This is a genomic window from Cellulosimicrobium sp. SH8, assembly GCF_025818875.1.
Classification (GTDB): domain Bacteria; phylum Actinomycetota; class Actinomycetes; order Actinomycetales; family Cellulomonadaceae; genus Cellulosimicrobium; species Cellulosimicrobium cellulans_D.
The window spans coordinates 342456-398974 of sequence record NZ_JAMXMH010000002.1 but is presented as its reverse complement, the minus strand read 5'-3'; the positions used below and the strand labels follow the sequence as shown (position 1 = coordinate 398974).

The 56519-nt window shown below is 74.5% G+C and carries 52 protein-coding genes (2 of these 52 cut by a window edge); 29 read left to right on the top strand and 23 right to left on the bottom strand.

Features of this window, described 5'->3' with window-relative positions; all coding sequences use genetic code 11:
- The 3 genes from NF338_RS04480 to NF338_RS04470 all read right to left on the bottom strand — a co-directional run.
- Positions 1-522, bottom strand: partial view of a pyruvate dehydrogenase gene (locus NF338_RS04480; protein ID WP_264029675.1) — the 5' portion only. It extends 1275 nt beyond the left edge of the window; 522 of the gene's 1797 nt are visible here — the first part of the coding sequence; the start codon lies at positions 520-522; its stop codon lies off the left edge, out of view.
- Positions 523-742: 220 nt separating this feature from the next.
- Entirely contained in the window at positions 743-1726 is a 984-nt protein-coding gene (locus NF338_RS04475) for an NAD(P)/FAD-dependent oxidoreductase (RefSeq protein ID WP_264029674.1), read from the bottom strand.
- A gap of 30 nt (positions 1727-1756) precedes the next feature.
- Positions 1757-2686 carry a class I SAM-dependent methyltransferase gene (locus NF338_RS04470; protein ID WP_264029673.1) on the bottom strand — a complete coding sequence of 310 codons (930 nt, stop codon included), beginning with the start codon at positions 2684-2686 and terminating at the stop codon, positions 1757-1759.
- Positions 2687-2733: 47 nt separating this feature from the next.
- Between NF338_RS04470 and NF338_RS04465 the strand changes: the two genes are divergently transcribed.
- A complete protein-coding gene (locus NF338_RS04465; RefSeq protein WP_264029672.1) occupies positions 2734-3309 on the top strand; it encodes a helix-turn-helix domain-containing protein in 576 nt (191 codons plus the stop codon).
- Positions 3310-3382: 73 nt separating this feature from the next.
- Here NF338_RS04465 and NF338_RS04460 read toward each other — a convergent pair whose 3' ends face one another.
- Positions 3383-4648, bottom strand: a complete 1266-nt coding sequence (locus NF338_RS04460) for an MFS transporter (protein WP_264029801.1) — start codon at positions 4646-4648, stop codon at positions 3383-3385.
- Positions 4649-4830: 182 nt separating this feature from the next.
- Between NF338_RS04460 and NF338_RS04455 the strand changes: the two genes are divergently transcribed.
- Positions 4831-5136 carry a GNAT family N-acetyltransferase gene (locus NF338_RS04455; protein ID WP_264029671.1) on the top strand — a complete coding sequence of 102 codons (306 nt, stop codon included), beginning with the start codon at positions 4831-4833 and terminating at the stop codon, positions 5134-5136.
- A gap of 74 nt (positions 5137-5210) precedes the next feature.
- Here the strand turns inward: NF338_RS04455 and NF338_RS04450 are convergent, their stop codons facing one another.
- Entirely contained in the window at positions 5211-5939 is a 729-nt protein-coding gene (locus NF338_RS04450; RefSeq protein ID WP_264029670.1) for a hypothetical protein, read from the bottom strand.
- Between the two features lie 237 nt (positions 5940-6176).
- Between NF338_RS04450 and NF338_RS04445 the strand changes: the two genes are divergently transcribed.
- Positions 6177-8066, top strand: coding sequence for an FAD-binding protein (locus NF338_RS04445; RefSeq protein ID WP_264029669.1), 1890 nt, complete (start codon positions 6177-6179; stop codon positions 8064-8066).
- Positions 8063-8923: a 2Fe-2S iron-sulfur cluster-binding protein gene (locus tag NF338_RS04440; protein WP_264029668.1), complete on the top strand. Its 861-nt coding sequence runs from the start codon at positions 8063-8065 to the stop codon at positions 8921-8923. The genes NF338_RS04445 and NF338_RS04440 overlap by 4 nt, the downstream gene beginning before the upstream one ends.
- A gap of 116 nt (positions 8924-9039) precedes the next feature.
- On the opposite strand, the gene pgm is transcribed toward NF338_RS04440, so the two are convergent.
- Together pgm and NF338_RS04430 are read right to left on the bottom strand one after the other, a co-directional pair.
- The gene (gene pgm / locus NF338_RS04435) at positions 9040-10734 is read right to left on the bottom strand and encodes a phosphoglucomutase (alpha-D-glucose-1,6-bisphosphate-dependent) (RefSeq protein ID WP_264029667.1); all 1695 of its coding nucleotides are present in this window, start codon (positions 10732-10734) and stop codon (positions 9040-9042) included.
- Between the two features lie 60 nt (positions 10735-10794).
- Positions 10795-11724: a TetR/AcrR family transcriptional regulator gene (locus NF338_RS04430; RefSeq protein ID WP_264029666.1), complete on the bottom strand. Its 930-nt coding sequence runs from the start codon at positions 11722-11724 to the stop codon at positions 10795-10797.
- Positions 11725-11856: 132 nt separating this feature from the next.
- On the opposite strand from NF338_RS04430, the gene NF338_RS04425 reads away from it, so the two are divergent.
- From NF338_RS04425 to NF338_RS04415, 3 genes are all read left to right on the top strand, one after another.
- A complete protein-coding gene (locus NF338_RS04425) occupies positions 11857-12879 on the top strand; it encodes an ABC transporter ATP-binding protein (RefSeq protein WP_264029665.1) in 1023 nt (340 codons plus the stop codon).
- Positions 12876-13736, top strand: a complete 861-nt coding sequence (locus NF338_RS04420; protein ID WP_264029664.1) for an ABC transporter permease — start codon at positions 12876-12878, stop codon at positions 13734-13736. The genes NF338_RS04425 and NF338_RS04420 overlap by 4 nt, the downstream gene beginning before the upstream one ends.
- Before the next feature lie 215 nt (positions 13737-13951).
- The gene (locus NF338_RS04415; RefSeq protein ID WP_264029663.1) at positions 13952-15076 is read left to right on the top strand and encodes a cytochrome P450; all 1125 of its coding nucleotides are present in this window, start codon (positions 13952-13954) and stop codon (positions 15074-15076) included.
- A gap of 97 nt (positions 15077-15173) precedes the next feature.
- On the opposite strand, the gene nrdG is transcribed toward NF338_RS04415, so the two are convergent.
- Positions 15174-15767: an anaerobic ribonucleoside-triphosphate reductase activating protein gene (gene nrdG / locus NF338_RS04410; protein ID WP_264029662.1), complete on the bottom strand. Its 594-nt coding sequence runs from the start codon at positions 15765-15767 to the stop codon at positions 15174-15176.
- An 8-nt stretch (positions 15768-15775) separates the two neighbouring features.
- Entirely contained in the window at positions 15776-18031 is a 2256-nt protein-coding gene (gene nrdD, locus NF338_RS04405; protein ID WP_264029661.1) for an anaerobic ribonucleoside-triphosphate reductase, read from the bottom strand.
- A gap of 258 nt (positions 18032-18289) precedes the next feature.
- On the opposite strand from nrdD, the gene NF338_RS04400 reads away from it, so the two are divergent.
- From NF338_RS04400 to NF338_RS04380, 5 genes are all read left to right on the top strand, one after another.
- Positions 18290-19063, top strand: a complete 774-nt coding sequence (locus NF338_RS04400; protein ID WP_264029660.1) for a YwiC-like family protein — start codon at positions 18290-18292, stop codon at positions 19061-19063.
- A 101-nt stretch (positions 19064-19164) separates the two neighbouring features.
- On the top strand, positions 19165-19530 hold the full coding sequence (locus tag NF338_RS04395; RefSeq protein WP_264029659.1) for a MazG nucleotide pyrophosphohydrolase domain-containing protein: 366 nt from the start codon (positions 19165-19167) through the stop codon (positions 19528-19530).
- A 61-nt stretch (positions 19531-19591) separates the two neighbouring features.
- Entirely contained in the window at positions 19592-20122 is a 531-nt protein-coding gene (locus NF338_RS04390; protein ID WP_264029658.1) for a DinB family protein, read from the top strand.
- A gap of 133 nt (positions 20123-20255) precedes the next feature.
- Positions 20256-20633, top strand: a complete 378-nt coding sequence (locus NF338_RS04385) for a hypothetical protein (protein WP_264029657.1) — start codon at positions 20256-20258, stop codon at positions 20631-20633.
- Positions 20630-21307: an HAD hydrolase-like protein gene (locus NF338_RS04380; RefSeq protein WP_264029655.1), complete on the top strand. Its 678-nt coding sequence runs from the start codon at positions 20630-20632 to the stop codon at positions 21305-21307. The genes NF338_RS04385 and NF338_RS04380 overlap by 4 nt, the downstream gene beginning before the upstream one ends.
- Positions 21308-21357: 50 nt before the next feature.
- Here the strand turns inward: NF338_RS04380 and NF338_RS04375 are convergent, their stop codons facing one another.
- Entirely contained in the window at positions 21358-22143 is a 786-nt protein-coding gene (locus tag NF338_RS04375) for an SAM-dependent methyltransferase (protein ID WP_264029654.1), read from the bottom strand.
- 185 nt (positions 22144-22328) lie between these two features.
- Here NF338_RS04375 and NF338_RS04370 point away from each other — a divergent pair, with 185 nt between their 5' ends.
- The 3 genes from NF338_RS04370 (at position 22329) to NF338_RS04360 (ending at position 25778) form a co-directional block, all read left to right on the top strand.
- The gene (locus tag NF338_RS04370; RefSeq protein WP_264029653.1) at positions 22329-23156 is read left to right on the top strand and encodes a MerR family transcriptional regulator; all 828 of its coding nucleotides are present in this window, start codon (positions 22329-22331) and stop codon (positions 23154-23156) included.
- A gap of 118 nt (positions 23157-23274) precedes the next feature.
- Positions 23275-25359 (top strand): elongation factor G, encoded by a 2085-nt coding sequence (locus NF338_RS04365; RefSeq protein WP_264029652.1) that lies wholly within the window; start codon positions 23275-23277, stop codon positions 25357-25359.
- A 164-nt stretch (positions 25360-25523) separates the two neighbouring features.
- A complete protein-coding gene (locus tag NF338_RS04360) occupies positions 25524-25778 on the top strand; it encodes a hypothetical protein (protein ID WP_264029651.1) in 255 nt (84 codons plus the stop codon).
- Positions 25779-25798: 20 nt separating this feature from the next.
- Here NF338_RS04360 and NF338_RS04355 read toward each other — a convergent pair whose 3' ends face one another.
- The 6 genes from NF338_RS04355 to NF338_RS04330 form a co-directional block, all read right to left on the bottom strand.
- Complete coding sequence (locus NF338_RS04355) at positions 25799-26671, bottom strand: heme ABC transporter ATP-binding protein (RefSeq protein ID WP_264029650.1); 873 nt, start codon at positions 26669-26671, stop codon at positions 25799-25801.
- Positions 26668-27678 (bottom strand): FecCD family ABC transporter permease, encoded by a 1011-nt coding sequence (locus NF338_RS04350; protein ID WP_264029800.1) that lies wholly within the window; start codon positions 27676-27678, stop codon positions 26668-26670. Before NF338_RS04350 ends, NF338_RS04355 begins: the two co-directional genes overlap by 4 nt.
- 131 nt (positions 27679-27809) lie before the next feature.
- On the bottom strand, positions 27810-29084 hold the full coding sequence (locus NF338_RS04345; RefSeq protein WP_264029649.1) for a heme/hemin ABC transporter substrate-binding protein: 1275 nt from the start codon (positions 29082-29084) through the stop codon (positions 27810-27812).
- A 239-nt stretch (positions 29085-29323) separates the two neighbouring features.
- Entirely contained in the window at positions 29324-29992 is a 669-nt protein-coding gene (locus NF338_RS04340) for a heme oxygenase (biliverdin-producing) (protein ID WP_264029648.1), read from the bottom strand.
- 97 nt (positions 29993-30089) lie between these two features.
- Positions 30090-31400, bottom strand: a complete 1311-nt coding sequence (locus tag NF338_RS04335; RefSeq protein ID WP_087470855.1) for an MFS transporter — start codon at positions 31398-31400, stop codon at positions 30090-30092.
- 93 nt (positions 31401-31493) lie between these two features.
- The gene (locus tag NF338_RS04330; protein WP_087470856.1) at positions 31494-32108 is read right to left on the bottom strand and encodes a TetR/AcrR family transcriptional regulator; all 615 of its coding nucleotides are present in this window, start codon (positions 32106-32108) and stop codon (positions 31494-31496) included.
- A 142-nt stretch (positions 32109-32250) separates the two neighbouring features.
- Between NF338_RS04330 and NF338_RS04325 the strand changes: the two genes are divergently transcribed.
- From NF338_RS04325 to bsh, 6 genes are all read left to right on the top strand, one after another.
- Entirely contained in the window at positions 32251-32826 is a 576-nt protein-coding gene (locus NF338_RS04325; protein ID WP_264029647.1) for a DinB family protein, read from the top strand.
- 58 nt (positions 32827-32884) lie between these two features.
- Positions 32885-33892 carry a hypothetical protein gene (locus NF338_RS04320; RefSeq protein ID WP_264029646.1) on the top strand — a complete coding sequence of 336 codons (1008 nt, stop codon included), beginning with the start codon at positions 32885-32887 and terminating at the stop codon, positions 33890-33892.
- A 644-nt stretch (positions 33893-34536) separates the two neighbouring features.
- Complete coding sequence (locus NF338_RS04315) at positions 34537-35628, top strand: pirin family protein (protein ID WP_264029645.1); 1092 nt, start codon at positions 34537-34539, stop codon at positions 35626-35628.
- Positions 35629-35638: 10 nt separating this feature from the next.
- Complete coding sequence (locus NF338_RS04310) at positions 35639-36463, top strand: DUF5926 family protein (RefSeq protein ID WP_087470861.1); 825 nt, start codon at positions 35639-35641, stop codon at positions 36461-36463.
- 196 nt (positions 36464-36659) lie between these two features.
- Complete coding sequence (locus NF338_RS04305) at positions 36660-37550, top strand: glycosyltransferase family 2 protein (RefSeq protein WP_412846062.1); 891 nt, start codon at positions 36660-36662, stop codon at positions 37548-37550.
- A gap of 148 nt (positions 37551-37698) precedes the next feature.
- Complete coding sequence (gene bsh / locus NF338_RS04300; protein ID WP_264029644.1) at positions 37699-38646, top strand: choloylglycine hydrolase; 948 nt, start codon at positions 37699-37701, stop codon at positions 38644-38646.
- A gap of 10 nt (positions 38647-38656) precedes the next feature.
- Here the strand turns inward: bsh and NF338_RS04295 are convergent, their stop codons facing one another.
- Both NF338_RS04295 and NF338_RS04290 read right to left on the bottom strand, forming a co-directional pair.
- Entirely contained in the window at positions 38657-43360 is a 4704-nt protein-coding gene (locus NF338_RS04295; RefSeq protein ID WP_264029643.1) for a hypothetical protein, read from the bottom strand.
- Between the two features lie 158 nt (positions 43361-43518).
- Positions 43519-44661: a diacylglycerol/lipid kinase family protein gene (locus tag NF338_RS04290; protein ID WP_264029641.1), complete on the bottom strand. Its 1143-nt coding sequence runs from the start codon at positions 44659-44661 to the stop codon at positions 43519-43521.
- 98 nt (positions 44662-44759) lie between these two features.
- On the opposite strand from NF338_RS04290, the gene serS reads away from it, so the two are divergent.
- The 3 genes from serS to NF338_RS04275 all read left to right on the top strand — a co-directional run bounded on the left by serS (position 44760) and on the right by NF338_RS04275 (position 47407).
- On the top strand, positions 44760-46043 hold the full coding sequence (gene serS, locus NF338_RS04285) for a serine--tRNA ligase (RefSeq protein ID WP_087470864.1): 1284 nt from the start codon (positions 44760-44762) through the stop codon (positions 46041-46043).
- Between the two features lie 35 nt (positions 46044-46078).
- Positions 46079-46864: an HAD family hydrolase gene (locus tag NF338_RS04280; protein ID WP_264029798.1), complete on the top strand. Its 786-nt coding sequence runs from the start codon at positions 46079-46081 to the stop codon at positions 46862-46864.
- Positions 46865-46960: 96 nt separating this feature from the next.
- Entirely contained in the window at positions 46961-47407 is a 447-nt protein-coding gene (locus tag NF338_RS04275) for a GNAT family N-acetyltransferase (RefSeq protein WP_264029640.1), read from the top strand.
- Between the two features lie 80 nt (positions 47408-47487).
- Here NF338_RS04275 and NF338_RS04270 read toward each other — a convergent pair whose 3' ends face one another.
- The 3 genes from NF338_RS04270 to map all read right to left on the bottom strand — a co-directional run bounded on the left by NF338_RS04270 (position 47488) and on the right by map (position 49041).
- Positions 47488-47664: a helix-turn-helix transcriptional regulator gene (locus tag NF338_RS04270; RefSeq protein WP_378215061.1), complete on the bottom strand. Its 177-nt coding sequence runs from the start codon at positions 47662-47664 to the stop codon at positions 47488-47490.
- Between the two features lie 19 nt (positions 47665-47683).
- Positions 47684-48160 carry a hypothetical protein gene (locus NF338_RS04265; protein WP_087470866.1) on the bottom strand — a complete coding sequence of 159 codons (477 nt, stop codon included), beginning with the start codon at positions 48158-48160 and terminating at the stop codon, positions 47684-47686.
- Between the two features lie 89 nt (positions 48161-48249).
- The gene (gene map, locus NF338_RS04260; RefSeq protein WP_264029638.1) at positions 48250-49041 is read right to left on the bottom strand and encodes a type I methionyl aminopeptidase; all 792 of its coding nucleotides are present in this window, start codon (positions 49039-49041) and stop codon (positions 48250-48252) included.
- Between the two features lie 242 nt (positions 49042-49283).
- Here map and NF338_RS04255 point away from each other — a divergent pair, with 242 nt between their 5' ends.
- The 5 genes from NF338_RS04255 to NF338_RS04235 all read left to right on the top strand — a co-directional run bounded on the left by NF338_RS04255 (position 49284) and on the right by NF338_RS04235 (position 55099).
- Positions 49284-50294, top strand: coding sequence for a LacI family DNA-binding transcriptional regulator (locus tag NF338_RS04255; RefSeq protein ID WP_264029637.1), 1011 nt, complete (start codon positions 49284-49286; stop codon positions 50292-50294).
- 263 nt (positions 50295-50557) lie between these two features.
- Positions 50558-51964 carry an ABC transporter substrate-binding protein gene (locus tag NF338_RS04250; RefSeq protein WP_087470869.1) on the top strand — a complete coding sequence of 469 codons (1407 nt, stop codon included), beginning with the start codon at positions 50558-50560 and terminating at the stop codon, positions 51962-51964.
- Positions 51965-52146: 182 nt separating this feature from the next.
- Positions 52147-53130, top strand: coding sequence for a carbohydrate ABC transporter permease (locus NF338_RS04245; RefSeq protein WP_087470870.1), 984 nt, complete (start codon positions 52147-52149; stop codon positions 53128-53130).
- Entirely contained in the window at positions 53127-54077 is a 951-nt protein-coding gene (locus tag NF338_RS04240) for a carbohydrate ABC transporter permease (protein ID WP_087470871.1), read from the top strand. Before NF338_RS04245 ends, NF338_RS04240 begins: the two co-directional genes overlap by 4 nt.
- A 95-nt stretch (positions 54078-54172) precedes the next feature.
- Positions 54173-55099, top strand: coding sequence for an EamA family transporter (locus NF338_RS04235; protein ID WP_264029636.1), 927 nt, complete (start codon positions 54173-54175; stop codon positions 55097-55099).
- Positions 55100-55159: 60 nt separating this feature from the next.
- On the opposite strand, the gene NF338_RS04230 is transcribed toward NF338_RS04235, so the two are convergent.
- Together NF338_RS04230 and NF338_RS04225 are read right to left on the bottom strand one after the other, a co-directional pair.
- Positions 55160-55807, bottom strand: coding sequence for a bacterial proteasome activator family protein (locus NF338_RS04230; RefSeq protein WP_318782947.1), 648 nt, complete (start codon positions 55805-55807; stop codon positions 55160-55162).
- An 83-nt stretch (positions 55808-55890) separates the two neighbouring features.
- Positions 55891-56519 carry the 3' portion of an NAD(P)H-quinone oxidoreductase gene (locus NF338_RS04225; protein ID WP_264029635.1) on the bottom strand. Its footprint extends 349 nt past the window's final position, so 629 of the gene's 978 nt are visible here — the last part of the coding sequence; its start codon lies beyond the right edge, outside the window; it ends in the stop codon at positions 55891-55893.

The window sequence follows — 56519 nt, the reverse complement described above, 5'->3', positions numbered from 1 at the left end:
CGAGACGCCGCGCGCGCCGTACGCGTGGTGGATCGCGGAGTTGATGACCCGCGGCGCCTGGTCGGCGCTCGAGATCATCTCGGAGTAGACCGAGCACTCGGTGAACAGGCGGTCGGGGTGGGTCTCCTGGAAGAACCCGGTGCCGATCTGCTTGCTCGGGATGTGGCTCGCGATGGCGAGCACGGGCACGCGCGACCGGTTGGCGTCGTACAGGCCGTTGATGAGGTGCAGGTTGCCCGGCCCGCACGACCCCGCGCAGACCGCGAGGCTGCCCGTGACCTCGGCCTCCGCGGCCGCCGCGAACGCCGCCGCCTCCTCGTGGCGCACGTGGATCCACTCGATGCCCTTGCCCGCGTTCTCGCCCGTGTTGGACCGGTGCACCGCGTCGACCACGGGGTTGAGGCTGTCGCCGACGATGCCGTAGATCCGCCGCACCCCCGCCTCGATGAGCTGCGCGACGAGCAGGTCCGCGACGGTCCGGTTGCGCTTGTCGACGGGGGAGCGACCGATTCCGAACGGCATGACGTACCTCCACGGCTGGGCTGGGGTTCGTCCTCCATCGTGCGCCGGGCCCGCGCGCGCCGCAGCATGAGGCGGCGTCTCGTGCGTCACGGTCGCCGCGCGCCCCGCCCGCCGCCGAACCCGGCTTGTCGCACCCCAAGGTGCCGAACCCGGGGTTGTTCCCGGGTTCGGCACGATCCTGGGGGACAACCCCGGGTTCGGCGGGTGGACCGTGGGGATCTCAGGCCGTGGGCTCGGCGTGCGCCGCGAACGGGGTGCGGCGGCGCGCCACGGCCAGCGCCGCGTCGGCCTGCGCGAGCTCGCCGTGGATCCCCGCGCCCGCCATGACGCCGGCCGCGGCCGACGCGCCGACCTGGGCCATGAGGTCGCTCGAGTTGCCGGCCGCCCACACGCCGGGGACGGCCGTCATGCCCCGCGGGTCGGCGGGCACGAACCGGCCGGCCGGGTGGTCCTCGAGCGCCCCGCCGAGCTGTTCGAACAGCTCGCCGCGCGCGACGAACCGCGGCCCGACGACGACCGCGTCGACCGCGAACGACGTCCCGTCCGCGAGGACGACCGACCGCACCGAACGGCCGTCGACGTCGAGCCGCGCGACCTCGCCCTCGACCACGCGCACGCCGAGCGCCGAGAGCTGCTCCCACGTGGCGTCGTCGGGCTCGGGCGCGGTGTGCTGGAAGAGCGTGACGTGCGGCGTGAGCTGGCGGAACAGCAGCACCTGGTGCGCCGCGGCAGGGCCTGTCGCGAGGACCGCGATCCGCTGCCCGCGCACCTCCCAGCCGTGGCAGAACGGGCAGTGCAGCACGCTCGACCCCCAGCCCTCCCGCACGCCGGGGACGTCGGGGAGCTCGTCGACGAGACCGGTCGCGAGCAGGACGCGGCGCGCGCGGACGGTCGCGCCGTCGTCGAGCGTGAGCGTGAAGCCGGACTCGGCGTCGCCGGCGGCGTGCACTACGCGCGCGTCGCGCACCTCGGCGCCGTAGCCCTCGGCCTCGGCGCGCCCTGCGGCGAGCAGCTCGCGCGGGGGGACGCCCTCGCGCCCGAGCAGGTTGTGCGCGCCCTCCGCGGGCGCGTTGCGCGGCTCTCCGGCGTCGAGCACGACGACGGAGCGCAGCGACCGCGCGAGCGTCACCGCGGCGCTCAGCCCGGCGGGCCCGCCGCCGACGATCGCGACGTCGTGGACGGTGTCCGGGGTGGTGGTGTCCATGTCTCTCCTCAGCAGGGGGAAGGGGCGCACTCAGCGGGGGCGGCGGGCGGCCCAGACGATGCGGCCGCCGCGGGCGCCGACGGTGTGCTCGGGCGGGTCGTCCGTGGCGGTGAGGACCGCGTCGAGCGCGGCGAGGTCGGCGGGGTCGAGGTGGTCGGCGAGGTGCTCGCGCTGGCGCGCGGCGGTCGCGTGCGCCCAGCGGGACGCGTCCGGTCCCGGCGGCACGACGGCGGTCGGCTCGCGCCGGTCGACGACCTCGAGCCCGGCGTCGGTGAGGTAGGGCGTCCAGTCGGGGTAGCGGTTCCAGCCGGCCTGCGCCACGGCGCTCTCGAGGTGCGCGGTGAGGTCGGCGTGCGCGGCGTCGTCGGGCAGGACGGGCGACGTCGCCGTCATCTCGACGACGACGAGCAGACCCCCGGGCGCGAGCGCGTCGTGGGCGTCGCGCAGGACCCGGGCCGGGTCGGCGACGTGGTGCAGCGACGCGGACGCCCAGACGACGTCGGCGGTGCCGCCGACATCGGGCCACCCGGCGTCGAGGTCGGCCTCGACGGTGCGCACGCGTGCCTCGAGCCCGGTGCCGGCGAGCCCGCCGCGCAGCCGTCCGAGCATCGCGGGGTCCGCGTCCACGGAGACGACCTCCGCGTCGGGGAACGCGCGGGCGAGGGCGCGCGTCCCGGTGCCGGTCCCGGCGCCCAGGTCGACGACGACCCGCGTCGGCGTCGGTGCGTGCTCGGCCGCGACCGCGACGGCCTGGTCGAGGAGCCCGCCGAACACGGACGCGTCGAGCTCGAGCAGCTCAGCCATCCCGTCGGCGTCGTGCCCGTGGCTCGCGGTATGCCCGTGCCCCGCGGCATGCCCGTGCCCCGCGGCATGCCCGTGCCCGGCGTCGTGGCCGTGCGCCGCGGCATGGCGCCGGTCGTGGTCGTGTCGGTGCGCGCCGTGGTGTGCGGGGGAGGTCATGCCTCCACGGTAGGACGGTTCTGCGCGTAAGACATAGGATCTTGCCCATGACGCAAGAAGTCGACCTCGACGCCGTCGTCCGCCAGCGCATCCGGGGGCTGCGCCTCGCGCGCGGCTGGACGCTCGACGCGCTCGCGGCGCGATGCTTCCTCAGCCCGTCGACGCTCAGCCGGATCGAGACCGGGCACCGGCGCATCGCGCTCGACCAGCTCGTGCCGATCGCCCGCGCGCTCGGGACGACGCTCGACCAGCTCGTCGAGCCGGTCGACGACGAGGACGTCGTCATCCGGCCCGAGCCGCAGCGCCGACCGGGGGAGACGACGTGGCTGCTGTCTCGCGACCGCCCGGGGACGATGGTGGCGAAGATGCGCCTGACGCCCGAGCGCGCCGTGGGCCCCGAGCACCAGCGCGTCCACCCGGGGCACGAGTGGTTCACGGTCCTGTCGGGGACGGCCGTCGTCTACCTCGCCGACCGGCGGATCCTCGTGCAGGAGGGCCAGGCCGCCGAGTTCTCGACGATGGTGCCGCACTCGTTCGGCGCGCACGACGGCCCGGTCGAGATCCTCACGATCTTCGACCAGGAGGGCGAGCGCGCCCACCTCTCGGGCACCGACCCGACCTGACGGCCACGCCGTCGAACCCGGGGTCGCTCCTCAGCCACGACCCCGCGTGGGGAGCGCCCCAGGGTTCGGCGGGTCAGTGCGCCGGTGCGACGTCCTCGCGGTCGGCGCTGCGGCGCAGCGACCGGAGGGCAGCGAGCACGAGCACGACGGCGAGCGCCGCCGCCGCGACGACGACCTCGAACCCGGCGTGCGCGCCGGCCGCGTCGATGCGCGACCCGGCGACGGACGACCCGATCGACACCCCGACGCCGAGCGACGTCCCGACCCAGGCGAGGCCCTCGGTGAGCTGGTTCGGCGCGACGAGGTTCTGGACGAGGTTGTTGCCGTTGATGAGCGTCGGTGCGATGGCGAAGCCGGTCACGAACATCACCGCAGCGAGCACGGGCAGCGAGGTGACGAAGAAGAACAGCGAGACGCCCGCGGCGAGCGCGACGATCCCGATGACGAACCGGCGCCACAGCGGTGACACCCAGTGCCGCGCGCCGTACACGAGGCCGGAGATGAGCGAGCCCAGCGCGAACACCGCGAGGATCATGCCCGCGGCGCCCTTCTGCCCGTGCTCCTCGGCGAACGCGATGGTCGACACGTCGGTCGCGCCGAACACGATGCCCATCGCCACGAAGATCACGGCGAGCACGATCATGCCGGTGGACCGCATGGCCGAGCGCTGCTTCACCCCCGGCTCGGGCACCACGACGGGCGGTTCCGTCGCGCGCTGGGACAGGAACCACAGCCCGCCGACGACCGCCGCGACGAGCGGGACGAGCAGCCCCGCGGAGGGCGAGACGCTCGTGGCGAGGATCGTCGCGAGCACCGGCCCGACGACGAACACGAGCTCGTCGAGCGCCGACTCGAGCGAGTAGGCGGTGTGCAGGCGCCGCGCGTCGGGCACGGTGTGCGTCCACCGGGCGCGGACCATCGACCCGTACGAGCCCTGCGTCGCCCCCGCGACCGCCGCGAACACGTACAGCGTCCACTCCGGAGCCCGCAGCACCGCGCACAGGATGAGCCCGCTGAGACCGATGGCGGACGCGGCCAGCATCGGCAGCATGACGACGCGCTGCCCGGTCCGGTCCACGAGCCGCGCGATCTGCGGCGACACGACCGCCTGCGCGATGATGAGCGCCGCCGCCACGCGCCCGGCGAGGGCGTACTCCCCGTAGATGCCCTGGATCATGAGGATCGTGCCGATGCCGACCATCGACATCGGCAGGCGCGCCACGAGCGCCGCGGCGGAGAACCGCCACGCGCCGGGCAGCGTGAGCACGGCTCGGTAGGGGTTCCGGGACGTCCTGCCCGCCTCCGCGGAGGTGTCCGACGTCGTCTCGTCGGTCGTCAGGTCGTCCCGCCGGTGCTCGGGGTTCTCGGGGTCGTCAGCGCGCGACGGGGAATCCTGGACCACCGTCCCAGTGTCGCACCCGGAAGCCGCCCACCCGGTAGCGAATTCGCGTCCCGGGGCGAGACGTGACCACCGTCTCCCGCCGGTTGTCCGACGGCCGTCCGGCGGCGACGATGGGCGCCATGACCGACAGCCCCGCACCGCGCACCACGACCGTCTCCGTCACCGACGAGGGCGACCGCTTCGAGGCCCGCACCGACGACGGCGTCGTCGCCGGGTTCGCCGCGTACGTCCGCGAGCCCGGGACGGTGATCTTCACCCACACCGAGGTCGACCCCGCGTTCGAGGGCCAGGGCGTCGGTTCCGCGCTCGCCGTCGGCGCGCTCGACCAGGTCCGCGCGTCCGGGGAGCGCGTCGTGCCGCTGTGCCCGTTCATCCGCGCCTACATCCAGCGCCACCCCGAGTACGAGGACCTCACCCGTCGGTGAGACGACGGAGCGCCCCGGTCCCGAGGGACCAGGGCGCTCGCGCGCGTGAGCGAACCGCGAGGGTTCGCGAGGGATCAGGAGATGGTGCCCGTGCCCTCGCCCTCCATGCGCTCGTCGTGCAGCAGCTCGCCCTCGGCGTCGACCGGGACGATCGTGCCGTCGAACGTGATGGGCGAGCCCGACTGGTAGCGGAAGTTCGTCGCGTAGGAGTAGGACTGGCCGGTGCCGAACGTGTAGACCGTCGGCTCGCGGTACGCGCCCGGCGCCATGCCGTCGTCGTTCACGCCCTGCGCCTCGTACAGCGAGTCGTCGACGATGGTGTCCATGCCCTGCATGTAGGGCCAGTCGTCGTAGCGCTCGTCGATGCTCACGAGGCTGGAGCCGAGGTCGATCGGCGCGCCCTCGTTCGTGATGACGTAGTTGACGAAGACGATGTCGTCGCCCTCGGCGATGATCGGCAGGTTGTTCTCCGGGTCGACGAACAGGCCGTCCTTCGTCGCCTGCGTGACGCCCACCTGGTAGACGTCGACGCGGACGTCGCCGATGGTGAAGGTCGAGATCTGCTCGCCCGGGTTCGTGACGGGGTTCGCCCAGTCGGGCAGCTCGCCGCTCGCGCCGGTCTCCTCAGCCGCGGTGTCGTCGACCTCCTCCGCGTCGTCGACCGGCGCGGTCTCCTCGGTGGACGTCTCCTCCGGCGTCGGCGTCTCGGACGAGCCGCCGCCGACGTTGATGGTGCACGCGGTGAGACCGAGCGCGAGCGCGGCGGCGACGGTCAGGCGTGCGGCGGAACGGACGGGACGCATGGTGAGCTCCGGGTGTTCGGGGAGAGGTGCCGGACGGACCTTACCCACAGACCAGCGCCCGGTTCGATGGGGAGCGGTGCCCATGAGACGGCGTCGACGTCCGGGACCTTCGCCTGTTGCGCCCCGGCGGGAGCGCGAGGACCCTTCCCCTATGCCTCGGCACTCTCTCGCCCAGACCACTCCCGCGTGCGCGGACCTGCGCGTTCGCCCTGCGACGCCCGCGCCGTGGGGGTGCGTGTGACCGCCCTGCGCGTCGAGCGCGCCGACGTCGTCGTCGTGGGCGGCGGTGGCGCAGGTCTCAGTGCGGCGCTCGCGGTCGCGGAGGCCGCGGCCCGGGACGACCGCCGCGCGCCCGTCGTCGCGCTCGTCTCGAAGGTGTACCCGATGCGGTCGCACACCGTCGCCGCGGAGGGCGGGGCCGCAGGCGTCGTGGGCGACGACGACTCGCTGGAGCAGCACGTCGCCGACACCCTCGCGGGGGGTGCGGGGCTGTGCGAGGACGACGCGGTCCGGTTCGTCGTCGAGCGCGCGGCGGGCGAGCTGTACCGCCTGGAGCGCTGGGGCCTGCCGTGGTCGCGCACGGACGACGGCGACGTGGCCGTCCGCCGGTTCGGGGGCATGAGCCGCGCGCGCACCTGGTTCGCCGCGGACAAGACCGGCTTCCACCTGCTCCACACGCTGTTCCAGACGTCGCTGCGGTACTCGGGCCCGGACGGCCCCGTCCGCCGGTACGACGAGCACCACGTGCTCGACCTGCTGGTCGACGACCCGGGCGGGCCGGACGCACGGGTGCGCGGCGTCGTCGTGCACGACCAGCACCGCGGCGAGCCGCTGCTGATCGAGGCGCCCGCGGTGGTCCTCGCGACGGGCGGCTCGGCGCGCGCGTGGGGGACCAGCACGAACGCGGGCATCTGCACGGGCGACGGGACCGCGATGGCGCTGCGCGCGGGCGTGCCGCTGCGGGACATGGAGTTCCTCCAGTTCCACCCGACCGGCCTGCCGGGCAGCGGCATCCTGCTCACGGAGGCCGCCCGCGGCGAGGGTGGCGTGCTGCTCGACGCCGAGGGGCGCCGCTACCTCGCCGACTACGGCCTGGGTCCGGAGACGCCCGTCGGGTCGCCCGTGCCGCGCACCATGGAGCTGGGGCCGCGCGACCGGCTGTCCCAGGCGTTCTGGCACTCCGACCGCGACGGGCGCACGATCCCCACGCCCGACGGCGGCGTCGTGCTCCTCGACCTGCGGCACCTCGGCAAGGAACGGCTGGCGGAACGGCTGCCGCTCGTGTCGAGCCTCGCGAAGCAGTTCGCGGGCGTCGACCCGGCCGCCGAGCCCGTGCCCGTCCGCCCGACGGCGCACTACACGATGGGCGGCATCCGCACCGACGCGCGCGGCGCGACGGGCGTCGCCGGGCTGTTCGCCGCGGGGGAGTGCGCGTCCACCGGCCTGCACGGCGCCAACCGGCTCGGGTCCAACTCGCTCGTCGAGACCCTCGTCGTCGGGCGCGCGGCGGGCGAGGCCGCGCTCGCGTGGGCGCGCACGGCCGGGCACCCCGGGGCCGACGGCGGCGCGGCGGGCGCGGGGGCCGGCGTCGGTCCCGCCTCGGCGGAGGGCGCGGTCGTCGACCGCGCCGCCGAGATCGCGGACGGCTACCTCGCGATGCGCGGCAGCGGCACCGAGCCGCCCGCCACGATCCGGGCCGAGCTCGGGCGCGTGCTCGACGCCGACGCCGGGATCTACCGCGACGCCGACGGGCTGCGGCGGGCGCTCGCGGCGGTGGAGGACCTGCGCGCGCGGTACGCCGACGTGCGCGTCGCGGACACGAGCGCCGTGCTCAACACCGACTGGGCGACGACCGTCGAGCTCGGCGCGACCCTGCTCGTCGCCCACGCGACCGTCACCGCCGCGCTCGCGCGCGAGGAGTCCCGCGGCGCGCACCAGCGCCTCGACTTCCCGGGCGCCGACGACGTGCCGCACCACTCGGAGGTCTGGCTGGATGCGGGCGGCATGATCGAGGTGGCGCACGTCCCGGTGGGCGCCGGGGCCCCCGCCGAGCACGAGGTTGGCGTCGGAAAGGGCTCGATCACGACAGCAGAGTCGTTCTCGACGGGGAGGAGTGAGGACGCATGAGCGACCTCGGACCGAGCGAGGCCGGCCGGACCGTGCGGCTGGAGGTCGCGCGAACGTCGCCCGACGCGGCGGACACCGGGCGGCGGGACGTGTTCGACGTCCCCTACGACGACCGCACCTCCGTGCTCGACGCGCTGCAATGGGTCAAGGACCACGCCGACCCCACGCTGACGTTCCGGTGGTCGTGCAAGATGGCCGTCTGCGGGAGCTGCGGCGTCATGGTCAACGGGCGCCCGGTGCTCGGGTGCGAGACGTTCGTGCGCGGCTACCGCACGTCCGGCCTGGTCGTCGAGCCGCTCGCGCACGCCGAGGTGCTGCGCGACCTCGTCGTCGACACCGACACGTTCCTCGGCAAGCTCGCCGCCGTGCAGCCCTGGCTCGTGCCCGACGGCGCCACGCGCCTCCCGCTCGTCGACGCGCCCGCGCCCGTGGCCGGGCCGGGCGACGAGGACGCCGCGGACCTGCCGACAGCGGACGGGGACGACGCGCTGCGGGCGCACGGACCGGCGTCGGGCCACCGGCAGACGCCGGGCGAGCTCGCCGCGTTCAAAGGCTTCGCCGAGTGCATCGACTGCATGCTCTGCTACGCCGCGTGCCCGCAGCTCGACGTCGCGCCGGACTTCCTCGGCCCGGCCGTCGTCGCGACGGCGCGCCGCTGGGACGAGGACTCGCGCGACGCGGGCGAGCTCGACCGCGCCGACGTCCTCGACACCGAGTTCGGGGCCTGGCCGTGCATCCAGGTCGGCGCGTGCACCCAGGTCTGCCCCAAGGGCGTCGACCCGGCCCGCGCGCTCCGCGACGCGCAGCGCGTCGCGACGGACACGTGGGACGCGCGCGAGCGCCGTCGCACGACGTAGCGCTCGCGAGGTAGAGCCCCAGTCCCGCGAGGTAGAGCCCTGGTCCCGCGAGGTAGAGCCCTGGTCCCGCGAGGTAGAGGCGTGGTCGTGACCACGCCTCTACCTCGGCGGGGTCGTCAGCTCCCGAGGGCGGCGGAGACGACGTCCTTGGCCTCGGCCTGGACCTGGGTCAGGTGCTCCGCGGAGACGAACGACTCGGCGTAGATCTTGTAGACGTTCTCCGTGCCCGACGGCCGGGCCGCGAACCACGCGTTCTCCGTCGTGACCTTGAGCCCGCCGATCGGGGCGTCGTTGCCGGGCGCGTTGGTGAGCTTCGCGGTGATCGGCTCGCCCGCGAGCTCGGTCGCGGTGACCTGCTCGGGCGAGAGCTTGCCGAGCGTCGCCTTCTCCTCGAGCGTGGCGGGCGCGTCGACGCGCGCGTACCAGGACTCGCCGTAGCGCTCGACGAGGTCGCGGTGGTGCTCGGACGGCGTGCGGCCGGTCGTCGCGATGATCTCGGACGCGAGCAGTGCGAGGAGCAGGCCGTCCTTGTCGGTCGACCAGACGCGGCCGTCCTTGCGCAGGAACGACGCCCCGGCGGACTCCTCGCCACCGAACCCGACGGTCCCGTCGAGCAGGCCGGGCACGAACCACTTGAACCCGACCGGGACCTCGACGAGGCGCCGCCCGAGCCCGCCCGCGACCCGGTCGATGAGCGCGGACGACACGAGCGTCTTGCCGATCGCCGCGTCGTCGCGCCACCCCTCCCGCGCGCCCCCGTAGAGGTACTGGATCGCGACGGCGAGGTAGTGGTTGGGGTTCATGAGCCCGGCGTCGGGCGTGACGATCCCGTGGCGGTCGGAGTCGGCGTCGTTCCCGGTCGCGACGTCGAACGGCGCACCGCCCTCGGCGTCGCCGGAGTCTCCCGTCATCCCCGCGACGAGCGACGCCATGGCGTACGGCGACGAGCAGTCCATGCGGATCTTGCCGTCCCAGTCGAGCGTCATGAACGCCCACCGCGGGTCGACCTGCGGGTTGACGACCGTGAGGTCGAGCCCGTACCGCTCGCCGATCTCGCCCCAGTACTCGACCGACGCGCCGCCCAGCGGGTCGGCGCCGATGCGCACGCCCGACTCGCGGATCGCCTCGAGGTCGAGGACGTTCACGAGGTCGTCGACGTACGTGGTGAGGAAGTCGTGCTTGTGCACGTGCTCGGAGGTGAGCGCCTGGGTGAGCGGCACGCGGCGCACGCTCGCGACGCCGTCGCGGAGGATCTCGTTGGCGCGGTCCGCGATCCAGCCGGTCGCCTCGGACCCGGCGGGACCGCCGTGCGGCGGGTTGTACTTGAAGCCGCCGTCGCGCGGGGGGTTGTGCGACGGCGTCACGACGATCCCGTCCGCGAGGCCGGGGCCCGTCGTGCGGACGCCGTCGACCGTCGTCGCCTCGTTGTGCAGGAGGATCGACTGCGAGACGGCGGGCGTCGGGGTGAACGAGTCGCGCGCGTCGACGTACGTCTGCACGCCCGCGGCGACGAGCACCTCGAGCGCGGTCTGCCACGCGGGCAGCGACAGGGCGTGCGTGTCGCGGCCGATGAACAGCGGGCCGTCGGTGCCCTGCGAGCGCCGGTACTCGACGATCGCCGCGGTGATGGCGACGATGTGCGCCTCGTTGAACGCGTGGTCGAGGCTCGACCCGCGGTGGCCCGACGTGCCGAACACGACCTTCTGCGCCGGGTCGTCCACGTCGGGGACGAGGTCGTAGTAGGCGCCGACCACGGCGTCGACGTCGATGAGGTCGCTGGGCTGGGCGGGCGTGCCGGCGCGGGGATCCATGGGTCGATCCTGCCAGGGGTGACGTCTGCGCGTCAGCCGGTACCGCCGTCCGGTCGGGTTCTACCCGGCAGGTCCGGAGTTCGCGCGGTCGATCGCCATCTCGACGGCGTCGAGCAGGCGGTCGAGGCTCGCGTCGAACGGGCCCTGCGGGGCGTCGAACCCGCCCGCGACGTAGACGCGCGTCATGACGGGGTAGCGCTCGACGTCGAACCAGTCCTCCCAGAAGCTGCCGAGCGTCGTCCAGTACTCGTCGTTGCCGACGCCGGTCGCGTCGCGCTCGGTCCGCTCGGCGACCGTCGCGCGCGCGAGGCCCTGCACGTAGTTGTCGACGAGGCCGAGCGTGTCGACGACCTGGAGCTCGGAGAGCCCGGTGTCGACGATGGTGCGCAGCCCCGCCTCCTGGGCGTCGAGCACGTGGGGCGCGAGCGGGGCGCGCCACATGTTGGTCTGGAGGATCCACGGGTGGCGCAGGTAGAGGTTCCACAGCTCGTGCGCGTACTGCGCGAGCGCGGGCCGCCATGGAGCGCCCGCCGCGGGCAGGTCGAGCTCGGCGTACGCGCGGTCGATCATGAGGTCGACGAGCTCGGTACGCCCTGGGACGTACGTGTACAGCGACATCGCGCCGACGCCCAGCTCGGTCGCGACGCGGCGCATGGACAGGGCGTCGAGCCCACCCTCCTGCGCGACGGCGGTCCCGGCCCGCACGACGTCGTCGAGCGTGAGGCGCGGCTTGCGACCGCGCGTCGCGGGGGCCGGCGGGTCCCACAGGAGCGCGAGGCGGCGCGTGATCTCCGGCGTCCGGACGACCTCGGTGAACTGGGCCCGGGCGTGCTCCGCGGCCTGCACGGCGGAGGCGACGCCGGCGTCCGCGGCCGCGACGACGCCGCGCGGTCGCTCGGGCTCCTCCGGCTCCGGGGTCGCGGGCGAGGGCTGCGGGGTGCCCGACGGCGCGAGGTCGCCGTCGCGCTCGTCGATGCGGTCGGTCGTCACGTGCGTATCCTCCCCGACGTCGGTCGCGTCCGGCCCGGACAAGCCTGGCAGATCAAAGGCTTGCCTCTTCCCGTACACCGTATGCTAACGTGGATCGTCAATTTCGGTACGGCGTACGAAAGGGTGGCTCCGGTGATCCGAGCCCGTGGCCTGACCAAGACCTTCCACCGCAAGAAAGAGACCGTCGAGGCCGTGAAGGGCATCGACGTCGACGTCCGGGAGGGCGAGCTCGTCGCCTTCCTCGGCCCCAACGGGGCCGGCAAGTCCACGACCCTGAGGATGCTGACGAGCCTTCTCGAACCGACCGCCGGGACCGCGGAGGTCGCCGGCTACGACGTCTCCCGCGACCCGGCCCGGGTCCGCTCCCGCATCGGTTTCATCGGCCAGGGCAACGGGGGCGGGTACTCCTACCGCGTGCTCGACGAGCTGCACAACCAGGGCCGCTTCTACGGCCTCCCGCCTGCCGAGTACGCGCGGCGCGCCACCGACCTGCTCGCCGCGCTCGACCTCGGCGGCCTCGAGAAGCGCACCGTGCAGTCGCTCTCCGGCGGCCAGCGGCGGCGGCTCGACGTGGCGCTCGGGCTCATGAACCACCCGCCGCTGCTGTTCCTCGACGAGCCGACGACGGGCCTCGACCCCCACGCCCGCGCCAACCTGTGGGAGCACATCGCCGCGATGCGCGAGCGGTACGGCATGACGATCGTCCTCACCACGCACTACCTCGACGAGGCCGACAGCATGGCCGAGCGCGTCGTCGTCATCGACCACGGCGAGATCATCGCGGACGCCACGCCGGACGCGCTCAAGCACAGCCACGCCGACGACGTCATCACGCTCGCGGTGGTCCCCGCGGCGGGCGGTGGCAGCGTCTCGGGCGGAGCCCCGGGCGAGGGGTCGGGCGCGGTGCCCGACGTCGTCGGCCGCGTCCGCGCGTCGCTCGCCGAGGACGTGGGGCAGGTCGAGACCACGAGCGGCGCCGACGGGGTCGTGTCCGTCCGGATCTCGACGACCCACGGCGCCGACCGGCTGCCCGAGGCCATCGAGGCCTTGCGCGTCGGCGGCCTGGCCGTGCGCTCGGCCGAGCTCAAGCAGGCGAGCCTCGACGACGTGTTCCTCAACCTCACCGGCCGCAGCCTGCGAGAGGAGGCCGCATGAGCACGCGCACCGACCTCTCGTCCCCGGCCAGCCGGACGACGCCGGGCACCGACGCGTTCCTGCGGACCGGGGTCGCGAAGTTCCTCGCCGACACCTGGGCGGTCTTCACGCGCGAGATCCTGCTCGTCCTGCGCGACCCGTTCACGCTGATCTTCTCGTTGCTGCAGCCGCTGATCTTCCTCGGGCTGTTCGGCCCGCTGCTCACGGGCGCGGTCGGCGGGTTCGGGGGCGGCGCGCCCGGCGGCGGCGGGTCGACCGCGGAGACGCTGCAGTGGTTCGTGCCCGGCGTGATCGTCATGATCTCGCTCTTCGGCACGTCGATGAGCGGGTCGAACCTGCTCTACGAGATGATGACCGGCTCCTACGAGCGCGTCCTCGCGACCCCGCTCGACCGGTCCGCGATCCTCGTGGGCCGCTCGCTCAAGGAGTTCGCGCCGCTCGTCGTGCAGGGCCTGCTCATCGCGCTGGTCTGCGTCCCGTTCGGGTTCACGCTCTACCCGCTGCACCTGCTCGTCGGGCTGCTGCTGCTCGGCCTGTTCGGCATCGGCGTGGGCGCGCTGTCCATCGCGCTCGCGCTCGCCGCGAAGAACCGCGAGTGGCTGTTCTGGGGCGTGCAGCAGTCGCTGCTGTTCCCGCTCCTCATCCTGTCCGGGATGATGCTGCCGCTCGAGGCCGGCCCGGCGTGGATGCGGACGGCGGCGCTGTTCAACCCGCTGACGTACATCGTCGACGCCGAGCGCGCGCTGCTCGCCGGGAGGTTCGCGGACCCCGACGTGCTGTGGGGCTTCGTCGCCGCGGCGGTGACGTGCGTCGTCGGCCTGTGGGTCGGCATCCGCCGCACCCGCAAGACCGTCTGACCCGAACCCCCGGCCCCGCTGTGGGCATGAATTGGGCCCGGTTCTCGCCGCAGAACCGGGCTCAATTCATGCCCACAGCGCGGGCGGGACGTTCGTCCCGGGTCGGGCGGACGTCGGGCCCGTTTCGACAGCGTTCGTCCCGGAGCGCGCCGGGGGCGGTCGTACGCTCGCAGAGGCTCGGTGACCCGGGCGGCGAGGCGACGGGAGGGTCGAGGGTGAGCGAGACCGAGACGGCGCAGGGGACGCGGGACCGGGCGGGGAGGGTCGTCGTGCGGCGGCACGCCGAGGTCGTCGCGGCGGCGCAGGACCCCGTGCTCTTCTCCAGCGCGGCGTCGGCCCACCTGCAGGTGCCCAACGGGCTCGACGGCGCCGAGCACGCGCGGGCGCGCCGGCTCCTCGACCCCTTCTTCGCCCCGGACGAGCTCGCGTGGCTCGCCCCGGTGCTCGACGACCTCGCCGCCGGTCTGGTCGACGACGTCGCGGGCGGCGCGTTCGACGCCGTCGAGCTGGGAGCGCGGTACGCCGTGCGCGCCCAGTCGGCATGGCTCGGCTGGCCCGCCGACCTCGAGCCCGAGCTGCTCGACTGGGTCGCGGAGAACCGCGCCGCGACCCGCTCGGGCGACCGCGCCTGGACGGGCCGCGTCGCCGCGCGCTTCGACCGCATCGTCCGCGGCCTGCTCGACGCCCGCCGCGCGGGCGCGACGGGCGGGCCGGCACCGACCGGCCCGGAGCGCCACCCCGCGACCGGTCCCGACGTCACCGCCCGGCTGCTCGCCCAGCACGACGACGGCCGCCCGGCCTGGACGGACGAGGAGCTCGTCTCGATCCTGCGGAACTGGACCGGGGGAGACCTGTCCTCGCTCGCCCTGTGCGCGGGCGTCGTCGTGCACTGGCTGGCCGAGCACCCCGAGCACCAGCACCACCTGCGCGACGCCCCGGACCCCGCGCTCGACGCGGCGGTCGACGAGATCCTGCGGATCGACGACCCGTTCGTCTCCAACCGGCGCGTCGCGACGCGCGACACCGTCGTGGCCGGGTGCCCCGTCGCGGCGGGTGAGCAGGTGGTGCTCGACTGGCGCGAGGCCAACCGCGACCCGGAGGCGTTCGACGACCCCGGCGCGTACGACCCGCAGGGCCGCGCCGACCGCAACCTCGTCTACGGGACGGGACCGCACGTGTGCCCGGGCCGCCCGCTCGCGACGCTCGAGCTGCGCGTCCTCGTCCGCCGCCTCCTGCACGCGGGCACGGTCGTGCACGACGACGCGCGGCCGGCCGAGCGCGAGACCACGCCCGTCGCGGGCTTCCGCACCGTCCCGGTGCGCGTCGTCGCCGCCCCCTGACTCTCGGAGCCCCGACGGCGCCCGAACCCCGACGTGACGGGAGAAGTGGCCCCTCCGACACCGGCCGGAGGGGCCGCTTCTCCCGTCTCGACCGCCGTTACGACGCGAGGTCCGCACCCGCGACGCGCCCTGCGTCGGGCACGCGCGACCACGGGACGGCGCCGCCCGTCGCGAGTGACGCCCGTGCGTCGAGGACGCGCTGGTTGGTGCTCCCACGGAACGCGAGGGTGAGGTCGCGGCGCGCGAGCTCGAACCGGCCGTCGACCAGCACGTCGACCTCGGCGAGCAGCGCGCGCTTGTCGGGGGAGCCGGTGCGCAGCTCCTCGAAGGTGTAGCCCGTCCAGCACCACACGTCCTTGCGGTCGCCGTGCTCCGCGCGCAGCCGGCGCACGAGCCGCAGGCACACCTCCGTGTTGAGGAACGGCTCCCCGCCGAGCAGGGACAGGCCCTGCACGGCGGGGTGCGCGAGGTCGGCGAGGACCCGCGCCTCCAGCGCGTCGTCGTAGGGGCGTCCGTAGCGGAAGCTCCACGCCGCCTCGTTGAAGCAGCCCTCGCACGCGAACAGGCAGCCGCTCACGTACAGCGAGCAGCGCACCCCCTCGCCGTCGACCATGACGAACGGCTTGTAGTCCGCGACGTACCCCCGGCTGACGCGGTCCGAGCGCCAGCCGGGGTCCGGGGTGCGTGCCACCGTCCCTCCTACGCCGTGCCCGACGGCGCAGCCCGGCCCGGGGCGGTCGGTGCGCCGTCGTCCGTGGGGGACGTCGTCGGTCCTGCCAGGTGCTTGACCCGCGCGGAGATCTCCGCGTGGCGGCCGTGCACCATGGGGCGCTGCTGCGGGTTGCCGAGGTACCCGCACGTGCGCTTGACGACGTCGCACGTGCGCGGGTCGGCGTTGCCGCACGACGGGCACGCGAACCCGCGCGCGGTCGGGTCGAAGTCGCCCGTGAACCCGCACGCGTAGCAGCGGTCGATGGGCGTGTTGGTGCCGAGGTAGCCCACGCGGTCGTAGGCGTAGTCCCAGACCGCCTCCAGCGCCTTCGGGTTCTGCTGGAGCACGGGGTACTCGCAGTAGTGGATGAACCCGCCGGACGTGTACCGCGCGTACTCCTGCTCGAAGTCGAGCTTCTCGAACGGCGTCGGGTTCTTGCGGACGTCGTAGTGGAAGCTGTTCGTGTAGTAGTCCTTGTCCGTGATGTCCGGCACCGCGCCGAACCGCTCGCGGTCGAGGCGGCAGAACCGGTCGGTGAGGCTCTCGCTCGGCGTCGCGTAGACGCTGATGCGGTACCCGGTCCGCGCCGTCCAGCCCGCGGCGTGGGCGTGCAGGGTGCGCAGCACGTCGAGCGTGAGCTCCTTGGCCTCCGGGTCGTGCTCCCACGCGCCGCCGTAGAACGCGGCGGCCACCTCGTAGAGCCCGATGTACCCGAGCGAGACCGTGGCGCGGCCGTCGCGGAAGAGCCGGTCGACGTCGTCGTCCGGTGCGAGGCGCTCCCCGAACGCCCCGTGGACGTAGAGGATCGGCGCGTTGCCCGGCGTCGCCTCCTTGCAGCGCTCGATCCGGAAGACGAGCGCGTCGTGCACTGTCTCCAGGCGCTCGTCCAGCAGGCGCCAGAACGTGTCGAGGTCGCCGTCCGCCTCGAGCGCGATGCGCGGCAGGTTGAGCGTCACGACGCCCAGGTTCATGCGCCCCTCGGAGACGTCCTGGCCGTCCTCGTCCTGCCAGCCCTGGAGGAACGACCGGCACCCCATCGGCACCTTGAACGACCCCGTGAGCTCGACGATCTTGTCGTACGACAGCACGTCCGGGTACATGCGCTTCGTCGCGCACTCGACCGCGAGCTGCTTGAGGTCGTGGTTGGGGTCGTCCGGATCGAGGTTCACGCCCCGGCGCAGCGTGAAGATGAGCTTGGGGAAGATCGCCGTGCGGCCCTCGCTGCCGAGCCCACGGAGGCGGATCTGGAGGATCGCGCGCTGGATCTCGCGCTCCAGCCAGCCCGTGCCGAGCCCGAACCCGACCGACGTGAACGGCGTCTGCCCGTTCGACGTGAACAGGGTGTTGATCTCGTACTCCAGCGACTGCATCGCGTCGTAGATGTCCTTGCGCGTCTTCTCGCGCGCGTACTCCTCGTGCGCGGTCTCGTCGGCGATCCAGCGGCGCGCGTCGGCGAGGTGCTTGGCAAGGTTCCGCTCGGCGTACGGGGCGAGGAGCTCGTCGATGCGGTTGACCGAGCACCCGCCGTACTGGCTGGAGGAGACGTTCGCGATGATCTGGCTGATCTGCGCGGTCGCGGTCTGGATCGAGCGGGGCGGCTCCACCTGCGCGTTCCCGATGCGGAACCCGCTCGACAGCATCGACCGGAAGTCGATGAGGCAGCAGTTCGTCATGGGCGCGTAGGGGTGGTAGTCGAGGTCGTGGTAGTGCAGGTCGCCCTTCTGGTGCGCGTTCGCGACGTGCGGGGGCAGCATCCGCAGCCCGATCGCCTTGCCGACGGTGCCCGCCGTGAGGTCGCGCTGCGTGTTGAAGACCTCGCTGTCCTTGTTCGCGTTCTCGTTGACGACCGTGGAGTCCTTGTCCAGCAGCCGCACGATCGAGTGGTTGAGGTCCGTCGCCCGGCTGCGCGCGAAGTCCCGCTGCACGCGGTAGTCGATGTAGGCGCGGGCCACGTCATATTCGTGCGACCCGAGCAGCACGTGCTCGACGACGCCCTGGATCTCGTAGATCTTGACCGCCCCGACGAACCGCGCGGCGATCTCCGCGTCGACGCGGTCCACGACCTCGTCGACGCGGCTCCGGTGCGCGGCCGTGAGGTCGCCGTGCACCTCCGCGAAGGCCTTCGTCACGGCGGCGCGGATGCGACCGTCGTCGAACGGCCGCCGCCGGCCGTCGCGCTTGAGGACCTCCAGCGTGGCGGTGGTGCTGCGCGGTGCTGCTTGGTCGAGCTCGATGGTGGTCATCGCTCGTCCCCTCTGCCCACCGAGTTCTCGTCTCCGTCCCGCAGGGGTTGCGAGACGGACCGCACCCCAACATGTGGGGTCTGGATCACGGCTGCGCCACCATATCTAGTCCGACGAGCGCGTGCGACGCGGATCCCCGGCGTGGCGGCGACCGCGGGACAGGTCGGGACCTTGGTCCTGTCGGACCGGGCTCTGAGGCCCGGCGCGACGGGGATTTCTCGCGGCTGGGACCGCGCGTCGCGACGCTAGCCTCGGGTCGTGTCCCGACGTCCCCCCGGCTGGGTGCCGAACCAGCACGGCGCGTGGCCGATGCTGCTCCTGCCGTTCGTCGTGGGGACGGTCCGGGGGATCCAGGACGCCGGCTTCCGGCCGGTGACCGTCGCGCTCGCTGCGCTGTGGCTCGTCGGCTACCTCGCCTACTTCGCCGCCGGGCTCTGGCTGAAGTCCAGGCGCCGGGAACGTTACCGCCGCCCGATGCTCACGTACGGCGCGACCGCCGCGGCGCTCGGGATGGTCGTGCTCGTGCTCGACCCGGCGCTCGCGCTCTGGGCACCCGTGTTCCTCCCGTTCCTCGCGCTCGGGCTGTGGGCCTCGGCCCACCGCACTGAGCGGTCCGTCGCCGCGGGCGGCGCGATGACCGTCGCGGCCTCGCTCATGACGGTCGTCGCGTACGCCGCGTGCCGGCCCCCGGGTGCCCCCGTGCTGGCGGTCCCCGCGGAGGTCTGGCTCGTCGCGACGCTCCTGCTCGCCTACCTCTTCGGCACGGTGCTCTACGTCAAGACGATGATCCGCGAGCGCGGCGTGCGGTCGTACGTCGTCGCCTCGGTCGCGTACCACGCGGCGGTCACCGTCGCGGCAGGGGTGCTCGCCGTCGTGCACGACCCCACCTGGTGGTGGGCGACGGCGTTCCTCGCCGCGGCGACGGTGCGCGCGGCCGTGCTGCCGGGCCGGCCCCTGAGCCCGAAGGCCGTCGGGATCGGGGAGATCGTCGCGACCGTGCTGGTGCTCGTCCTCGCGCTCGTCGTGCGGTAGCGCCGCGGTTCCGCACGCCACGCGCGGATCGGCACCCCGTGCTGCCGAACGCCGAGCGTGGGTGTCGAACGGTCGGAGGCGTCCGGTGGTTCACTGGCGCGATGGACGACGCGCCCCTCACCCTCGATGACCTCACGGAGCGCGTCGAGGCGGTCTCCGCGCTCTACGCGCGGAAGTTCGGCGTCGAGCGCGATGCCGACTGGTTCATGCTCAAGCTCGCCGAGGAGGTCGGGGAGCTCACGCAGGCGTTCCTCGTCGCGACGGGACGCACCCGCCCGCGCGGGGACGCACCGCCGTCCGGGGCCGCCCCTGACGGGACCGCCGGGAACGACGGCGGGGCCTCGCCCCTCGCGGACGAGGTCGCCGACGTCCTCGCGCACCTGCTCCTGCTCGCGCGCTCCCAGGGCGTCGACGTCGACGCGGCCGTGCGGCGCAAGTGGCTCGCGTGGGAGGCGGAGCTGCCGTGACCCGGCGGCGTGGCCCGGGCGGCACGCGGCAGCGCCGCACCGGCGCCGCTAGGGTGGCGCGGTGACCGACCACCGCACCGATCCGCCCGTCAGCGCCGACGAGGTCGACACGCTGCGCGGCTTCCTCGACTTCCACCGCGACACGCTGCGCTGGAAGACGTCGGGCCTCGACGCGGCCGAGCTCGCCCACCGGCTCCGGCCCTCGTCGATGACGCTCGGCGGGCTGCTCAAGCACCTCGCGTTCGTCGAGTCCCAGTGGTTCTCGCAGGTGTTCCTCGACCAGCCGCTCATGGCACCGTTCGACACCGCCGACTGGGCCGAGGACCGCGACTGGGACTGGACGACGGCGGCGGGCGACTCCCCGGCGGAGCTGCGCATGCTCTTCGACCGCGCCGTCGCGGCGTCCGACGCGATCCTCGACGACGCGCTCGCCGACGGTGGCCTCGACCGGTTGAGCGCACGAGCGGACCGCCACACCGGTGAGCGCTGGAACCTGCGCTGGATCCTCGTCCACATGATCGAGGAGTACGCGCGGCACAACGGGCACGCCGACCTGCTCCGCGAGGCGATCGACGGCACCGTCGGCGAGTAGGCGCCCGGCGGGTACGGCGCCGAGTGCCTGAAGGAGTCGCGGTCGGCGGGCCCGGACGCGGCGCATTCCTGCACTCGACGGATGGGCGGGTCGGCAGTTGCTCTCGGTACCTCGGGCCGGGACGATGGCCGGCGTGACCGCTCCCGAGCAGCCCTCGTCCGTCCCCCCTCCGCGCCGCCCGCGCGTCGCGACCGTCGTGCTCGCGGCGCTCCTCCTGGCCGGCGTCGGGCTCCTCGTCGCCGCGTCGTGGGTGGCGAGCCGCCCTGCGTCGTTCGGGTGGTTCGCGTACGCCCCCGTGTCCGGCACGGCGTTCGTCCCGTCCGGCGCCTTCGGGACCGGACGGGCGGCGCTCCTCGCCGGGGCGGGCGCCCTGCTCGTCGGCGGCGCGGTCGGGTTCCTCGTCGGGCGTGGCAGCGCGCCGACGGCGCCCGCGGGCTCCGGCACCTCCGGCTCCGGCCCCGAGGGTCCCGGCACGTCGGGCCCCGGCGGCGACGAGGCACCCGCCGGATGAGCGCGCGCGACGACCTCGTCCTCCTCGACCTCGACGGCACGCTCACGGACTCGGCCCCCGGGATCCTCGCGTCGGTGCGGCACGCGTACGACGTGCTGCGGCTCCCCGTCCCTGCCGACCCGGTGCTCCGCGGCTTCGTCGGTCCGCCACTCGGGGAGTCGTTCGCGGCGCACGGCGTCCCGCGCGACCTCGTGGCCGACGCCGTCGCCGCCTACCGCGACGTGTACACGGCGGGGAACCTCCTCGACAACGCGGTCTACCCCGGCATCCCCGAGTGTCTGACGGCGCTGCGCGGGGCCGGGCTGCGCCTCGCCGTGGCGACGTCGAAGCCGGAGCCGATGGCGCGGCGGATCGTCGGGCACTTCGGGCTCGACGCGCACCTCGACCGCGGACTCGACGACGTGTTCGGCGCGACGCTCGACGGCTCGCGCAGCACCAAGGCCGACGTCGTCGCGCACGCGCTCGCGTCGCTCGCCGCGGCCCGGCGCGTGGTCATGGTCGGCGACCGCGAGCACGACGTCCTCGGCGCCGCCGCCCACGGGGTGCCGTGCGTCGGGGTCGCGTGGGGCTACGCCCGCCCGGGCGAGCTGGCCGCGGCGGGGGCGACGGCGGTCGTCGGGACGCCCACCGAGCTCGCGACCGTCCTGCTCCACCGGGCGCCGCTCGCGGGCTGATCTCCGACGACCGCGGACGGCCGGGCCGGTGCGGACGGCGGGGGCGACGCTCAGGCGCGCGCGAGCACGACGACGGGCGCGAGGAGCCCGGCGCGGGTCGCCGCGACGTTGTTGCCGATCCGGGTGACGAACTCCTGGCCGAACACGACGACGCGGCCGTCCTGCTCGGGGACTCCCCCTGCGGCGAGCGCCGCACGTCGGTCCTCGACGCGCAGGACGTCGAACCCGGCCGTCGTCAGCGCGCGGCGGTAGTCGTCGGGCGTCTCGACGAACGACGCGCCGGGGTCGACCGCCCACGGCATCGGGAAGGGCAGGTCGCCGGCCCCGACCCGCATCTGCTCGAAGAGCCCGAAGGGGCTCCCGGGGCGGACCACGCGGTGGACCTCGGCGAAGAGCGCCGCCTTGTCCGGAACGTTCATGCCGACGTGGAAGAGCATCGCGCGGTCGTGCGACGCGTCGTCGCAGGGCAGTCGCTCGCCGTCGCCCAGCGCGAACGTCACGAGGTCGGTGAGACCCGTCCGCGCGGTGAGCTCGCGCGCCGCGTCGACGAAGTCCGGGCTGAGGTCCACCCCGGTGACCTGGCAGCCGTGCCGGTGCGCGGCGAGGCGCGCCGGCCCGCCGAGCCCGCTGCCGACGTCGAGCAGCGTGGTGCCCGGCGCGAGCCCGAGGAGGCCGAGAAGGGCGACGGTCGTCGTCACGCCCCCGGCGTGCAGCTCGTCGTACGGGGCGAGGGCGTCGACCGTCACGGGCCCGTCGTCGGCTCCTGCTGCGGCGAGGAGGCGGGCCGCGAGGTCCTTCCCGGCGTAGTGCTGCCGTACCTGCTCCGTCGTGGCCATAGCGGCCTCCGTGCTCGTTCGCGCGCCCACTCGCGGGCGCTCTCTCTCGACGGTACGCCCGTCGGGTCCGTCTCGCCGCACCGTTGCGTCGTCCGAGCGACGGGTTGACCTTGACGTAACGTCAACTTCTAGCGTGGTCTTCGTTGCCGTACGCACCTGACCGAGAGGCACGGGAGGAGACCGAGATGTACACCGCGGGCACCGGGCGCACGGCCGACTGGTCCATCCAGGAGGTCGCGCGCCTCGCCGGCACGACGAGCCGCACCCTGCGTCACTACGACGCGGTGGGGCTGCTGCGCCCGAGCCGGGTCGCGTCCAACGGCTATCGCCACTACGACGCGGACGCGCTCGTGCGGCTCCAGCGGATCCTCCTCCTGCGTGACCTCGGCCTCGGGCTCCCCGCGATCCAGGACGCGCTCGACGGGGCCGCGGACGCCCGGGGTGACGTGTCGGCGTCGGGCACCGCCGAGCGCGAGACCCAGGTGCGGGCGCTGCGCGGCCACCTCGAGTGGCTGCAGGCGGAGCGGCAGCGGCTGGCGCGACAGATCGCGTCGGTCGAACGGACGATCACCACGATGGAAGGAGGTGGCGAGCTCATGGCGGACGACATGTTCGACGGGTTCGACCACACGCAGTACCAGGCCGAGGTCGAGGACCGCTGGGGCAAGGACGCGTACGCGCGCGGGCACTCCTGGTGGGGCGGCCTGAGCGACGCGGAGAAGACGGCCTTCAAGGACCGCGTCCAGCGGCTCAACGGCGACTGGACGGCGGCGGCGGAGGCCGGCGTCGACCCGGCGTCGGACGAGGCGCAGGCGCTCGCGCGGCGCCACGTCGAGTGGCTCCAGACCGTGCCCGCCAACCCCGCGCACGAGCCCGGGCCGCTGCGGGGCTACCTGCTCGGCCTCGGCGAGATGTACGTCGGGGACCCGCGGTTCGCGCTCAACTACGGCGGCGTCGAGGGCGCGACGTTCGTCCGCGACGCGCTGCGCGTCTACGTCGAGCGCAACCTCTGACGGTGCGCCCGCGGACGTGATCCCGCCCGGGACCATCGGCCCGGGCGGGATCACCGGGACGTCACTAGCCTGGAGGCCTGGCGGGACACGGCGCCCCGCCGCCCGCCAGGAGGCACCCATGGCCACGACGTCGACGTCCACCGGCCCGGCCACGACCCGCAACGTCGCCCTCGTGGGGCACAGCGGGTCCGGCAAGACCACGCTCGCGGAGGCGTTCCTCCATCGCGCGGGCGCGATCCCGCGGCCCGGCTCCGTCGCCGAGGGCACGACCGTCTGCGACCACGAGCCCGAGGAGGTCGCGCGCGGCATCTCGGTGAGCCTCGGCGTCGCGCACCTGGACTGGCGGGCGCCCGACGGCGTCACGCACCAGGTCACCCTGCTCGACACCCCGGGATCCCCGGACTTCGCGGGCTCCGTGGACGCGGCGCTCGCGGTGGCCGACCTCGCGGTCGTGGTGGTGAGCGCCGTCGACGGGGTCCAGTCGGGCACGGAGGAGGTCTGGCGGCGCTGCGACGAGGCGGGGATCCCCCGCCTCGTCGTCGTCTCCCAGGAGGACCGCGCGCGGGCGAGCTTCCGCACCGTGCTCGCAGCGCTGCGCGGCGCGCTCGACGCGCCGTTCGTGCCGCTCGAGCTCCCGCTCGGCGAGGAGCAGTCGTTGCACGGCGTGGCCGACGTCCTCACCGAGCGCGCCCGCGAGTACGACGGCGACGGGCGCACCCACGAGGAGGACGTCCCCGCGGACGTGCGGGACGAGGAGCACGCCCTCCACGACGAGGTCGTGGAGGAGGTCGTCACCCACGACGACGAGCAGCTCGAGGCGTACCTCGCGGGCGACGAGCCCGGGGCCGCGGACCTCGAGCGGACGCTCGCGCACGAGGTGCTCACGGGGGAGGCCGTGCCCGTGCTGCTCGCGTCCGCCGTCACGGGCGTCGGCGTCGACCGCGTGCTCGACCTCGTGTGCGAGCTCGGGCCCTCGCCCGTCGACCGCGCGTCCGTCGTCGCGCTGCCCGACGGCGCCGGGTCGGGCGCCGGGGCGACGTCCCAGGTCGCGGCGGACCCCGCGGGCGACGCGCTCGTGCACGTGTTCCGGACCGTCGTCGACCCGTTCGTCGGGCAGGTCTCGGTGTTCAAGGTGCTCTCCGGGTCCGTCGCGACGGGCGACCGCCTCGTGAGCACCGCGACCGGTGCGGAGGACCGCGTGCACGGCCTCTTCCGGCTGCGCGGGCGCGAGCACGTCGCGGTCGACCGCGTCGTCGCGGGCGACGTCGCCGCCGTCGCGAAGGTCGCCGCCGCCTCGACCGGGACGCTGCTCGCGGGCCGCCGGATGCCCGTGTCCGCGCGCGACCTCCCCGAGCGCCCACCCGTGTACGCCGTCGCGCTGCGGCCCGTGTCGCAGTCCGACGACGACAAGCTCTCCTCCGCGCTGGCCCGCCTGCGCGCGGAGGACCCGACCCTGCACGTCGACCTCACGGGGTCGCAGGCCGTGCTCGGGGGGCTCGGCGACACCCACCTCGCCGTCGCGGTCGAGCGGCTGGAACGCTCGTTCGGCGTGCGCGTCACCACCGAGCCCGTCCAGGTCGCCTACCGCGAGACCATCACGCGCGCCGTCGAGGTCGAGGGCAAGGTGAAGAAGCAGTCGGGCGGGCACGGCCAGTTCGCCGTCGTGCAGCTCCGCGTGTCCCCGCTACCGCGCGGCGAGGGGTTCGAGTTCGTCAGCTCCGTCGTCGGCGGGTCGGTGCCGCGCCAGTACCTCCCCGCCGTCGAGCGCGGCGCGCGCGAGGCGATGGAGGGCGGCGGGCCGCACGGCTACCCGGTCGTCGACCTGCGCGTCGAGGTCCTCGACGGCAAGGCGCACTCCGTCGACTCGTCCGACATGGCGTTCCGCACCGCGGGCGGGGTCGGGGTGCGCGAGGCGCTCGCGACGGCGGGCACCGTCGTCCTGGAACCCGTCTCCGCCGTGTCCGTGACCGTCCCGCCCGACGCGCAGGGCGACGTCATGGGCGACCTCTCCGCACGCCGCGGCCACATCACCGCGACCGACTCCCTGCCCGACGGCCGCGTCCGCGTCGACGCGCTCGTCCCCGAGGCCGAGCTCACGCGCTACGTCCTCGACCTGCGGTCACTCACCGGGGGGCGTGGGTCGTTCACCGCCGTCCCCGACCGCTACGAGGTGCTCCCGGGCGGAGTCCCCGCCGCGAGGTAGGACCGTGGTCTGCCGAGGGAGACCGCGGGCGCCGGGCCCGGGCCCAATCGCTGTTCCGCATTCATTCCGTTTCCCGCACTATTGAGGAGATCGCCGCTCCGCTCACGTGTCGTCAATCGTTCGGAAACCCGTATGACGGGCGGCATGAAGGAGAGGGAGCGCCGATGACTGTTCGTGTGCACGAGGAGCACGTGGTGATGGTCGGTCGTCGGGTGCCGTGGGGCGTCTTCGTCGCGCTCGATGACGGGACGGAGGTGTTCGTCGACGCGTCGAAGGTCGGGCACCTCGATCGCCAGTCCGAAGACCGGTGCGTGGTCGTCATCCTCGACGGCGAACGGACACCTGCGCGAGGGAGCCTTCTCGATGTGGACCGCGAGGTCGCGCGTCGGCACCGGACCGGCGAGCAGCCACTCCGCTGACGGGACCAGGACGTCGGGCGTCAGCGGCGCGGCAGGACGATCGGCGCGCCGCCGCCGGGGTGGTCGACGACCTCGACGGGGTAGTCGTAGACGCCGCTCAGCAGCTCGGCGGTGAGGACGTCGCGCGGGCTGCCGTCGGCGACGACGCGCCCGCCCGCGAGGACGGTGACCTGGTCGGCGTAGGCGGCGGCGAGCGAGAGGTCGTGCACGACGACGACCACGGCACCACCCGCGGCGGCGTGCGCCCGGGCGAGCTGGAGCACGAGCTCCTGGTGCTTGAGGTCGAGGGCGGCCGTCGGCTCGTCGAGCATGAGGAGCGTCGTGCGCTGCGCGAGCACGCGAGACAGCGCGACGCGCGCCTTCTCCCCGCCCGACAGCGAGGTGAAGTGCCGGTCGGCGAGGTGCTCGACGTCGGTCGCGGCCAGAGCCTCGGCGACCGCCTCGTCGTCCTCGTCCTCGAACGGGGTGCCGCGCCACGGCGAGCGGCCCATGCGCACGACGTCCACGGCGGTGAACGGGAAGCTCAGCGAGACCTGCTGGAGCATGACCGACCGGCGCAGGGCGAGCTCGGTCGGCGTCCACGCGCGCAGTGGTCGGCCGTCGACGACGACGTCCCCGGCCGCGGGGACCAGGTCGCCCGTGAGCACGGCGAGCAGGGACGACTTCCCGGCCCCGTTGGGGCCGAGCAGCGCGCGGACCTCGCCCGCGCGGACGTCGACCGACACGTCGCGCAGGATCGGCGCCTCGCCCAGGGTGAGGGACACGCCGTGCGCCGCGGTGACCACGTCGCCGGGCGCGACGGGTGCGGGGAGGCGGGACCGCCGTCGGGCACCGGTGACCGCGGTGCGCAGGGAGCCGAGGAACGAGGAGCCCTCGTGCCGCAGGTCGCTCATGCCCAGCCTCCCTGGCGCGAGCGCGTGCGGCGCAGCAGGTAGAAGAAGAACGGCCCGCCCACGAGCGACGTGATCATGCCGAGCGGCAGCTCGACGTTCGCGACGGCGCTGCGCGCGAGCAGGTCGGCGGCGAGCAGCACGACGGCGCCGCCCAGCACGGACGCGGGGATGAGCGTGCGGTGGCTCGGCCCGCAGACCATGCGGACGAGGTGCGGCACGACGAGCCCGACGAACGCGATGATCCCCGTGAACGCGACCCCGGCGGAGACGAGCAGCGCGACGAGCACGATGACGAGCTGCCGCAGCCGCTCGACGTCGACCCCGAGGTGCTGCGCGGCGCGCTCACCGAGAGCGAGCAGGTCCATCTTGCGGCGCACGAGCATCGCGCCAGTGACCCCGACGACGGCGATCGGCAGCACGATCGCGACCGACTGCCACGTCGCGCCGCCGAGCGACCCGAGCTGCCAGAACACGATCTGCTCGCGCGCGGCCGGGTCGGCCACGAAGGTGAAGAACGCGAGCATCCCGCCCGCGAACGCGTTGACCGCGATGCCCGTGAGGACGAGCGTCACGACCTCCGTGCGCCCCCCGGCGCGCGCGAGCGCGTAGACGACGAACGTCGTGACGAGCCCGCCGAGGAACGCCGCCCCGGCGACCCACGTGCCCGGCACGAGCGCGCCCGCGGTGACGATGACCGCGCACGCGCCCACGGCCGCGCCCGACGACACCCCGATGACGCCCGGCTCCGCCAGCGGGTTGCCGAACACGCCCTGCATGAGCGCGCCCGAGCACGCGAGCGCGGCGCCCACGACGATCGCCAGCACGACGCGCGGGAACCGCACGACCCACAGCGCGTTCTCGCCCTGCGGGTGCGACGGCATCGGCCCCCAGTCGAGCCCGACGTGGTGCGCGAGCGAACCCAGCACCTCCGCGGGCGACACGGGCACCTGACCCGTCATGCCGGACACGACCGTGAGCACCGCGAGCGCGACGCCCAGGCCGACCATGAGCCAGCGCGCGGCCCGGCGGCGCTGCTGCCCGACGGCGGGCCCCACCCGGGCGGGTCGACCGCCCGGGCGCGGGCCGTCGTCGGGCGCGGGGGCGTCCTCCGTGGCGCCCGGCGGGCGCGTCACCGCGCTCACGACGCGGGGAGCTCGGGCGCGGGCACGCCGTAGAACGCCTCGACGAGCGACGCGATGGTGTACCCGGTGCGGGGGCCGAACGTGAGGAGGCGCGAGCCGTCCATGTCGACGACGCGGCGCGCCTCGCCCGCGGGTGTCTGCGCCAGCCCGGGGATGGCCATCATCGCGTCGAGCCCGCCCATGGACTCGAGCCCGTCGGTCATGACGAGGTACGCGTCGGGCGCGGCGCTGATGATCGCCTCGCTCGTGACGGGCGCGTACTGCTGCGTGAGACCGATCGCGGTCCCGGCGTCCTCGCCGCCGATCTCGCGGACCAGGTCGTCGGCGCCCGAGCCGGGCCCGAACAGCATCTTGATGTTCGACCCGCGGAGGTAGAGGAACGCGACGCGCGGCGTCCCGGTGTCCTGCGGGACGGCGTCGAGCGCCGCGCAGATCTGCCGGTCCGTGCGCTCGACCAGCGCCTCGCCCTGCTCCGGCACGCCGAGCGCGGTCGCGACGGCGCGGATCCGGTCGTCGACGCCGTCGAGCGTGCGGGCCTCGTCGAGGTACACGACGGGGATGCCCGAGCTCTCGAGCTGGCCACGCACGTCGTCGGTGAGGATCGTCGCGTCGGTGAGGATCACGGACGGGTCGAGCCCGAGGATCGCCTCGACGTCGAGCGCGTGCCCCGCGCCCGTGACGACGGGGACGTCCGCGGCCTCGGGGAAGCCGGTCGGCAGGTCGCGGCCCACGACGTTCGCGCCCAGCCCCAGGCTGTAGACGATCTCGCCCAGCGTCCCGTACAGGTCGACGGGGATGATGCGGCTCACGTCGGTGATCTCGACCTGGCGCCCGTCGACCGACGCGACCGTGACGGGGAGCTGCGGCGTCGGAGCGTCCGCGATCGGGTGGATCGCGTCGTCGGCGAACGTCGCCGTCGTCGGGCCGTTGGGGAACGATGCCGGGTCGGCGTCGGACCCGCCGCCGGCGGCGCGCGACTGCTCGAGCGTCGTGCACACCGGCGCGCCCGTCGTCTCGTCGGCGGACTCCGCGGGCGTCGCCTCGACCGGCGCGGCGTCCTGGCTCGCCTCCGCCGACGGCGTCGCGGGCGGCTCGTAGGGGAGCGGCGCGCACGCGGCGACGAGCCCCAGCGCGACGACGGCGCCCGCCCCCACCAGCGCCGTCACCGTCCGCCGCGCCCGGCCCGGCGTGGTGCCCGACGGACCCGAGGGCGACGTCGGACGGCTCGTCGGCGAGCCGTGGTGCAGCGCGGAACGGGCAACGTGAGGCATGGGGAGTCTCCAGGGAGCGGTGCGCGGGAGGGCGCGACCCCGGCGAGGTCGTCGCCCGCCCCAGATAAGACGAGCCTAACCTGACTTGAAGGCGGTTCCCGACCGTCTCGCGAGTAACGCACCTCACGACCACCCACCCCGCCCACCTAAGGTGACCACGCGACGTCCGGCGCAAGAACCAGGGCTCTCCCTCGCGCGACCAGGGTTCTCTCTCGGCGGACCGCGGCTCTACCTCGGCGTCAGCAGTGGGCGGCGCCCAGGTCGGCGAAGAGGTCGCTGTTGAGGCGGAAGGCGTGCTTGGCCTCGGCGACGGTCTCGTCGAGCTGCTCGGGCGTGAGGACGAGGCCGTCGAGGCGCTCGCGGTAGACGTCCTTGAACGGCTTGGACTTGGGGATCTCGACGAACGTGTAGAACGCGAGGCCGTCGCCCGAGAGGCCGTAGTGGCGCTCGAGCATGCGCTTGATGATCTGCCCGCCGGAGAGGTCGCCGAGGTAGCGGGTGTACGCGTGCGCGGCGTAGGCGGGCAGCGACGCGCCGACCGTGCGCAGGCGCGCGACGTAGCGCTCGGTCGCGGGGTGGATGGTGATGCGCTCGGCCCAGTCCGCGCCGACGAGGAACGCGAGGTCCTTCTCGATCTCGGGGGTGCGCGTGAGCTTGTCGAAGACGAGCGTCGAGCCCTGGGCGTCGGCGCGCATCGCGGCGCTTGCGTCCTCGAGCGCGCCGTAGATGGCCCACTGCTGCGCGGCGAGGTCGGCGTACGCAGCGACGTCGAGCTGCCCGGACATGAGGCGCTCGACGAACCCGGAGCTCTCGGCCTGCTCGTGCTCGGGGCGCGTGCCCTCGCGCAGGCGCTGGGACAGCGGCACGGACTCGTCGGTGCGGTCGAGGTCCTGGGTGAGAGCAGTCACGGATGGCTCCTGCGGGTAGCGTCGGGTCGGGGTGCTCGTCCTGACGCGGTGTCATGACGATGCGTCAGGAACTGTAACCCACCCAGGTGAGGCTTGCCTATCCTCTGTCCGAGATCTGGGCCACGTCCTCCGGGTCGGGGAGCCCGGCGAGGAACCGGAAGCCCAGCAGCGCGACCAGCGTGCCCAACCCGCCGCCGACGACGAGCGGCGTCGCCAGGTCCGTGCGGGCCAGGAGCCCGCCGAGGAACGCCCCGAGCGGCATGACGCCCCACAGGAGCGTCCGCCACGTGCCGTGCACCCGGCCGAGCAGGCGGCCGGGGATCATCGCCTGGCGCAGCGACATGACGAGGACGTTCCACACCGTGACCGCCCCGGAGCTCACCGCGAACAGGACGGCGCCGACGACCACCGCGGCGCCGGCGTCCGGGAGGAGCGGGGCGAGCCCGAGGAGCACGAGGACGACCGTCGAGACGAGGTTCGCGACGGCCATCGTCGGGCCGGTCCCGAAGCGCTCCTTGGCGGGGTTCGCCACGGCCGCCGCGACGAGCGACCCGGCCGCCCCGACGAGCAGGAACGTCCCGTACCAGGCCTCGGGGACGCCCAGCACGTCGAGGACGTAGAGCACGATCGTCGCGGTCGCGGCGGAGAAGCAGAGCCCGACGACGATCGAGAGCAGCCACAGCGGGCGCAGGGTCGGGTGCGCCCACAGGTAGCGGAACCCGTCCCCGAGCTGGCGGAACCAGGGCGGCGCGGGTTCGGCTCCCTCGACGGCCACGGTCCGGTGCTCGCCCGCGGCGACGGCGGGCAGGAACAGCGCGAGCGCCCCGGCGACGGCGTAGGCGGCCGCACCGGTCCCGAGCGGCACGACGACGGCGACCGCGAAGAGCGCCGACGTGAGCGGCGCCGAGAGGAAGTTCTGGACGGTGATCTCGCCCGCCTCGATGCGCGAGTTCGCGCGCGGGAGGTCGGCGGGCCGCACGATCGAGGGCAGCACCGCGCGGATCGCGCCGTCGTACACGGTCTCCAGCGCGCCGTAGAGGAAGACGACGGCGTACAGCCACCAGATGGTCAGCGTGCCCGTCGCGGCCAGGGCGACGAGCCCGAGGGCGAGGAGGGTGCGCGCGCCGTTCGCGAGCGCGAGCGCGTGCCGGCGGTCGACGCGGTCGAGGAGGACCCCGGCGGGGATCGCGAAGAACAGCCACGGCAGGAGCGAGACGGCGGCGATGCCGGACACGAGGAACGGGTCGTCGGTGAGCCGGGCGGCGAGCAGCGGCGACGCGACGCGCGCGATCCCGTCGCCCAGGCTGGAGCTGAGGTTCGCCGTGAAGACGTTCCGGAACGGCGCGCCGAGCCCGGCGCGCACCCGGGCAGGGGCGTCGGGGAGGCTGCGGCGGCGGCGGGTCGGCACCCCCCGAGGCTAGGTGACGGTTGCCGGAGGCATCACGCGCTCTCGGCCGCTTCTGCTCGGGGGAGAAGGGACGGGCGTGGCGGGCCGGCCGGGTCAGCGCGCGAGCGCGGGCGACGACGCGTCGGCCCCGACGGCGCGCAGCACGAAGGCCTCGGTCGCCTCGATCGCCTGCTCGCGCGCGTCCGGGTCGTCGGGGACGAGCCGGCCCGACAGGCAGGCGTTGACGAGCTGCACGGTCGTCTCGATGTCCTGCTCGGGGAACTCCCCGACCTCGATCCCCGACGCGACGATCCGGCGCAGGATCGCCTCGACGAGCTCGGCGTGCTCCCGCAGGCGCTGGCGCGTCGTGCGCGACAGCACGGTGCGCAGGTCCGGGCCGGGGGCCAGGTGGAAGATGCGCTTGAGCTGGGCCTGCTGGCGGATGTAGGTGCGGAGCTGCTCGACCGGGTCGTCCACGTCCTCCAGCGCCCGCTCGAGCGTCCCGACGTACTGCTCCGTCTCGTGGGTGATGAACCCGAGGAGCAGCGCCTCCTTGTCGGGGAAGTGGTTGTACACCGCGGTGCGGCCGACCCCTGCGGCCGAGGCGATGTCGGCGAGCGAGATGGCGTCGAAGCCGCGGTCCATCATGAGGGTCGAGAGCGCCGCGAAGAGCTTCTGCCGGGTCTGGGCGCGGTGCTCGTGGAGGGACCCTCCGATGATCTTGGGCATGCTGACATCATAGGGAGGTCGTGTCAGAACGCTAATCGGCTCCCCCGGGCGCGGCCGAGCCGCCACGGAGCCGCCGCCCGGCCCCCGCCCGGCCCCCCGCCCGGCCTCCCGGGCGCGCTCCGCCGTCTGGCACACTGCCGCCATGGACACGACCGCGTCGCCCGACGGCGTCCCCTCGACCTCCCCGGACCCGGACTTCCCGCCCGTCCCCGCGGACACCAAGGACTGGACGTGGGTCATGGAGCGGCCGTGCCCGGAGTGCGGGTTCGTGGCGGCCGAGGTGACGCCCGACCGGGTGGGGGCCGTGGTGCGCGACGCGATCCCGCGCTACGTCGGCGCGCTGGGCCGCGAGGACGTGCGCGTCCGCCCCGACGCCACGACCTGGTCCGTGCTGGAGTACGCCGCGCACGTCCGCGACGTCTTCTCCGTGTTCGACGTGCGCGTGCAGTCCATGGTCGAGGGCGACGACCCGCAGTTCGCGAACTGGGACCAGGACGCGACGGCGGTCGAGGACGACTACGCGCACCAGGACCCGGCGGTCGTGGCCCGCGAGCTCGAGATCGCGGGCGACCGCGTCGCGGGCCGCTTCGACGCCCTCGTCCCCGACCAGTGGGAGCGCCCCGGGCGGCGCTCGAACGGGTCGGTGTTCACGGTCCGCACGCTCGGCCAGTACTTCGTGCACGACGTCGTGCACCACCTGCACGACGTCGGAGCCTGACCCGCGGCCGTGACACGGCCGTAACGTCCCGGCATTCCGGACCAACTACGTTCCGGTCATGGACGCCACCGTCGCCGGTCTCGTGCCAGACGCGCACGCCGGTGCCCACCTTCTCGCGATGCCGCGCTCGCGCGGTGCGGCCCGCACGCCCGTGGACGCCCTCGCGCGCGCCTGGTTCGCCGACGCGGCGTGGACGACGCCGCCCGCAGGCGGGGGAGCGGCCCGCCCGATGGTGGGCGCACGGTTCCGGGGCGTGGTGCCCGACGGCGTGGTCGCGCCGGGCGAGCTCCGGCTCGCCGAGGGCGCACGCGTCGTCGGACCGTTCCCGCTGACGCCGCCGCAGACGCAGGCGCTCGACCTCGCGGGCGGGAGCGCCGAGGCCTTCGCGCTGCACGTCGACGACCCGGCGCCCCGCGGCGCCCCGATCCCGTTCGCCGAGGACCGTGACGGTCTCGCCCGCGCCTTCGCCGCTGGGCTGCCCCAGGGCGTCGAGCTCCAGGTGCTGGGCTGGGCCGTCGCAGCGGCCCGGCGCGTCGGGGGCGCCGTCGTCGCGGACGGGCGGACGGTGCTCACGCCCGACCCCGCCTCGGGGGTCGACCTCACGCTCTACAGCGCGCAGGTCCTCGGGCCCGACGACGCGCTCGGCGTCCTGCGCACGACGGTCCCGAGCGCGCGCGTCGTCGCGGTCCACCCCCGCCCGGACGGCCTCGCGGAGTACGTGCTGTCGGGGGAGACGCCGTACGACGGGGCGGTCCGGCTGGCGGCGCAGCGCGTGCCGCAGGTGCCGCTCGCCCTCGGCGCGCTCGACTGGCGCGAGCACGGCCCGCACGCCTACCGCGTCACGTGGGTCCCGCAGGACCCGTACGAGCTCGAGGTCGAGCGCCCGTCGGGGCTGCACGTCATCGCGCGCTCGCGGGCCCGGGTGCTCGTCGCACGGCTCGCGGCGATGCTCCAGGGGCGCCTCGCGGGGACGCTCGTCGACGACGGCGGCTTCGTCGTGCGAGACCTCGACCTCGACGAGCGGCTCACGCCGGCGGCGACGCCGACGTCGCAGTTCTGGGTCTGAGCGACGGCGTGCGCACGAGGCGCGCGCCGTCGTCGAACCGGGCGTGTCGGCGGGGTGAGCTGTCCACAGATTTCGTCCACAGGGTTGTGGGTTCCGTGGGAATCGCGCGGGGCCGCCTGTGGACGAACCTGTGGCCTTCGCGACCTGCCAAATGACATCGGTGGGAACTCTTGCAGGCCCTCCGGGTGAGGACTACAAACGTGCCTAACGGCCCGGACGGGCGCACACGGACGACGGTGTTCCGGCACACAGGGGTCTGACGGCCCCGGCCAGGAGCGCACGACGGCCCGGCGCGAACGGCAGGGCACGGCTGACCGGAGAACGGTGGACGACCCGCGACCCCCTGCTGCGGGCTGCGCGCGACGGCGCAGGTTCCGACCGGACCCGGAAGGCCGACCGCGATCGGCGTCAGCACGCCTGCCCGGGGCATCCGGGCCGGCGCGGGGGCGCCGGGCCGCCACGTCGCGAGCGGCGCCCCGACGGGCCACCGGCCCGACCGCCCCGGGGTCGCGCGGACACGGCGAGGCCCCTCGGAATCCTGCTCCGAGGGGCCTCGCTGCCATTCTCCCGCCGGCGTGCCGTGACGCGAAGACCCGTTCGTGGGCCGGTGGGCCGGGTCCGTCGGCCGCGCCTACGCTCGTGCCATGAGCAACCTCGAGACCCGGCCCGAGGAGCGCGTGTGCTCCGCAGGGACCCCGCACGGCGAGGGCAGCGGTGCGGCCCCGACGGTGGAGATCCTCGAGCACCGCGACGTCCCGCTCGGCGGCACGCGCGCCATGCGGGTGCGCCGCACGATCCCGCAGCGCGCGCGCTCGCTCGTGGGCGCCTGGTGCTTCCTCGACCACTACGGGCCGGACCCGCTGCCCGCGATCGGCGACGGCACGGACGGCATGCAGGTCCCGCCGCACCCGCACACCGGCCTGCAGACCGTCACGTGGCTGTTCGCCGGCGAGATCCTGCACCGGGACGCGGTCGGCTCGCTCCAGACGGTCCGGCCCGGCGAGCTCAACCTCATGACGGCGGGCCGCGGCATCTCCCACTCGGAGGAGTCGCCGCGCGGCGTCCGCCCGCCGGTCCTGCACGGCGTCCAGCTCTGGGTCGCGCTCCCGGGCGACCGGCTCGCGGACCCGCCGGCGTTCGAGCACCACGCCGACCTGCCGGTCGCGGACCTCGCCGGTGCCCGGGTCCAGGTCTTCCTCGGGAGCCTGCGCGTCGCGGGCGCGGAGCTGCGCTCGCCCGCGACGACGTACTCGCCGCTCGTCGGGGCGCAGGTCGACCTGGAGGCCGGCGCGCGCGTGACGCTCGACGTCGACCCGGCGTTCGAGCACGGCCTGCTCGTGGACGACGGGGCGGTGCGCCTGGAGCGCGAGGAGGTCCCGCCGTCGGCGCTCGGGTACGTCGCGCCGGGCCGCGCGACGCTCACGGTCGAGGCGGGGCCGGACGGACCGGCGCGCGTCGTGCTCGTGGGCGGCGAGCCGTTCGGCGAGGACATCGTCATGTGGTGGAACTTCGTCGGCCGGTCGCACGACGACGTCGCGCGCGCCCGCGCGGACTGGCAGGCGCAGCTCGTGGTCACCGGCGGCGAGGGACCGAACCACGGCGGCACGCGCTACGCCGACGGCGCGCACGACGGCCGCTACGGCGAGGTCGCCGGGTACGACGGCGGCCCGCTCCCCGCGCCGGCCCTCCCCGACGTCCGTCTGCGGCCTCGCACCCGCCCGGCGGCGCGCCAGTAGACTGCCGCGCATGGCCAAGAACTCCACGCCCGACTTCGTGCTGCGCCCGTTCGAGGGGCTGCCCGGCGAGACCGACTGGGTCGCGATGCGCGAGGTCGTGCCCTCGGCCACCGCGACCGCCCGCACGACCGCGGAGCACGGCGCGCGCGACGTCACCGTCGTGACCGTCCTGCCCGCGGGCTGGGCCGCGCTGCACCGCCAGGACGGCGCGATCCTCCTCGCGGTCCAGACGCTCGCCGGCTCGGGCGACACGAGCCGCGACCTCGCCGCGGCGCTGCTCGAGGCGATCGCCGCCGAGCCCGGCACGTCCATCGAGATGAGCGCGCTGCCCGACGCCGGCCCGCGCCTGCAGGACGTCCTCGACCCCTCGGTCCCGTTCGACGTCACCGTCCACGAGGACTTCGCGTTCTGGCTCGACCCGGCGGAGGAGATCACGCCGGACCTGCGCGCGTCGCTCGACCAGGCGGCCGAGTCGATGGTGCCCACCGTCAAGCTCGACGCCGTCACCTCGGCGTACTGGTGCCGCATGTCGCGCGAGTTCCTGCGCTGGGCCCGCCCGGAGCCCGAGGACGCGCTCATCGACGCGATCTCGCGCCTCCACGCGCGGCGCGAGTCGGGCCTCGCGGGCGGCAAGTTCGTCGGCGCGTTCCGGTCGAGCGGCGTGCTCGTCCCGGTGTGGGAGCTGCCGCGCGGGACGGAGGCGGACGAGCTCGAGGGGCCGGTCGCGGAGCTCGACGCGCTCCTCACCGAGGCGCTCGCCGTCACGGAGCCGCTCGACGCGAACGAGCGCCGGGCGCGCGCGGGGATCGTGTCGCGCCAGGTGACCCTGCGCTGACGGATGCGGGCCGGCGGCCCGACCCACGGCCACGACGAGCAGCCCGCCGACGCCCCTGTCGGCGGGCTGTCGCGTCGAGTAGGATCCGGGGGACCTGGGAACGCAGCCCGGTCGTCCTGCGAAGATCCCGAGCGGATCTGCTGGTGGAACGACGACACTTCTGCGGCCAACTCTTTGCACTACTAGGCTGGACGGCGTGAACGCGGACCATCGGTCGACTGAGTCGGGGAACAACACGGGCAGTGCTGCCCCTGCGGGCGCGGCGAGCACGCCGCCGCCGACGTACCTCTCGGCGTCCGGCACGCGGGCACGCACGCCGCGGCCGACGGTCGGCGACGGCCGGACCGGCCGCGCGGTGCGGCAGCGCGTCGCCGTGATCATCCCGGCGAAGGACGAGTCCCGGCGCATCGCCGCGACGGTCCGCGCGGCCAAGGCGATCCCGCACGTCGACCTCGTGCTCGTCGTGGACGACGGGAGCGAGGACGACACCCAGCACGTCGCGCGCGAGGCGGGAGCCGTCGTCGTGCGCCACTCGCACAACCGTGGCAAGGCCGCGGCCATGGAGACCGGCGCGGCCGTCGTCGCCATGCGCGACGCCGCCGACCGCCCCCCGCGCCTCCTGCTCTTCATCGACGGCGACCTCGGCGAGACCGCCGTGAACACCGCGCCGCTCGTCGCCCCTGTGCTCGACGGGTACGCGGACCTCTCGATCGCGCTGCTCCCCCCGCAGCCGGGCGCGGGCGGCCGCGGGATCGTCGTCGGTGCGGCGCGCCGCGCGATCCAGTCCCTCACGGGATGGACCCCGACGCAGCCGCTCTCGGGCATGCGCTGCCTCACGCGCGAGGCGTTCGAGGCCGCGACCCCGCTCGCCCGCGGCTGGGGCGTGGAGACCGGCATGACGATCGACCTGCTCCGCAAGGGGTACGTCGCCGTCGAGGTGCCGTGCGACCTGCGCCACCGCGCCTCGTCCAACGACCTCAAGGGTCAGCTCCACCGCGCCGCGCAGTACCGCGACGTGCTCCTGGCCGTGAACGCGCGCAAGATGCGTTCCGCGGTCGACCGGGTGCGGGCCGCCGACCAGCACTGACGTCGGGCCCGGCCGAGCCGGGGCGCGCCGTCCCGTCCCGCGGGTGGCGAACGTCTCCCGGAGATCCCACCCTGGTGGGAGGGCACGGTGCCCGTGCCCGGTGGCCCGCGTCCGCGCGAGGCCGCACCGACGACGACGGGGCATCGCCATGTGCACGGGGATCAGGTTCTCGGACGGCCGGGGGAGCGTCTACCTCGCGCGGAACCTCGACTGGACGAGCGGGTACGGGCAGCGGGTGGTGCTGACGCCCACCGGGTACGCGCCGAGGTCACCGTTCGGCGCGGTGCCCGGCATCCGGCACGCGACCCTCGGCATGGGCATCGTGGCGGAGGGGACGCCGCTCTACTTCGACTGCGGCAACGACGCGGGCCTCGCCGTCGCGGGGCTCAACTTCCCGGGGTACGCGGCCTACGCGCCCGGCCCGGTCGACGGCGCGGTCAACGTCGCCGCCTACGAGCTCCCGCTGTGGGTGTGCTCGCAGTTCGCGACCGTGGACGAGGTGGAGGCCGCGCTCCGGGACGTCGTGGTCGTCGACCGGCCGATCAACGACACCTACCCGAGCTCGATGCTGCACTGGATCGTCGCCGACGCGACGCGCGCCGTGGTCGTCGAGCACACGGCGGACGGGATGCACGTGTTCCACGACGACGTCGACGTGCTCACGAACCAGCCCGGGTTCGGCTGGCACCACGAGAACCTGCGCAACTACCTCAACACCTCGCCCGACTTCCCCGGGGACACGCAGCTGGGCGGGGCGGTCCTCACCCCGTTCGGCTCGGGCTCGCACATGCGCGGCATCCCGGGCGACTACTACTCGCCGTCACGGTTCGTCCGCGCCGCCTACGTGAACGCCCACTACCCGGCCCAGGAGACCGAGGAGCAGAACGTCAGCCGCGCCTTCCACACGCTGCAGCAGGTCGCGATGGTCGAGGGCAGCGCCGTGATGGCGTCCGGCGAGTCCGAGATCACCGTGTACACGGGACTCTTCTCCTCGCGCACGTCCACCTACTACTGGAACACGTACGACGACCCGGCCGTCCGGAGCGTCGCGATGGCCGACCTCGCGGCGGACGGCACCGAGCTCGTCCTCGCGTAGACCGCCAGGCTCAGGGCCTCGCGCTCTCGACCCGCGTGGCGCCGCCCGCGGACGCCACCCCCTCCGTGTCCGGTGCCGCGCTGGGCGCATCCTCGGTGGCGCCCCGCTCCTCCTCGGACCCGGTGCCGTCGCCGACCGCGTGCAGCGCCGCGACGGTGAGGAGCGGGACCGCCGGGATGAGCGCGACGAGCGCGATGCGCACGCCGAAGTCGTTCACGAGCGACCCGGCGACGCACACGATCCACAGGGCGAGGACGGTCGGGCGCACGAGCGGCCAGGCGGCCTCGGTCCGGGCGAACCACGCCGGTGTGAACCGCCGCGGCCAGAACAGCACCAGCGCCGCCGCGACGAGGACCAGGATCGTCAGCCACACGGGCACGCCGCCCAGCACGGAGCGGGCCGCGTAGCCGGCCTTGCGGAGAAGCGTCTCCCAGGCCGAGCCGTCGACGACCTGGCCGACGAACCGGCCGAGGTGCGAGCGCTCGTCGGCGGGGCGCAGCCAGTCGAGCACGCCGACGGCGGCCACGAGTCCCACGCCGGCGGCGGCGACGAGCAGGAAGCGCCGCCACGTGACCCGGGCCCCGGACGCCGCGAGGCCCAGCACGGCGAACGCCGGCACGACGACGAGCCCGCCGCCGAGGTCGGCCCCGAGGGTCGGCCACACGTCCACGACCATCGTCACCACGCCGATGACGCCCACGACCGTCGCGGCGACGTACCGGTGCCCGCGGGCCACGAGCCACTGGGCGAGCGCAGCGGCGAGGACGAGCGCCGCGACCGCGTACACGGAGAACGTCGGGTTGCCGAACCCGTAGAACCGCGCGCCGAACGTCGGCGCGGAGCCGAGCGGGCTGGCGCGGTTGAGCGGCGTCCCGACGAGCGCGTCGAGCGTGAGCACCGCGAAGGTGATGCCCGCGACGATCCCGGGTCCGAGCCACACCGGCCGCCGAGGGGCGAGCGCGCCGAGCGCGGCGACGGCCGCCGTCGCGAGCACGGTCGACACGACGATCGCGAGGGTCTGGTTCCCGAACCGCCACCAGCCCGTGAGCGACACGAGGAAGGCCGCGGTCGGGACGGCGGCCACGACGAGCGCGGCCCCGCGCGCCCAGTGCGCGGCCCGGGCCCAGCGCGCCCGGGCGCGGTCTCCGGTCGCGCGTGCGGCCCGCGGCGCGAGCAGGAGGCACAGCCCGGCGATCACGAGGCCCGCGTAGAGCGGCACGTCGACGAACGCGGTGTAGACGGCGCGCCGCACGTGGTCGCGCGTCGTGAGGTCGGCCAGCGCGTCCGCGGTCGAGGTCGCGTCCGGCGGCCGCGGCGAGCCCCAGGCCAGCGGCGTGTCCTGGATGCGGGCGGGGGTCGTGGCACCCGCGGCGTCGAGCACGGTGGCCGGGACGTCGAGGACGCGCGCGACGCCGTCGGTCCGCGTGGCCGCGCTGGTCAGGTACCGCGCCTGCTCGGGGCCGTCGAAGGACGGCCGCACGAGCGTCGCGCCGAGCGCCGGGCGCGTCCCGGGCGTTCCCGCGACGTCGACGACGAGCACCGTCGTCCCGGTCGGGACCGCGTCCAGCACCGCGCCGACGGAGGCGTCCACGGCGGCGAGCCGGTCGACCCGCAGCGAGGTGCGGAGCGCGGCGCGCTCCTCGGCCGGGAGGTCGGGGTCGACCGCCGGGGCCGTCGCGTCGCCCGCGTCGACGACGGTCACCGGGCACGCGAACGCGTCGCTCCCGGGGGCGGTCGCGCTCGCGAGGTCCCGATAGCGCGCGACGTCCCCGCGGGCGTCCGCGAGAGCGACCGCTGCGCCGGGCCCGACGGCGGTCGCGCACACGGTACTCGTCGAGGCGCCCGCGACGCCGCCGGCGAGCGCGTCGCCGAGCACGCCCAGCCGCGCCTGGTAGCCCGAGCCCTGCTGCAGCGCGACGAGGTCGTCCCAGCCGTCGACCTGCGCGCCGTCGGTGCCGTCTGTGGCGGTGACGGGCTGCGCCGTCGGGCACTCCCACGTGCCGTCGGGCGCGCGCTCGGTCGCGACCTCGGCGAGCTGCCCGGCCGAGAGCGCGAGCCAGCCCCCGACGGTGCAGCGGCTCGCCGCACCCGTCGGCTGGGCGACGCCCCCGGCGCCGGCGCCGTCGGTGAGCAGGGCGTGCAGGGTCGGCGTGGTGGATGCCGTGACGTCGCTCCACGTCACGCCCGTGGTCCCGACGACGACCAGCGGTCGGTCGGTGGCGATGGCGTCCGCACGGGTCACGGCCGCCTCACCGCCCGCGGGCGCGGCGCTGGACGTGGGACGCAGCCCGCCCGAGGCGAGCACGGTCGAGACGAGGAGGACGACGAGCAGGAGCCCGCCCCCGACCGTGAGGAGCATCGTGGGCATGTGCCGGATCCCCGGCTCGGGGAGCGCGGCCGCCGGGCGCGGCGGCGCGGTGCGCGCGAGGAAGCCGGGCACGATCATCGCGGTCGCGACGACGACGACCATGACGGCGATGATGATGCCCGAGTCGTTGAGGACGGATCCCACCCCGGCCACGACCACGAGCGCGACCACGAGCTCGCGCAGCAGCGGCCAGCGCTCGTAGGCACGCGCGACCTCGGGCAGGCGGAAGCGCTCCGGACGCAGCGCCGCGAGGGCGGTGAGGACGACGAGCACCGCCGCGACGGCACCCGCCGGCTGTGCGACGGTGTGCCAGGCCCCGAGGGCCTTGCGTCCGATGACCTCGAGCGCCGCCCCGTCGAGGACGGTCTGCACGAACCCGCCGAGGTGCGAGCTGCCCCCGGGCAGCAGCCAGTCCACCACCGCGACGACGGCGACCACGAGCACGGTGAGGCCCGCCACGACGAGCGCCCGCAGCCACGTGATCCGCACCCGGCCGACGAGCAGCGCGAGCACCGCGAACGCGGGGACGAGCGCGAGGATCCCGCCGAAGTCGGCGCCGAACGCGGGCCAGCCGTCGATGACGATCGTCACCGCCCCGACCGCGACGACGAGCCAGGCGGCGAGCCGCCGTCGCCCCCGGGCGAGCGCCGTGGACGCCAGGCCGCCGGCGAGCACGAGGCCCGCGACCGCGTACACGGCGAACGTCACGTTGTTGAAGCCGTAGAAGCGCGTGAAGCCCGCGACGGCGGATGTGCCGAGCAAGGACGCCTGCTGGAGCGTCGTGCCCGTCGCGCCGTCGACCGTGAGGACGAGCCACGTGACGCCCGCGAGCGCCGTCGGCAGCGCCCACGGGCGGCGCGGGAGGAGGCGTGAGACGGTCCACGCGACGAGGGCGACGGCGACGGCGCTGACGGCGAGGGCGAGGGTGAGCGCGGGCGCGGGCGCGCTCCACACCCACCACCGCGACAGGCTCGCGAGGGAGGCCGCGACGGGTGCCGCGGCCGCGACCAGGAGCACCGCGGACAGGACGCGCAGGCCGGCCGGGCCGGGGCGCGACGGCAGTCCGCGGCGCGCCGCCGCGCGCCGCACCCACAGCGCCCCGCCGAGCGCGACGACGAGCGTCGCGACGAGCAGCCCGACGAGCACGGGGTAGAGCGTCGGGATGGTGCTCGTGAGGACGTTGAGGTACTGCCGGTTCTCGACCGTGCGCGCCACGTCCATGCGCCGGACCTCGCCCAGCGACAACGGTGCGCCGTCGAGGCCCTCGATGCTCCCGCCCGCCTCGTCGACGACGGTCGCCGTGAGGTCGACGAGCTGGACGATCCCGTCCTTCTGCGTGCTCGGGGAGTGCAGCCAGCGGCTCGTGGGCTCGCCCTTGCGCCAGTCGACGACGACCGGCAGCCCTGGCTCGCCGACCGGCCCCGAGGGCACGCCCGCGACGAGGACGCGCGTGCCGCGGTCGACCTCGTCCATGACGCGCGCGAGCGCCTCGTCGAGCGCGTCGAGGCTCTGTCCCCGCCCGGGCGAGGAGTCGACGATCTCGCCCTGGTCGACCACCGTCACGTCGCACGCGTCGAGCCCGCCCTCGGGCAGCGCGGCGAGCACGGACGCGTACCGCTCGACGTGCCCGCTCGGGTCCGCGAGCATGACGGCGGCGCCCGGCCCGACCGCCGTCGTGCAGACGCCGGTCTCGGCGAGCCGCGTCGCGAGGGTCCCTGGCGCGTGGTGCGTCGTCGGGGCGGCGGCCTCCTCCTCGGAGGGTGCGGTGAGCGTCGCCCACCCGGGCACGTCGGCGGGCAGCGCCTCGGGCGCGGTCGCGCCCGACGTCGCCGGGGTGGGGACGGGCAGCGGCGGGCAGCCCGTCGTGGGCGGATCCGTGCTGACGGGTGGCGCCTCCACCGGCTCCTCGGCCGCGGGGTCGGAGGACGAGACCATCTGCCCGGCCGACAGGGTGAGCCACGCGTCCGTCGCGCAGGAGGTCCGCCCCACGCCGAGCGACGCGACCGACCCCGTGCGGATCATCGACCACAGCGTCGGTGTCGCGGTGGGCGAGACGTCGCTCCAGTACAGGCCCGCCACCGCGACGAGCACCACGGGCCGGGGGTCGTGCGTCGGCGCGGTGCCCGCCTCTGCGCCCGCCGACGTGCCGGCCGACGTGCCGGTCGAGGCTCGGGCCGCCGTCGTGCCCGACGGCGCCGCGGCCGCGGGCGGTGCGGCGACGGTCCCGAGGAGGGTGAGCAGGGCCAGGGCGACCGCCGTCGCGAGCGCGGTCACCCGCGTGCCGGCCGCCCCCCGGCGGGCGGGGAGGGTGCGGGCAGGGGGGAGCGCGGCGGCCGGGAACGTCACCGGACCAGCCTACGGGGGCGCCTCGGGCCCGGCCGGGGCCGACGAGCGGCGTCGTCGCAGGTCCGCGCGGGACGCTCACGCGGCCTCCACGGCCCTCGCGCGGCGTGGCCACAGGGCGGCGGGAGCGGGCCGGGCGTGGCCGGTTCCGGCGCCGCGCGTCAGGCGGTGCGCACCACGAGCGCACCGGGGTCGACGCGCGACTCGATCTCCACGGCGAGGCCCAGCACGTCGCCGTCGACCTGGGCCTGCTCCCCGTCCTCGACGCGCACGCGGACGCGCCGGGCACGCGCGTGGTCGATGCGTCCGATCTTGGCGGGCAGGTCGTTGCGCACGCCGAGACCCTGCATCACGACCTCCCCGAAGAGCTGCGCCCAGCCCACGACCCCGCCACGCGTGTCGATCGCGGCGATGTCCAGGATGCCGTCGTCGATGACCGCGTCGGGCAGCAGCGTGAGCCCCCCGGGGAGCCGGCCGCAGTTGCCGATGAGGAGGGAGCGCAGCCGCGCGTCCACGGGAGGCGAGTCGTCGAGCTGGATGCGCGCGCGCATGCGGCGCCCGTGCAGGTGCCGGATGCCCGCGACGAAATAGGCGACCCAGCCCACCTTCGCCTTGAGGTCGTCGTCGGTGTCGGCGACCATCGCGGCGTCGAACCCGAGGCCCGCGATGACGAGGAAGATGTGCTCCGTGCCGGCGTCCCGGGCGGGGTCGGGCGCGGCCACCGGCTCCGCCCCCTCGGCGTGGCCGACGTCCTCGGCGTAGCGCAGCACCTTGACCCAGCCGACGTCGACCGGGCGGTCGGACCCCGCGATCACGACGGCCAGCGCGGCGCGCGCGTCGCCCACCGGCAGGTCGAGGTTGCGCGCGAGGAGGTTGCCGGTGCCCACCGGGACCAGGCCCATGGTGCGGCCGCTGCCCACCATGCCCTCGGCGACCGCGCGGACCGTGCCGTCCCCGCCCACGGCGACGACGACGTCCGCGCCCTGCGCGAGCGCCGCGCGCGTCTGCCCGACGCCGGGGTCCTCGACCGTCGTCTCGAACCACAGCGGGTCGGGCAGCGCGGCGTCCGCGAAGGCAGCGCGCACGACCGCCTCCAGACCCGTGACGTCGGGCTTCGACGGGTTGGCGACGAACGCGACGAGCTCGCGCGGGTCGTCCTCGACCGGGGGCTCCTCGACGGGAGGCGCGTCGTCGCCGTGCGCGCGGCGCTGCCGGGTCTGCTGCGCGCGCAGGCCCAGCGCGACGACGAGTGCCACGACCGCGACGGCGAGCGCCGCGATCGCGAGCCAGAGCGTCCAGGACATGGCGACACCGTAGCGGGGCCGGTGCGGGAAGGCGCCGCCAGGGCACGGGACGTTCCCCTCGCGGCCGGGGGAGCGCCGGGGTTCGTTAGGCTGCTGGCGTGATCGACCTCCGCCTCCTGCGCGACAACCCCGACATCGTCCGTGCCAGCCAGGTCACCCGTGGTGACGACCCCGCGCTGGTGGACGCCGCCCTCGACGCCGACGCCCGCCACCGCGCCGCGCTGAGCGAGTTCGAGAGCCTGCGTGCCGAGCAGAAGTCCCTCGGCAAGCAGGTCGCCCAGGCGCAGGGGGAGGAGAAGCAGGAGCTGCTCGCGCGCACCAAGCAGCTCGCGGCCGACGTCAAGGCACGCCAGGCCGACGCCGACGCCGCCGCGGAGGAGCTGCGCGGGCTGCTGTACCGCATCTCGAACGTCGTCGCGGGCGCGCCCGCGGGCGGCGAGGACGACTACGTCGTGCTGCGCGAGGAGGGGACGATCCGCGACTTCGCCGCGGAGGGCTTCACCCCGCGCGACCACCTCGACCTCGGCGAGGGCCTGCGCGCGATCGACACCGAGCGCGGCGCCAAGGTGTCGGGCGCGCGGTTCTACTACCTCACCGGCGTGGGCGCGCGCCTCGAGCTCGCGCTGCTCAACGCCGCGATGGACACCGCGGTCGCGGCCGGGTTCACGCCCGTCATCACGCCGACGCTCGTGCGGCCCGAGGTCATGCAGGGCACCGGGTTCCTCGGCGCGCACGCGGACGAGATCTACCGCCTCGAGAAGGACGACCTCTACCTCGTCGGGACGAGCGAGGTCGCGCTCGCGGGCTACCACGCGAACGAGATCGTCGACCTGTCGGGCGGCCCGCTCCGGTACGCGGGGTGGAGCGCGTGCTACCGCCGCGAGGCCGGCTCGCACGGCAAGGACGTGCGCGGCATCATCCGCGTGCACCAGTTCCACAAGGTCGAGATGTTCTCCTACTGCGACCCGGCCGACGCCGAGGCGGAGCACCAGCGCCTGCTCGGCTGGGAGGAGCAGATGCTGCGCCTCGTCGACCTGCCGTACCGCGTCATCGACACCGCGGCGGGCGACCTCGGGTCGAGCGCCGCGCGCAAGTTCGACTGCGAGGCGTGGCTGCCCACGCAGCAGCGCTACCTCGAGCTCACGTCGACGTCGAACTGCACGACCTTCCAGGCGCGCCGCCTCAACGTGCGCGAGCGCGTCGAGGTCGACGGCAAGAACGAGACGCGCACCGTCGCGACGCTCAACGGCACGCTCGGCACGACGCGCTGGATCGTCGCGATCCTCGAGAACCACCAGCAGGCCGACGGCTCGGTCCGCGTGCCCGAGGGCCTGCGCCCGTACCTCGGCGGCCTCGAGGTGCTCGAGCCGGTGGTTGCGTGACCGACCCCCTGGTCCCGGAGGACGCGTCCGGGCCGATGCTCGTCGCGCTCGACATCGACGGCACGCTCATGTCGTACGACCAGGAGCTGTCGGACGACGTGCGCGACGCCGTCGCCGACCTGCGCGCGGCCGGGCACCACGTGGTGCTCGCGTCCGGGCGGTCGCTCATCGCGATCACGCCCGTCGCGGAGATCCTGGGGATCGACCGCGGCTGGGTCGTCGCGTCGAACGGCGCCGTGACGGCGCGGCTCGACCCGGACGAGCCCGACGGGTACGCGCTCGAGGACGTCGTGACGTTCGACCCGGGCCCAGCGCTGCGGCTCCTGCGCGAGCACCTGCCCGACGCGCGGTACGCCGTCGAGGACGTGGGCGTCGGGTTCCGCATGAACGAGCTCTTCCCCGACGGCGAGCTCGACGGCGTGCACCGCGTCGTCGAGTTCGACGAGCTGTGGTCGGGCGAGGTCACCCGTGTGATCGTGCGCTCGCCGGGGTCCACGAGCGAGCAGTTCCACGAGCTCGTCGAGCGTCTCGGCCTGGACGACGTGACGTACGCCGTCGGGTGGACGGCGTGGATGGACATCGCGCCGCTCGGCGTGACGAAGGCGACCGGGCTCGAGCTCGTGCGGCGCGCGCTGCACGTCCAGCCCCACCGGACGGTCGCGATCGGGGACGGGCGCAACGACCTCGAGATGCTCCGCTGGGCGGCGCGCGGCGTCGCGATGGGCCACGCGGACGCCGTCGTGCAGGCCGCGGCCGACGAGGTGACCGCCCCCATCGAGGACGACGGCGCGGCGCGCGTCCTCCAGAGCCTCCTGCCCTGACCGCGAGGTAGAACCGCAGGACGCGAGATAGAGCTCGCGGGGTTCTACGTCGCGACCTGCAGTTCTACCTCGACGGGATGGGTAGCGTCTGCTGACATGACGTCCGACGCCAAGACCGTCTGTGTCCGCCGTGCGCGGGCGGACGACGCCGGGGCGGTCTGGCCGCTCGTCATCGACTTCGCGACGTCGTACGTCCCTGAGCGTGACGCCTTCGACGTGTCGTTCGCGCCGCTCCTCGACGACCCGCACGCGCTGGTGCTCGTCGCGCAGGCGCGGGAGGACGTCGTCGGCTACCTCGTGGCGCACCGCCATGCGACGCTCTTCGCCAACGCGCCCGTGGCGTGGGTCGAGGAGGTCATGGTCGACGCCGACGCCCGCCGTCGCGGGGTAGGCGGCCTGCTCATGGACGCGGCCGAGCGGTGGGCCGAGGACGCGGGTGCCGCGTACGTCGCGCTGGCCACCCGGCGGGCCGCCGGGTTCTACGCGAGGCTCGGGTTCGAGGAGTCGGCGACATTCTTCCGCAAGCGCCTCGGGAGGCCCTGAGGATCTCGTGCGCGAGGGTGTCGAGAACCGCTGTCAGGTTCCGTCCCGGTGTGCGGCGACGGCTCGGTGGCTCTCCGGGCTCAGGGGCGGAAGACGTCCTCGATGCGGCAGCCGAACACCTCGGCGATGCGGAACGCGAGCGGCAGCGACGGGTCGAAGCGGCCGCGCTCGATCGAGATCACGGTCTGGCGCGACACGCCGAGGCGGCTGGCGAGCTCGGCCTGCGACCAGCCGAGCCCGGCGCGGCGGGCCGCCATGTCGTTGTCCACGGGCGCCCTACGACTCGCGCCGGGAGACGACGGCGTGCCGGACGAAGAAGTCGACCATCGCGACGAGCACGACCACCGCGAGGACGAAGGAGGCGCTCAGCTCCAGCCCGGTGAGACTGACCGCGGTGAGCGTGAGCCCGGCGACGACGAGCACGTCCCAGAACGCGCCGGTCGCCGCCCGCTCCGTCCACCGCCGCTCGACGTTCTCCTCGGCGTGCGGCTCGGGAGCGCTCGTGCGGGGCCGGACGACGAGGAACCAGCCGAGCACGGCGGCGGGCGGCAGGACGCACGCCGTGAAGACGGCCGCGACGAGCCAGAAGTCGTCGCGTCGGAACAGGCCGGCGGCGACGCCGACCGACGCTGCGACGGCGAGCGCGACCAGCGCGGCTCCCGCCCAGGCCCACCAGGGAGCGGTGCGGTCGCCGAGCGCGTGCTCGCGGCCCTGCAGCGGGCTGTCGTCGGCCGGGACGGGTGCGTCGCTCACGTGTCTCTCCTCATGCGTAAAGCGTGCTTGACACGTCGAGCGAACCATCACCCACGCACGCTGTCAAGCGTGCTTGACATGAGGGGTGCTCAGTCGCGGGGCTCGCGCGCGGTGAGCACGACCGGGCCGTCGGGCGTGATCGCGATCGTGTGCTCGCTGTGGGCGCCGCGCGAGCCGTCGGCCGAACGCAGGGTCCAGCCGTCGGGGTCGGTGTAGATCTCGTCCGTGGTCTCGAGGAACCAGGGCTCGATCGCGATGACGAGGCCCGGCTTGAGCGGGAACCCGCGCTTGCGACGGCCGTCGTTGGGGACGTGGGGCTCGCCGTGCATCGTGCGGCCGACGCCGTGGCCGCCGAAGTCGGTGTTGACCGAGTAGCCCGCGGCGTGCGCGACGTCCGCGATGGCGGCGGAGATGTCGCCGACCTTCTTGCCCGGCTGCGCGGCCGCGATCCCGGCCTCGAGCGCGCGCTCGGTCGTCTGGATGAGCTTGGCGTCGGCCTCGCCCAGCGCCCCGGCGCGCGGCGTCCCGACGACGAACGACAGCGCCGAGTCCGCGACCCACCCGTCGACGGACGCGGCGAAGTCGATGCTCAGCAGGTCGCCGTCGCGCAGCGCGTAGTCGTGGGGGAGGCCGTGCAGCACGGCGTCGTTGACGGACGTGCAGATCACCTTGCCGAACGGGCTCGCCCCGAACGACGGGTGGTAGTCGATGTAGCACGACTCGGCCCCGCGGTCGCGGATCATCTTGTGCGCGACCTCGTCGAGCTCAAGCAGGTTCGTCCCGACCTTGGTGGCGGCGCGCACCGTGGTGAGGACGTCGGCGACGAACCGTCCCGCGGGTCGCATCTGGTCGATCTCCCGCGGGGTCCTCAGCTCGATCATCGTGGTCCTTCCGGTTCGCAGGTGGTGTGCCCGCGGGTGGCGCGACCGGCTCGTCCGGGTGCAGCGAGGTGCGATGACGTGCCGAACGGTGCCGCGGGGGCGGGCCTCCCCACGATATCGGTCTCCGTCCCACCGGCGCGGCCCCGGCGCGGCACGAGGAGGGCAAGCGCTTGCATCGATCTGCTCACGATGCGGCACGGCGCCTCGCCACGCGGCCTCCCGGCGTGGCAGCATCACCCGTCGTGGCAGGTATCGACGACGTCGCCCAGGCCGCCGGGGTGTCCACGGCGACCGTCTCGCGCGCCCTGCGCGGCCTGCCCAACGTGTCCGAGGCGACGCGCGTGCGGGTGCTCGCGGAGGCGGCGCGGCTCGGGTACGTGCCCACGCCGTCGGCGTCGTCGCTGGCCACCGGCCGCACCCGCACGATCGGCGTGCTCACCCCGTGGGTCAACCGCTGGTTCTTCGCCAACGTCATCGAGGGTGCCGAGCGCGCGCTGCGGGACCTCGGCTACGACGTCCTGCTCTACACGTTCGACGTGCGCCGGACGTCGTCCCGCCGGCGGGTCGACCCGAGCGTCCTGCGCCACCGCGTGGACGGCACGCTCGTCGTCGGCCTGCCGCTCGACGACGACGAGGTGCGCTCGCTCGTCGCGCTCGCCCGGCCGCTCGCGTTCGTCGGGTCGGGGCCGGCGGACCAGGTCACGGTCCGGCTCGACGACGTCGCGACCGGCCGGGCCGCGACGCGCCACCTGCTCGACCTGGGCCACCGGGTGATCGGCCACGTCACCGGGGTGCCCGACCTCGTGTCGTCGTGGTCGCCGCCCGTCGAGCGCGCGCGGGGCTACGTGCGCGCGCTGGAGGAGGCGGGCGTCGCCGTCGAGCCCGACCTCGAGGTGAACGGCGACTTCGACGTCGCGGGAGGACGTGAGTCCACGGCGGATCTCCTGCGCCGCCGGCCGGACGTGACCGCCGTCTTCGCGGCGTCGGACGAGATGGCCATGGGGGCGATCCTCGCGGCGCGGGACCTGGGGCTGCGCGTCCCGGAGGACCTCTCGGTCGTCGGGGTGGACGGCCACGACCTCGGGGAGCTCGTCGGCCTGACGACGATCGCCCAGGACGCGTACCAGCAGGGGTTCGACGCGGCGCTCCTCCTGCTCGAGATGATCAACGGCGCCCCGGTGCCGGAGAGCATCACCTACCCGACGGAGCTGGTGCGGCGCGGCTCGACCGCACCCCCGCGCGTCCGCCCGTAGGTCGCCGGGGTGGCGACTCGTCGAGCGCTCCGGGGCCACGCGTGGGAGCGTGGCCAGGGTAGACGGGCCGAGAGAGCGCGCACCCGGCGCGCGTGACGGAATCGTTACGCAAACTCGCCTCCCCTGTGCTTGCGGCAGCGCGATGCAACCGCTTGCATGGTGCCTAGGGCGAGAGCGCACCCGCGCTCGCGACGTCGCGATGCGCCCGGTCCTCACCGGACCGGGGTGACGGCGTCCGTACCCACGACGAGGTGGAGGCTGACATGACCAGGACCACGAGGACCAGCGCGGCGCGACGCCGCACGCTGGTGGTCGCCGCCGGCGGCGCGAGCCTCGCGCTCGTGCTCGCGGCGTGCAGCGGCGGTGGCGGCGGCGGGGGCGACGACGAGTCGCCGAGCGCCGAGGTGGACTGCGCCGACTACGAGCAGTACGGGGACCTGTCCGGCAAGACGGTGTCGGTGTACGCGACGATCGTCGACACCGAGGCGGAGCAGCAGCAGGCGTCGTACGAGCCCTTCGAGGAGTGCACGGGCGCCACGATCGAGTACGAGGGCTCCAAGGAGTTCGAGGCCCAGCTCCCCGTCCGCATCCAGTCCGGCAGCGCGCCGGACATCGCGTACCTGCCCCAGCCCGGCCTCCTGCGCCGGATCGTCGCCGACTTCCCCGACGCGATCCAGCCGGTCGGCGAGGCGGCGTCCGCGAACGTCGACCAGTACTACACCGAGTCGTGGAAGGACTACGGCACCGTCGACGGGACGCTGTACGCGACGCCGCTCGGCGCCAACGTCAAGTCGTTCGTCTGGTACTCGCCGTCCATGTTCGAGGAGGCGGGCTACGAGGTCCCCACGACGTGGGACGAGCTCATGGAGCTCTCGGACCAGATCGTCGCGGACAACCCCGGTGGCGACGTCAAGCCGTGGTGCGCGGGCATCGCGTCCGGCGAGGCGACCGGCTGGCCGGCCACCGACTGGATGGAGGACGTCGTCCTGCGCACGGCGGGCCCCGAGGTCTACGACCAGTGGGTCAACCACGAGATCCCGTTCAACGACCCGCAGATCGCCACGGCGCTCGCCACGGTCGGCGACGTGCTGAAGAACGAGGAGTTCGTCAACGGCGGCCTCGGCGACGTGAGCACCATCGCGACGACCGAGTTCACCGAGGGCGGCTACCCGATCATCGACGGCCTGTGCTACATGCACCGCCAGGCGACGTTCTACCAGGCCAACTGGACGACCCTCGACCCCGACCTGGTGGTCGCGCCCGACGGTGACGTGTGGGCCTTCTACCTCCCGGGCGAGACCGCCGAGGACAAGCCGCTGCTCGGTGGCGGCGAGTTCGTCGCCGCGTTCAACGACCGTCCCGAGGTCCAGGCGTTCCACGCCTACCTGTCGAGCCCCGAGTGGTCCAACGCCAAGGCGAGCGTGACCCCGCAGGGCTGGATCAGCGCGAACAACGGCCTCGACCCGGAGCTGCTCCAGTCGCCGATGGACCAGCAGGCGTACGAGCTGCTCACGGACGAGAGCTACACGTTCCGCTTCGACGGCTCGGACATGATGCCCGCCGCCGTCGGCGCCGGCTCGTTCTGGACCGAGATGACGGAGTGGATCGCGAGCGACAAGTCCGACGAGGCCGTCCTCGACGCCATCGAGGCGTCCTGGCCGACGTCCTGACCCGCGGGCGACCCGGGGCCTGACCGCGCGGCACGCGCCGCGCCGTCCGGCCCCGGGTCCACGCGTCGACCCCGGGGGCGGGTCGTCCGGGGGGCCGATCCCCGGACGACCCGTCCTCGGGCCGTCCTCGCCGCACACCACGTCGTCACCCGGCCGCCGCCGGCCACCTCAGGAGCTCTCACATGGACTGGTTGCTCGAACCCGCCGGGACGGGGGGCAAGCTCGCGGTGATGGTCGTCGCGATCCTGCTCTTCGTCGTCGTCATGGGCCTGATCCTCTTCCTCGTCGACCGACCGCGGCGCGTGCCGGGCTGGGTCGTCGCGATCGCCTTCGCCGGGCCCGCGATCGTCATGCTCGCGTTCGGCCTGCTCTACCCGGGCCTGCGCACGATCCGGGACTCGTTCTACAACCGCACGGGCTCCGCGTTCGTCGGGCTCGACAACTACGTCACCGCGTTCACGCGGGACGAGTTCCAGATCGTCCTGCGCAACACCGCGATCTGGGTGATCGTCGTCCCGCTCGTCTCGACCTTCCTCGGTCTCGTCTACGCGGTGGTCGTCGACCGGTCCCGGTTCGAGAAGTTCGCCAAGACCCTGATCTTCCTGCCCATGGCGATCTCCATGGTCGGCGCGGGGATCATCTGGAAGTTCATGTACGAGTACAAGCCGGCGAGCCAGCCGCAGATCGGCCTGTTCAACCAGGTGCTCGTCTGGCTGGGCCTGGAGCCGCAGCAGTTCCTGCTCAGCGCCCCGGCGAACACGTTCTTCCTCATCCTCGTCATGATCTGGATCCAGGCCGGGTTCGCGATGACGATCCTCGCCGCCGCGATCCGCGCCATCCCGGACGACATCGTCGAGGCCGCCCGGCTCGACGGCGTCGGCGGCATGCGGATGTTCCGCTACATCACGGTGCCGAGCATCCGGCCCGCCCTCGTGGTCGTCCTCACGACGATCGCGATCGGCACGCTCAAGGTCTTCGACATCGTCCGCACCATGACCGGCGGCCGCTTCGAGACGTCGGTCGTGGCCAACGAGTTCTACACGCAGGCGCTCCGGCAGGGCGAGCAGGGGCTCGGGGCCGCGCTCGCGGTCATCCTGTTCGTCCTGGTCATCCCGATCATCGTGTACAACGTGCGGCAGCTGAAGCAGGCGGAGGAGATCCGATGAGCACCCCACTGTCCGCCTCCGTCCCGGACGCCCCGCTCGTCGACGAGACCGCCGAGGAGGGCAGCGGCAAGGGCATCGTCGCGGGCCTCGACGACCGCGCGGGGAAGGTGCGGCGCAAGGTCTCGTCGCGACCGGCGTCGATCATCGCGATCGTCCTGGCGGTCCTCTGGACCATCCCGACGTTCGGGCTCCTCGTCACCTCGTTCCGCCCGCCGCGCGAGATCCGGCGGTCGGGCTGGTGGGAGGCGTTCGCCAACCCCGAGTTCACGATCGACAACTACACCGACGCGCTGTTCGGCGGGTCGACGAGCTTCGCGACGTACTTCGTCAACTCCCTCGTCATCACGCTGCCCGCCGTGATCATCCCCATCACGCTCGCGTCGCTCGCGGCCTACGCGTTCGCGTGGGTGGACTTCAAGGGCCGCAACCTGCTGTTCGTCGCCGTGTTCGCGCTGCAGATCGTGCCCATCCAGGTCACGCTCGTCCCGCTGCTCACGCAGTACGTCGACTGGGGGATCGACGGGTCGTTCTGGCCCGTGTGGTTGTCGCACTCGATCTTCGCGCTGCCGCTCGCGATCTTCCTGCTGCACAACTTCATGAAGGACATCCCGCGCGAGCTGGTCGAGGCGGCTCGCGTCGACGGCGCCGGGCACGTGAAGATCTTCTTCCAGGTGCTCATGCCGCTGCTGGTGCCCGCGATCGCGGCCTTCGGGATCTTCCAGTTCCTCTGGGTCTGGAACGACCTGCTCGTCGCCCTGACGTTCGCGTCCGGCCAGGACACCGCGCCCATCACGGTGCGCCTCGCCGAGCTGTCCGGCTCGCGCGGCGCGAGCTGGCACCTGCTGCCCGCGGGCGCGTTCATCTCGATGATCGTCCCCGTGGCCGTGTTCCTCGCGCTGCAGCGGTACTTCGTGCGCGGGCTCCTCGCGGGTTCGGTCAAGGGCTGACACCCGTCCCGCCGAGCATGCGGCTGCGGCCCGTCCCGCGCGTCGGACGGGCCGCAGCCGCATGCTCGACGGGTGCCGGCGCCTAGAGTCGTCGGGTGAACCGTCGCCCTGCCGCCCTTCTTGACCGGGTCCCGGTTCCGGCGCTCTTCGTCGTCTCGGGGCTGACGCAGTACCTGGGCGCGGCGATCGCCGTCGGGCTGTTCGCCGTGGCGGGCGCGATCGAGATCGGGTGGCTGCGCATCGCGGCGTCCGCGGTGCTGCTCCTCGCGTGGCGCCGCCCGTGGCGTCACCGGTGGACCCGGCACGACCTTGCGTGGGTCGCCGTCTTCGGTGTCGCGCTCGCCGCGATGAACCTCGCGTTCTACGGCGCGATCGACCACCTGCCGCTCGGGACGGCCGTCGCGATCGAGTTCCTCGGCCCCGTCGCGGTGGCCGCGATCACGGGCAGCGGGTGGCGCGAGCGGGGCGCGATCGCGGTCGCGGCGGCGGGCGTCGTGCTGCTCGCCGGGGTGACGATCGAGTCCGACCTCCCGCGCGCGGACGCCGTGGTCGGCCTGACCGCGATCGGCGTCGCGGCCGCGTGCTGGGCGGCGTACATCCTGCTCGGCCGGCGCGTGGCCGTGTCAGGGTCGGGGGTCACCTCGCTCGCGGTCGCGATGACCGTGGGCGCGGTCGTGTTCGCGCCCTTCCTCGCGCGCGACGCCCTGCCGGTCCTCGGCGACTGGCGGCACGTCGCGGCCGTCGCGGGGATCGCGCTCTTCTCCTCCGTCGTGCCCTACGCGCTCGAGCAGGTCATCCTGCGTCGCGTGAGCGCAGCGACGTTCTCCGTGCTCCTCGCCCTGCTCCCGGCGTCCGCCGCGGTCGTGGGCGCCGTCGTGCTGCATCAGGTCCCCACGGTCCCCGAGCTGGTCGGCCTCCTCCTCGTGTCCGGGGCCATCGCGATGACCGCGGCGCGACCGCGCGGCCGCGTCGACGGGACGTCGCCCGGGGACGACGTCCCGCTCGACCCGCCGCCCGCCTGACGAACGTCCCCGCCGCGCCCGGGACGTCGTCCCCGGGACCGGCGGGGCCGCACGGGGCCGTCAGAGGTACTGGCCCGGCGACGGCCGCCCGTCGTGCTCGTCGGGACGCCCGCCGGGCTGTCCCGGGACGCCGCCGGGGCCACCGGGACCCATGGGCGGCAACGAGCCGGGCGGCAGCGCGCGGCGGATCTGCGAGAGCTGCGCCTGCGCGGCCATCTGCTGGGCGACGAGCGCCGTCTGGATGCCGTGGAACAGGCCCTCCAGCCAGCCGACGAGCTGCGCCTGGGCCACGCGCAGCTCCGCGTCCGTGGGGATGGTGTCGTCCGAGAACGGCAGCGTGATGCGGTGCAGCTCCGCCACCAGGTCGGGCGACAGGCCCTCCTCGAGCTCGGTGAGCGAGCGCTCGTGGATCTCGGCGAGGCGCGACCGCGCCGCCTCGTCGAGCGGGGCGTCCCGGACCTCGTCGAGGAGCTTCTTGATCATGCCGCCGATGCGCATCACCTTGGCCGGCTCCTCGATGACCGTCGCCGGGTTGCGGTCGGGGTCGGTCGAGTCGTCGCTCTCGACGACGCTCACCCCCGTCCCGTCCGGCATCACGACCGTGGCACGAGCGGGCTCCTCGGTGTCGTCGACGGCGCCCTCCGCGCCGGTCTCGGGCTCGGGGGCGGTGGGCTCGTCGGGGCGAGGGTCGCGCGGTTCGTCAGCCATGGGTCCAGTCTTGCGCGCGGCGCCCACGCGCGCACCGACGGCGCGTGATCCCCTGTGCGGTCGTCGGTCGTCGGCGGCCGTGGTCAGGGGACGAGGAGCACCTTGCCTAAGACCTCGCCCGAGTCGAGCAGCTCGTGCGCCCGCGCGGCCTCCTCGAGCGGGAGGCGCGCGTGCACGACCGGGCGCACGCGCCCGTCCTCCACCATCGGCCAGACGTGCGTGAGGACCTCGTGCACGATCCGCGCCTTCTCGGCCGGGGGCCGCGCCCGCAGCGTCGTCCCGGCCACCGTGGCGCGCCGGGCGAGGAGGGCGCCCAGGTCGAGCTCCGCGCGTCGTCCCTTCTGCATGCCGATGACCACCAGGCGCCCGCCCGTGGCGAGCACCTCGAGGTTGCGCGTCAGGTAGGCGGCGCCGACGACGTCGAGCACGACGTCCGCACCGTGACCGCCGGAGGCGTCCCGCACCGCGGCGACGAAGTCCTCCTCACGGTGGTCGACGGCGACGCTCGCCCCGAGCGCGAGGCACCGGTCGGCCCGGTCGCGCCCGCCGGCCGTGACGGCCACGCGGGCGCCGAGCGCGGCGCCGACCTGCACGGCGATCGTCCCGACGCCGCCCGACCCGCCGTGCACGAGCAGCCACTCGCCCGGGGCCAGGCGCCCGACGTCGACGACGTTGCTCCACACCGTGCAGACCGCCTCGGGAAGCGCGGCGG

What these genes read in the sequence shown, in the direction of transcription:
- NF338_RS04375 (WP_264029654.1), bottom strand. Translation starts at nt 22,143, where the DNA reads ATGGCCACGACGGAGCAGGTACGGCAGCACTACGCCGGGAAGGACCTC.
- NF338_RS04365 (WP_264029652.1), top strand. Translation starts at nt 23,275, where the DNA reads ATGGCCACGACGTCGACGTCCACCGGCCCGGCCACGACCCGCAACGTC.
- NF338_RS04450 (WP_264029670.1), bottom strand. Translation starts at nt 5,939, where the DNA reads ATGCGTCCCGTCCGTTCCGCCGCACGCCTGACCGTCGCCGCCGCGCTC.
- NF338_RS04395 (WP_264029659.1), top strand. Translation starts at nt 19,165, where the DNA reads ATGGACGACGCGCCCCTCACCCTCGATGACCTCACGGAGCGCGTCGAG.
- NF338_RS04270 (WP_378215061.1), bottom strand. Translation starts at nt 47,664, where the DNA reads ATGGCGGCCCGCCGCGCCGGGCTCGGCTGGTCGCAGGCCGAGCTCGCC.
- NF338_RS04420 (WP_264029664.1), top strand. Translation starts at nt 12,876, where the DNA reads ATGAGCACGCGCACCGACCTCTCGTCCCCGGCCAGCCGGACGACGCCG.
- NF338_RS04440 (WP_264029668.1), top strand. Translation starts at nt 8,063, where the DNA reads ATGAGCGACCTCGGACCGAGCGAGGCCGGCCGGACCGTGCGGCTGGAG.
- NF338_RS04355 (WP_264029650.1), bottom strand. Translation starts at nt 26,671, where the DNA reads ATGAGCGACCTGCGGCACGAGGGCTCCTCGTTCCTCGGCTCCCTGCGC.
- NF338_RS04380 (WP_264029655.1), top strand. Translation starts at nt 20,630, where the DNA reads ATGAGCGCGCGCGACGACCTCGTCCTCCTCGACCTCGACGGCACGCTC.
- NF338_RS04360 (WP_264029651.1), top strand. Translation starts at nt 25,524, where the DNA reads ATGACTGTTCGTGTGCACGAGGAGCACGTGGTGATGGTCGGTCGTCGG.
- NF338_RS04245 (WP_087470870.1), top strand. Translation starts at nt 52,147, where the DNA reads ATGGACTGGTTGCTCGAACCCGCCGGGACGGGGGGCAAGCTCGCGGTG.
- NF338_RS04465 (WP_264029672.1), top strand. Translation starts at nt 2,734, where the DNA reads ATGACGCAAGAAGTCGACCTCGACGCCGTCGTCCGCCAGCGCATCCGG.
- pgm (WP_264029667.1), bottom strand. Translation starts at nt 10,734, where the DNA reads ATGGATCCCCGCGCCGGCACGCCCGCCCAGCCCAGCGACCTCATCGAC.
- NF338_RS04320 (WP_264029646.1), top strand. Translation starts at nt 32,885, where the DNA reads ATGGACGCCACCGTCGCCGGTCTCGTGCCAGACGCGCACGCCGGTGCC.
- map (WP_264029638.1), bottom strand. Translation starts at nt 49,041, where the DNA reads ATGATCGAGCTGAGGACCCCGCGGGAGATCGACCAGATGCGACCCGCG.
- NF338_RS04315 (WP_264029645.1), top strand. Translation starts at nt 34,537, where the DNA reads ATGAGCAACCTCGAGACCCGGCCCGAGGAGCGCGTGTGCTCCGCAGGG.
- NF338_RS04350 (WP_264029800.1), bottom strand. Translation starts at nt 27,678, where the DNA reads ATGGTCGGCCTGGGCGTCGCGCTCGCGGTGCTCACGGTCGTGTCCGGC.
- NF338_RS04240 (WP_087470871.1), top strand. Translation starts at nt 53,127, where the DNA reads ATGAGCACCCCACTGTCCGCCTCCGTCCCGGACGCCCCGCTCGTCGAC.
- NF338_RS04230 (WP_318782947.1), bottom strand. Translation starts at nt 55,807, where the DNA reads ATGGCTGACGAACCGCGCGACCCTCGCCCCGACGAGCCCACCGCCCCC.
- NF338_RS04455 (WP_264029671.1), top strand. Translation starts at nt 4,831, where the DNA reads ATGACCGACAGCCCCGCACCGCGCACCACGACCGTCTCCGTCACCGAC.
- NF338_RS04475 (WP_264029674.1), bottom strand. Translation starts at nt 1,726, where the DNA reads ATGGACACCACCACCCCGGACACCGTCCACGACGTCGCGATCGTCGGC.
- NF338_RS04280 (WP_264029798.1), top strand. Translation starts at nt 46,079, where the DNA reads ATGCTCGTCGCGCTCGACATCGACGGCACGCTCATGTCGTACGACCAG.
- NF338_RS04370 (WP_264029653.1), top strand. Translation starts at nt 22,329, where the DNA reads ATGTACACCGCGGGCACCGGGCGCACGGCCGACTGGTCCATCCAGGAG.
- NF338_RS04290 (WP_264029641.1), bottom strand. Translation starts at nt 44,661, where the DNA reads ATGTCCTGGACGCTCTGGCTCGCGATCGCGGCGCTCGCCGTCGCGGTC.
- NF338_RS04250 (WP_087470869.1), top strand. Translation starts at nt 50,558, where the DNA reads ATGACCAGGACCACGAGGACCAGCGCGGCGCGACGCCGCACGCTGGTG.
- NF338_RS04310 (WP_087470861.1), top strand. Translation starts at nt 35,639, where the DNA reads ATGGCCAAGAACTCCACGCCCGACTTCGTGCTGCGCCCGTTCGAGGGG.
- NF338_RS04275 (WP_264029640.1), top strand. Translation starts at nt 46,961, where the DNA reads ATGACGTCCGACGCCAAGACCGTCTGTGTCCGCCGTGCGCGGGCGGAC.
- nrdD (WP_264029661.1), bottom strand. Translation starts at nt 18,031, where the DNA reads ATGACCACCATCGAGCTCGACCAAGCAGCACCGCGCAGCACCACCGCC.
- NF338_RS04330 (WP_087470856.1), bottom strand. Translation starts at nt 32,108, where the DNA reads ATGCCCAAGATCATCGGAGGGTCCCTCCACGAGCACCGCGCCCAGACC.
- NF338_RS04345 (WP_264029649.1), bottom strand. Translation starts at nt 29,084, where the DNA reads ATGCCTCACGTTGCCCGTTCCGCGCTGCACCACGGCTCGCCGACGAGC.
- NF338_RS04325 (WP_264029647.1), top strand. Translation starts at nt 32,251, where the DNA reads ATGGACACGACCGCGTCGCCCGACGGCGTCCCCTCGACCTCCCCGGAC.
- bsh (WP_264029644.1), top strand. Translation starts at nt 37,699, where the DNA reads ATGTGCACGGGGATCAGGTTCTCGGACGGCCGGGGGAGCGTCTACCTC.
- NF338_RS04470 (WP_264029673.1), bottom strand. Translation starts at nt 2,686, where the DNA reads ATGACCTCCCCCGCACACCACGGCGCGCACCGACACGACCACGACCGG.